Raw genomic sequence first — 57,671 nt, 5'->3', positions numbered from 1 at the left:
CGAACCGTACTGATTATTGAGGACAACCCCGGGATTGGCGAACTGGTTAGTATGCAGGTCAAGGATCTGGATATGCAGCCGGTTCTCGTGGATCGTGGGGATGATGGCCTTGAGAGGTTTCGCCGGGGTGGTATAGATCTGGTCATTCTCGACCTGATGCTGCCAGGGTTGGATGGACTTTCCGTGTGCCGGGAAATTCGTGCTGTCCCGGGGTATGTTCCGGTGCTTATGCTGACCGCCAAAAGCACCGAACTGGATCGGGTGCTTGGCCTGGAAATGGGTGCCGATGACTACCTGACCAAACCCTTCAGCGTGGCTGAGCTTGCTGCACGTATCAAAGCCCTGTTCCGGAGAGTAGATGCACTTTCCTCGCGCGCGTCTGAACAAGCGAAAGCCGAGGAAGTGGAAGTGGACGGGCTCAGGATAGACCCTGTGCGCCGCCGGGTTTTTGTTCACGGCAGCGAAGCGGAGCTAACGGCTCGGGAGTTCGACCTGCTCTGGCATTTTGCCTGCCACCGCGGGCGCGTGTTCAGCCGGGCACAGCTGCTGGATGCTGTATGGGGGTATAACCATGAGGGCTATGAACACACCGTTAACACCCATATCAACCGTTTGCGCAACAAGATCGAAACCAACCCGGCCGAACCCCGTTACGTGCAGACGGTCTGGGGTGTTGGTTACCGGTTTCTGGATTGACCTATGACCCGACCCCTGTTTCAAACCCTTTATGCGCGCCTGGCCCTCGGCCTGTTTCTGTTACTGGTGATTGTTGGCGGGCTTTTTACGGTGCTGAGCCTGTACTCCGTGCGTGAGTACAGCGCGGCAGTGAATCAGGCGCTCAACCGCGATCTGGCCAGTGACCTGGTATCCGACCGCAACCTGGTGACCGACGGCAGAATCAATCACAGTGAGCTGGAGCGCCTGTTCGATCTTTATATGACCATTAACCCCAGCATCGAGATTTACTTGCTTGATCAGGACGGACGCATTCTTTCCTATTCCGCCGATCCGGCCAGAATCAAGCGCAAACACGTATCGCTGGAGCCGATTCACAGGCTGCTTGAAAACCCGGATGCCTATCCCTTGCAGGGCGACGATCCGCGCAGCCACGATCGCGGCAAAGTATTCTCGGTTACACCAGTGCCCAGTGCGGAGAATCCCACGGGCTACCTGTATGTTGTTCTCCGGGGTGAAGAGTATGATTTTGCTGAAAGCATGGTGCACAGTGATCGCCTGTTACAGATGGGCGGCGGCGCTCTGGTAATCAGTCTGTTTGTCGGGCTGCTGGCAGGCTTGGTGTTTTTCCGATTGCTGACACGACGCCTGTCCCGGCTGACCGCGCGCGTGGAGGCTTTTGAGGCGGGGGCAAAGGATGCCAAAAGCACCGATACTGCAGACAGAACCGGTGTTCCCGGGGACGATGTGGATTACCTGGCAGCGAGGTTCGATCAGATGGCTGCCCGCATCGCCGGCCAGCTGGAGTTACTGAAAGACAAGGATCGCCAGCGCCGCCAACTGGTGGCTCAGGTGTCACACGATTTGCGCACACCGCTGGCGTCGATTCAGGGCTATCTGGAAACTCTGGGGATGAAGCAGCAGGAGCTGAGCCCAGACGAGCGCCGGCGCTTTCTGGGGGTGGCTCTGGCCGAAACCCTTCGCCTCAGCAAGCTGGTCGACGAACTTTTCGAGTTGGCGGCACTGGACGCCCGCGAGCGGCAGCCCTTTGCGGAGCCGTTCATGCCAGCGGAACTGCTGCATGATGTAGTGCAGAAGCATAGGCCGAAAGCAGAGCAGGCAAGCGTTGTGCTCAATATTACCGGAGCTCAGCCGGCCATGGTGCTGGCAGACATCGCCATGACCGAGCGGGTTCTGGACAACCTCATCGGCAACGCCATTGATCACTCGCCGAGGGGGGCAGAGGTAAAATTGAGCGTATTTGCTGACAGCGGCGGCGTTGAAATCTGTGTGCTGGACGCCGGTAAAGGAATCGCCCCAGAGGATATTGATCATGTTTTTGACCCGTTTTACCAGGCGCCGGGTGCCAGCCGCAGCGGACATGCCGGACTGGGTCTTGCCATCGCGCGCCGAATGGCGGAGTTACAGCAGGGCCGGGTCTCCGTAGAAAACCATCCGGGGGCTGGCGCAGCGTTCCGCTTCTGGCTGCCTTTGGCCGATTCAACGCCAAAAGAATCCACAGCGTTATAGATTCGTAAGAATTGAGGAACGTTTTGGTGAAGTCACGGCGATAGGATGGCGACTGAACATTTTTTCTACACTACTCTCAGGAGAGTTGTTATGAACCGAAAAACACTGGCAATGGTCGCCGCGCTGCTTATTGCAGTCACTGGCGCCTTCTATGCCGCGGTTGCCACGGCCGAAAAGACCACGGCCAGTGCCGACGAATATGCGCCGTCAGATCCCGGCCTGAAGGTCGCGACCTTTGCTGGCGGCTGCTTCTGGTGTGTGGAAGCCGGTTACGAGAAGATCCCCGGCGTGGTAGAGGCTGTTTCCGGCTATGCGGGTGGAGATGAGACCAACCCAACCTACCAGCAAGTTGCTTCCGGTAGTACCGGGCACACCGAAGCGGTGCAGGTTTACTACAATCCGGACGAGATTACCTACGAAGGCTTGCTGCAAGGCCTCTGGCGGATGATGAACCCGACGGATGCCAACGGACAGTTTGTTGACCGTGGTCAGCAGTACCGCCCGGCAATTTTCTACCACAACGCGGAACAGAAGCGTCTGGCGGAAGTGGCTAAGAAAGAGCTGCAGGCGTCCGGTGTTTATGAGAAGCCAGTGGTGATTGAGATTACGCCGCTGAAGACTTTTTATGCCGCCGAGAAGTATCACCAGGATTACTACAAAAAGAACCCGGTGCGCTACAACTTCTATACTTTCAATTCAGGCCGTTATCAGTTTATCGAGAAGGTTTATGGTGACGATTACGAGCTTGATTTCAGCCAGTTCAAGCCAGATGGCGATGCGGTAAAGAGCGCCAAAGAAGCTGCAACAAACGCCGCTGCTGACATGAGTCAGTCTGGTGGGATGAAGGGCTTTGATCCGGAGACTTTCGTAAAACCAGACTCTGAGACTCTGAAGCAGCGCCTTACCAGCATTCAGTATGAGGTGACTCAGAAGGACGGCACAGAGCGGGCGTTCAGCAACCCGTACTGGGATAACAAACGTCCTGGAATCTATGTGGATGTTGTGTCGGGTGAGCCGCTGTTTTCCTCGCGTGACAAGTATAAATCCGGGACCGGCTGGCCGAGTTTCACGCGCCCGCTGAGCCCGGACATGGTTGTGGAAAAGGAAGACAACGGGTTCTTCATGTCCCGTACCGAAATCCGCAGTCGCTTTGCCGATTCACACGTAGGGCATGTATTCAACGATGGCCCGGCGCCCACCGGTCTGCGTTATTGCATGAACTCAGCGGCGCTTAAATTCATCCCGCTGGAAGAAATGGCTGAGGCCGGCTACGGCGACTGGATCGCCGCAGTGAAGGTGTCGCAGTAAAGCCTGAAGAGTGTCTCAAAGCCACAGATCACCAATAGGTGTTTGCGGGCTGAAGTGATGACGGATCTGGGCCTGCAGGAGCTCCGCAGTGGCAATGGCATCAATCAGAGCGTTGTGGGCAGCATAGTGAGGCAGCCCATAACGCGTTCTGCTGTCTGCCAGGCGGATGGATAGCTGTTTTTTCCCCGTTAGACGCTGCAGGAGAGAAGGCTGCCGATTTGGGTGCAGGTGAGCCTCGATAGCCATGGTGTCGATGACCGGGAAACGAATACCCTCTTCCAGTCGCCACTGCAGCGCCACTTCCAGGAAAGGCCGTTCGATATGTCTGAAGTGCACCACCGGAATGCGGCCGTTCAGGCTGGCAAAAACTTCCTCAAGTATGTCTGACAGGTCCGGTGCTTCGCTGATGTCGGCGTGGGTGATGCCGTGAAAGGTAACTGACAATTGGTGCAGCGGTAATCTGGGGCGAACAACCCAGTGTTTTGCCTGACCAAGCTGAATGGCATCCAGTGTAAAAGGCACCAGCCCGATACTGACAATCGAGTGGGCCTCCGCATCGAGGCCCGTGGTCTCAAAGTCCAGCGCCACCATGGGAACCTCGGATACCGGTGTTTCCGGTGCGACGCAGCCGGCTTCGTAAAAGGCTTTCAGTACGGGCGCTCTGGCACTGTTTGCCAGAGCCTGATATTGCTCTGGCCAGGGTAGGCGTTTGATCGCATCGGGCACTGGTTGGCTCTCAGACATGCCGGGTCGCCTGCGTGTTGTAACGGAACCTCAGAAACTTTTGGGCATTGCTGACAACCTGGAACGCGTCCTTGAGATGGCTGCGCTCGAACGGCGACAGGTCTTCTGGCCGCACGTTGTTATCCGGCTCTTCACCTGCCTCGAGAGACAGGGCCTGGTGTCGGATACGGACAATAGAGATGAACTCAAGTGCGTCTCTGAGGTTGCCCAGATCGTCTTCAAGAATAAGTTTGGTTTTGCCGATACTCTTCAGGCGTTCGAAGGAATTCTGTGCCTGGGAACCGCAAGCCAGAGCGTGAATCCGGATAAGGTCAGACAGCGGTGCTGTGCCCCGGCGTTTCAGGTTGAAGGTTTTCTGGTGCTTGCCGTCTTCCTCGAGCACAAAGGTTCGGAAAAAGCCCAGAGGTGGCGTCCGGTTGAGCGCATTGCGCGCCATCAGGGTCAGGAAAAGCTGGCTGTTGCTGGCTTTGTCTGCAACCAGAGATTTGAGCTCTTCCGCAAACTCCGTGCGGCCATAAATGCCGTCCAGATCAAAGAAGATATTGCTGTTCAGCAGGCTTTCCGCTTTCGGGTTTTCAATCCAGTCGGTAAAGTAGCTACGCCATACCTTCAACGGCTGGCGCCATTTCGGGTTGGTGGCCATGATGTCCCCGGTGCAGTAGGTGTAGCCGCACTCTGCCAGACCGTCGGAAACAAACTTCGCCAGCGCCAGAAAGTACGCATCGTGCTCTTCCGGCACAAAGCTGTCGTCCAGGATCATGGCGTTGTCCTGATCTGTCACGACCAGTTGCTCATCCCGCGCCATGGAGCCTAGTGCCATGAAACAGTAGGGCACGGGCGGCGAGCCCAGTTTTTCTTCTCCCAGTTCCAGCAGGCGTTGGGTAAAGCTGCGGCCAATGCCGGCCATGGCACTGCCGATCATGTGCGAGTTGGCATCTTCATTGACCATACGTACAAAGCTGTCCCGGACATCGAGGCTGATCTTTTTCAGACCCTTCACATGTTGCTGGTGGTAAATATTGCTCACCAGGTACAGGCTGCTCTGGCTCTCATATTTAACAATGTCCGCCAAAGCGATAACGCCCCGGACTTCATGCCCCTCCATTACCGGAAGGTGGTGCACATTATTATGCAGCATGGTGAGCATGGCTTCGAAAATGAAGCTGCTGGCGCGAATGGTTATCAGCCCGTCAGACATAATCTCACTGACAGGTGTTTCAGAGGGCAGTGCTTCAGTCACAGCTCTGGTGCGCAGATCACGGTCTGTAATTATGCCTGCAAGGCGGGTATTGTCGCCTTCGCCGTTCATCAATAGCAGAGCCGACACGCCCTTATCCGTCATAATGCGCGCGGCCTCCTGCAATCGCACTGTCGTAGGCGCTGAGACGGTTTTTCGGGAAATCAGGCGGCTGACACGGGAGGTCATAAGTGTGTTGGATTTCTCCCGGCGCGAGAGTGCCGAACGCAAACGGCCGCGATCCTCTATCTCAACAAAGTCTGCAAAGTTCTCATCGTTTTCAAACAGGTAATGAAAGGTATCGGCCGGCACGCGGTAAAGCAGGCTGTCTTCCAGCGCCCGTGCAGGGAACCTGACCTGCCGCTGCATCAGCAGGCCAAACTGGCCGAAGATCTCGCCTTCACCTATGCGGTTGTAGAGCTCGCCTGAGCGACGGAAAATTTCTATGGCACCGCTACGCACATAATACATGCAAGTGCTGGTTTGCCCGGTTTCCAGTATCTGGGTTCCCGCCCGCACGTAACTGATTTCAATGCTGGCGGTGAGCCGATTGAGCAACTCCTCCGGCATGTCGTCAAACGGCGAATGCTGGACAATATGGTTACGGATATCGATCAATTCAACCTGCATGCGGTCTCCCGGGTGGAATAGATAATGCCTCAGCAAAACTATAGCAGAAACCGCCGGTTGGGCGGTGGAGCCTGCGCCTTTGGTGTCGGCTCCGTCGTGCAGCCTATGGGTGTAAAGCTTTGAAAGCCCCATGCGCCACAAGGCTCTGAAACCGCCCGTAGCCTGAGGTGTCAACCTGAATCCTGCTACGGCACGCATAGGGTGTCGTCAGCCCTGAGAAAGCGTGTTCCAATGGGATGTTCATAACATCAGCTACGACCATCCTTATAACGCCGCCGTGGCACACGATCAGTACGTTCTGGCTCGCAAGCTCCTGTTGCCAGTGGTGCCAGCTCCCAATAATACGCTTATTGAAATCTGTGACTGGCTCACCGCCCGGAGGCGTGTTATTGACCGGGTCAGCCCAGAACCGGCTGAGCCTTTCGCCGTCGCTTGCCATCACCTCATCAGCGGTGCGCCCTTCCCAATCTCCGAAGTTGATCTCCCTCAGGCGCTCATCACTGTGAAGAGGAATCTGATAGCGGTCCGCCAGTTCCCGGGCAAAGTGAACGCAGCGCAGCATGGGTGAGGTAACGATGGCATCCCAGCGGTCAGCTTCGGTAATGGCATCGCGCATTTGCTGCCAACCGGCGTCGCTCAGCGGGTCGTCTTTGCTGCCACGATACATGGGCCCGCCCTCGGGTTCGCCGTGGCGGATGAGATCAAACACCGTTGTGCTATCAGCCATCGTGACTGCCCTCTTTATTGCTGACGCCTGAGTCTGCAAAGCTGGCCATGTTGTTATGAAGTTCACACGCAACCCGCAGCAGCGGAACGGCTGCAGCTGCGCCGCTGCCTTCGCCGAGACGCATCTCGAGATCAAGCAGTGGCTCCGCATTCATTGCTGTCAGAATAGCCTGATGTCCTGGTTCGGCTGAACGGTGGGCGAACATTAACCAGGGGCGGATACCCGGCTGCTGGCTGACCGCGATCAGTGCCGCGACAGAGACGATATAACCATCAATCAACACCGGAATGGATCGTGCGGCGCAACCGGCAACAGCACCCGCCAGAGCGGCAATCTCAAAACCACCGAAGGCCTCGAGCACGGCCATGGGATCCTGATCGTCATCGTGGCGCTGAAGCGCGCTGATAATGACCTCGGCTTTACGGCGCACACCGGCCATGTTCAGGCCTGTGCCCGGGCCGGCCAGTTTCATCGGGTTCTTGCTCATCAGCGCACAGGCAATGGCCGTTGCCGAGGTGGTGTTGCCTATGCCCATCTCACCGCCGATGAACAGCTGGCAGCCCTTATCTGCCGCCCGTTGAGCTGCTGCATCGCCGTGGTTCAGGGCAGTGCACACCTGCTCGGTGGTCATGGCATTGGTTGCCGCAAAATTTCGGGTGCAGGGCGCTATACGAGCGTCTACGACGCCGGGCAAACCGGGCTCGACGTCAGATATAGTGCCAAGGTTTACAACTTCCAGTCCTGCGCCCAGCGATTTAGCCAAAACACTGATTGCTGCACCACCGTTGGCGAAGTTCGCAATCATCTGGGCGGTAACCGCCTGGGGATATGCAGAAATCCCTTCTTCGCAGATGCCGTGATCACCCACAAAGACGCTGATCTGGATGTGATCAAGCGCCGGCTTGTCTGTGCCCTGAAGCCCGGCAAGCCGAATGGCAACATCTTCCAGTCTGCCCAGTGAGCCTGCGGGCTTTGTCAACACACTTTGCCGCTGCGCGGCCTGCTCAAAGAAACGCGCCTCGGGTTGCCGGGGAGGGTTGATCCAACCGCTGGGAAAAGACATTGCACAATACCTTCAGACATTGAAATACCGTAACGCAGGTTCTGATTACGGAGGGAGAGTGTGACTTGAGTTCAATACAATATGGTGCGGGATCATACTCCGGCTGGGTGCAATGAGGTAGGTTTGAAGGAGCGGGCGGCTGCGTTGTTCGGGTGCCGCCTTGAAGTAATTGCGCGTTGTCATTGACCAGACATTAACGCATTGTTAGCCTTTGACGGCGTTTTCAGGTGCCTTCAGAGACAGTCCACGCATTGTTTCAAGGTGAAACGGGAAGCCGGTTAAAGTCCGGCACTGCCCCCGCAACGGTAAGTGAGAGTAAGGCGAAGAGTAATGCCACTATGCAACCGCATGGGAAGGCGTCGCTGATCAGTATATCTGAGCTCACAAGTCCGGAGACCGGCCTGGAAATACACCGAACGCTGCGGAGGGCAGTTGTGGTGGGTTGATGCCGATCCGGTTTTCGGAATTATCCCCCCTCCCTTTGTATAGCGATTGCTCGTTCAATTCTTGACGACGAGCTTTGGCTGTCTGCGCAGCGCATAAAAACATCCATGCGGGTGCGCATGGTATTCCTGTGAGTGCGAATTAATGAAAGTCTCCCGGCTAGCTGTGGGCAGTTTTATTTTGCCTTTTTCTCTCAATCCTTTTTCAGTTGTGATCTCGCAGGAATCGACAGATTCTTTGACGGATCCTATCGTTGTCACTGCGACCCTTGGCCCGAAAACCACTGGAGAAAGTCTTTCTTCGGTGACCGTTATCGGTGAGAAAGATATTCGCCTTCAACAGCCAAAAGAATTTCGTGAACTCCTCGAATCCCAGCCTGGCGTATCCGTTTCCCGGAGTGGGTCGTTTGGCAAGCAAACCAGTGTTTTTATCAGGGGGCACGCTTCAGACGCGTCTGTACTTCTGGTGGATGGCATTCGAGTTCGTTCCGCGACGGTTGGTGGTGCTGCGTGGCAGTATCTGCCGCCTCAGTTAATCAACCGAATTGAAATTGTCAGAGGCGGTCGGAGTAGTCTCTATGGTGCTGATGCGGTTGGCGGCGTGATACAGGCCTTTACCTTGCCTCAACATGAGGGCAAGAGCGGTTGGTTAGAGGCTGGTGCCGGGAATTATGACAGCCAACAATATGCCGCCGGTGCAGCATTTTCGGGTAATTCATCAAAACTTAGTATTGGCGTTAATCGCTTCCGGACGGAGGGCGCGCCTGTTATCAGAGACGGTGATGACAAAAGCTACAACAGCACGTCGGGCGCCGCGAGCGGCTCTCATGAATTCAATAATGGCGTCCGCACTGGTTTCACGTTCCTGAATGCTGACGGTGACAGTGAATACGCGGGTGGTGAAGAGGATTTCGTATTCCAGGTCGCGGGTGTGAGTTTGGATGTTCCTGTTACCGAAAACTGGCGAACATTACTGCAGTTATCCGATGCGAGAGATGAGTTGGAAGACTTTAGTTCCTTTCCCGGGGTCTTCAATACCAGAACTCGAAATTCTCGATTGGAAAACTGGCTGACCTCGGGTACTCACGAATTTGTGCTGGGAGCTGAGTATACGGTGGATCAGGTAGACAGCTCTGTGTCTTATGACGAGCGCAGCCGCTCCAACAGTGCTGTTTTTAGTCAGGCACTATTGAACTTTGGGGCGCTGGATATCCATTTAAGCGCGCGGAGCGACGATAATGAATCGTACGGTACCGAGCAAACCTGGGGCGCCGGAGCCGGATATGCACTGGACAGACATCATCGAATTCGTGCCAGTGCGGGTACGTCGTTCAAGGCACCGTCCTTCAACGATCTTTACTACCCAAACTTTGGGAACCCCGATCTTCAGCCAGAAGAAGCAACAAGTTATGAGCTGGGGATAGAAGGTCGTTATGTGAGATGGTTCTGGGACGTAGCTGTATTCCATTCAGATGTAGAAGACCTGTCTCTGCCATCGCAAGATGCCGCCGGGAGCATACCGGAAGCTCGCTTGCGGGGTGTCGAGTTCAGTAGTGGCTGGATTCAAAATGGTTGGAGCCTCAAAGTTGTTGCCAGCGCAGGCGACTACGAGGATAAAAGAGATGGGAGACAATTGATCCGGAGGGCTGAGAATACGGTTCGCGTGGATCTGGACAAAGAGCTTGGCACCTGGGTTTTAGGTACAACAGTTCGCGCCGAAAGTCAGCGGTATGATGATCTCTTTATGATTGGCCGTGAGCGTATTGCTGGCTATGGCACATGGGATCTCCGTGCCCGGAAGGACCTTGCCCCAGGTTGGGTTGCCTCTCTAACCCTGGGTAACGTTCTGGATAAAGAATACACGACAGCCAAGCGGTTCGATAATGCGGATTATATCAGCGCTGGCCGGACCGCATTTCTCTCTGTAAGGTATGAATTCGGTCTTTAAAAGGTATGGTAACTCGTTTGTTCGGCCCGGAAAAAGATGTGAGGACAAGAACTTATAGAATCAATGCCTGGTCTTTCTTGGCTATTGTGATTTTTGTTGTTCTTGCGTCATATAGCAGAGAGGGCACTGCTATATGCGTCCGGGATGATTCCGGCCAGACCGTCTGCCTTCCTGCACCGGCCAAGCGCATAGTAACGCTGTCTCCAGGAGCGACCGAGCTCATGTTTTCTGCCGGCGCCGGTGATCAGATTGTCGCGGTTGTGGCATACAGTGACTACCCTCCCGCCGCTCTGGAACTGCCATCAGTGGGTACTAACACCCGGATAGATATGGAAGCGCTGCTGGCGCTCAAGCCAGATCTGGTCATCACTTGGGTAACGGGTAACCCGCCAGCACAGGTCGAACTGCTGCAAGAGCTTGGTTTGCCGCTGTTTGCCATTGAGCCGCGTACATTTGAAGGGGTTTCCAGTGCTATTGAGCGTCTGTCTGCGCTGGCAGGAACGGAGACCGAGGGTTTTGCTGAAGCAGAACGTTTTCGCGCTGGTATTAGTGAGTTGTCTGAGCAGTACCGCGATGCTGAAGCCATACCGGTTTTTTACCAGGTTTGGGCGCAGCCTCTTATGACTATTAATAACGATCATTTGATTGGCAAGGTGCTTCAGCTGTGTGGTGGCATGAACGTCTTTGGTGGTATGCCGCGCCTGGTGCCACGAATCAGCGCAGAGGTGGTGCTGCAGGCCAACCCTCATGCCATTATTACTGCAAGCGTTGACGGTGTCAGCGATGACCAGCTCGACCTTTGGAAAAGCTATTCCGGGCTAAGCGCCGTTAAACGAAATAACCTGTTCTTTGTACCCGCATCATCGATATCAAGGCCGACGCCGCGGCTTCTCGAAGCCACCAGACTGATTTGTGAAAAGCTGGATGTTGCCCGTGAGCGCCTCTGATAGCGGTGACAATTTGCAGGCGGGCGGCTGATGGTCCGCCCTCTGATCAGTCTCAGCGTGATAGCGCTTTTCGCCGTTCTGGTGGCCCTGGCGCTGGGTAGCGTCAATGTCTCCTTTCCCGAGCTTTGGCAGGTTATTCAGGGCGAAGGCAGCGTTCTGAATCGCACCCTTTTACTGGACCTGCGCCTGCCGCGCACTCTTGCAGCTTTTGCCACGGGTGGTTTGCTGGCGGTTGCTGGCGCGCTTATGCAGGTACTTCTGCGAAATCCGCTGGCCGATCCCTATGTGCTGGGGTTATCTGGCGGTGCTGCGGTGGGTGCGCTGCTGGCGATGCTGGCTGGAATGGGAACTCTGCTGATATCAGGTTCCGCCTTCGCCGGAGCCATGCTGGCAACGCTGCTGGTCTTTGGCATCGCTCACGGCACGGGAAGCTGGACACCGTCCCGCCTGCTGCTCACGGGTGTGGTGGTTGCAGCCGGCTGGGGTGCCGTGATCACCCTGATGCTGGCCATCACGCCTTCGTACAAACTCCCCGGCATGCTTTACTGGTTGATGGGTGATGTCTCCTACGCCCGCACGCCTTGGCCTGCGCTGGTGGTGCTGGTTTGTTCGGTAGTACTGATTATGCCCCTTGCCCGCAATCTGAATGTGCTGGCACGCGGACCCTTGCAGGCAGCGGCACTGGGTGTATCTGTGCGTCCACTGGAATGGACGATTTATCTTTTTGCCAGCCTGCTGACGGCCACAGCAGTGACCACCGCAGGCAGTATCGGATTTGTTGGTTTGATTGTGCCCCACATGCTCAGGCTGGTTCTGGGTAACGATCAGCGCATTATCCTGCCAGCCAGTGCCCTGGCTGGCGGTACTTTGCTGGTGCTTGCGGACACGCTGGCGCGCACGGTGATTGCTCCGGAGCAGCTCCCGGTTGGGGTGATCACGGCTTTGCTGGGCGTGCCCACATTCCTTTATCTGCTGCATCGGAGCCGCTGATGAGCACGTTACGCACCCGCGACCTGATCATTAATGTTCCGGGCAGGCCCGATGGCCTTACTCTGAATATGAGCATTGAACCGGGCCAGATCTGGGGTGTGCTTGGCCCCAATGGGGCCGGTAAGACCACCTTGCTGCATACACTCGCTGGTTTGCTGCCGGTTCGCAGTGGGCAGGTGATGCTGAATGACTCACGGTTAAAAGACCTGAAACGCCGGGATATTGCCCGGCAACTGGGCCTGGTGTTTCAGGAACGTCAGGACAGTTTCCCTGCGACGGTAATGGAAACCGCTCTTATCGGCCGCCATCCCTGGCTGTCACCCTGGGAGAGTGCGCAGGGTGAGGATCAGGTACGAGCTGAGCAGGCTCTGGCGGCGCTGGATGTAGACTATTTGGCTGATCGCTTGCTGAACACGCTGTCTGGCGGTGAGCGTCAGCGTGTCGCTATCGCCACCTTGATGACTCAGAATCCGGATATCTGGCTGCTGGATGAGCCCACCAATCATCTGGATCTGCATCATCAGGTAAAGGTGATGAACCTGCTTCGGGATCAGGCGGATGGCGGGAAAGCCGTTTTTATGTGCCTGCATGACCTGAATCTGGCTGCCCGCTGGTGTAGCCATGTTCTGCTGCTATACACCAATGGCGATGCCTGCTGGGGCCCGGTGGAAACTATGTTGGTGCCGGAGGCTCTGGAGCGTTTGTACAACCAGCGACTGATGACCCTTCAGGCAGATGGCGTCTCGGTGTTTGTGCCTGCCGTTTGATACCTTGTTGAGACTCCCCCCTTGCGCCTTGGACGGGCATTGAAATCTTAAGTCGCGCTTAAGCATTCTGCTGGCGCGACTTAAGCCTGGATTAAGGCTTGTTAGCTAATCTGACTCTCAATATCACGGGCGTGTCGCCCGAGAGCTGTCGGAGAACGCTTATGACCGACCCGATGACGATGTCCATACATTGCCCACCGGATTCGCGGGAGTTAGTTCCGGCCATTCGTTGTGCCGGGCGCTGGTTGATCGAGATTCACCCGAACACCGAATTGGCCGCTACGGTCGCTGGATTTATTCGGCGACGGTTTTTTCAGGCCTATGGGGCCGAACCCTCGCTGCGGATTCCGTCATTACTGGCTTTGACTTCGGCAAAGGGCACCCTTCTGGCCGCAGTGGGCGTTCGAAATGCTGCCCTGGAGCCTCTGTTTCTTGAGGACTACCTGTCTGTTCCGGTCGAAGGTGCGATGCCGGTGTCGGGCATTGAGCGTCACAAGATTGCAGAGATTGCTCACCTTGCCGGTGTCGAGGCCGGTGTCAGCAGATACCTGTTTGCCTCATTGTCGGTGTGGCTGGAAGGCGCGGGTTATGAGTGGGTGGTGTGTACGGGAACGGGTCAACTGAATAACAGTTTTCACCGCATGGGGATAGCCACCCGTGTGCTGGCCAATGCGGATCCGGCGAGGTTGCCCGATGGTGGCGCCGGCTGGGGCCGGTACTATGATCATCATCCGGTGGTGATGGCCATCAAAGTGGCTGACAGCCTCACCGCACTGCGGCAGGCGGGCATACTGCGCCTGATTCAGCCGGCGTTGCCAGGCGAAGGCTCAGACGGTTTGGAGCAGGGAGGCGCTTATGGCTGCCTTGCCTGAATTACTCAAACGCCAGGCGATGGTGCACCCTTCCCGCATAGCCTTGCAAGGGCCGGAATCGGAACTGAGTTATGCACAGATGGTCCGGTCGGCAGAGGCTCTGGCCGAGCAGTTGAACCAGTTGGGGATAAAGCGTGCCGGTGTGTGCGGAGACAACGCCATTCCCTGGATTCTGGCTGACCTCGCCTGCCTGTTGGCTGATGTCGTTTGCGTGCCGGTGCCGGTTTTTTTCTCGGAATCCCAGACTGCTCACCTTGTTGAGCGGGCGGGCCTGGAATGCTTGCTGTCCAGCGAAGACACGCCGGGCAGCGAGCACTTGGGCCATGGTGTCTGGTTTCGCTCTTTGCCGGTTTTTGCCGCCGGGTCCTGGATGCCGGAAGGCACCGCCAAAATTACCTTCACTTCCGGCAGTACCGGAACCCCCAAAGGTGTTTGCCTGTCGGTAAAGCAGATGACGGCAACTACCCTGGCCCTGAAAAGGCAGCTGGCGGGTGTCGATCTGCAAAAGCATCTGTGCATCCTGCCACTGGCGACGCTGCTGGAGAATATCGCGGGGGTTTATCTGCCATTGCTCATGGGTGCCACGGTTAATGTGGCGCCATTAGCCAGCCTGGGGATGACCGGAAGCAGTGGCCTGAATCTCGGCAAACTCGTGGAGGGCATTCATCAAAACGGGCCTCAGTCGCTGATCCTTGTGCCGGAACTGGCCATGGCATTGGTTGCCACCGCCGAGCAGGGACAACTGGACAGTCGGTCATTCCGGTTTCTGGCCGTCGGCGGAGGCCGGGTATCCCCGGAGCTTCTGGCCCGTGGCCGCGCAGCCGGCTTGCCACTCTACGAAGGCTATGGCCTGTCTGAATGTAGCTCCGTCGTGGCGTTGAATGTGCCGGCTGCCGAGCGTGAAGGCACTGTCGGTAAACCTTTGTTCCACATCGATATCAGGGTAGATGCTGGCGGTCATATTCTGGTTCGCGGCAATACCCACCTGGGTTATCTGGGCGATGAGCCGGAGGCGTCTGAATGGCTGGATACCGGCGACCTGGGAGCGCTCAGCTCTGATGGCTTCCTGACGGTCCATGGCCGTTCTAAGAACCTGCTGATTACCAGCTTTGGCCGCAATATTAGCCCGGAGTGGCTGGAGAGTGAACTTGTTCAGGGGCTGGGCATTCGCCAGGCCGTGGTCTTTGGTGATGGTGAACCACAGCCAATGGCGTTGGTTACCGTGACCGATGGCCGTTCACCAGAGGTTCTTGCCCGGTCTCTGCAACGGCTCAATCAAGGCCTGCCGGATTACGCTCGTCTGGTGACGGTGTACATCCGTCGGCAGCTACTCAGCCAGTCCGACGGTTATATCACTGCGAACGGTCGCCCCGCCCGGGCACACATTCAGGCCGATCTGCCGACTCTGCTGGCAGGGTCTTTCCCCCTATTTATTTCGACATCATTGGCGAATCAGCCAGGAGAATCTCACATGGCATTTTTTGACAAATTGCAGCAAGAAACAGCGAAAGCACGGGCTCATGTTACCGGCGCGCCGGTGGTCAAGGCGATTGCTGAGGGTTGTTTCAGCCTTGAGTCCTATACCTGGTTTCTGACCCAGGCCTTCCACCACGTCAAGCACACGGTGCCTTTGATGATGGCCTGTGGTGCCAGGTTGCCCCGGCGGATGGAGTTCGTCCGCAAGGCGCTTGTTGAATACATTGATGAGGAGTACGGCCACGACGAGTGGATTCTGAACGACCTGGAAGCCTGCGGCGCCGATAGGGAAGCGATTCGCAAGGGCAAGCCGGATCTATCCATCGAGCTTATGGTGTCCTATCTGTACGATCAGATTAACCGGGGCAATCCGGCGGCGTTCTTCGGTATGGTCCAGGTGCTTGAGGGCACGTCCGTAGAGCTGGCCACACCTTTGGGAGAGCAGATCCAGAAACTCCTGGGGCTTCCGGATGAGGCGTTCAGCTACTTGTATTCCCACGGCGCTCTCGATCAGGAGCATTTCGATTTCTTCCGCAACCTCATGAACGACATCACTGATCCGGACGACCAACAGGCGATTATTGACGCCGCCCGTGTGGTGTATCGGCTCTACGGCGATATGCTGCACAGCATCCCGGTGCCCGCCAGTCGCAAGGAGCCACGCCATGAGGCTGCATGATCGCGTGTTCCTCCTGTTGGGCGGAACCGGCGGCATTGGTAAGGCTCTGGTTGATCCGCTGGTTCTGGCGGGCGCCCGTGTCATCGTGGCATCCCGGCATCCGGAAAGGACAGATCACCGGGAGGGTGTTTCCGCGGTGCACCTGGATCTCGCCGCGATAGATCTGGACCAACAGCTGGTGCGCCTGAGTGAGGCTTATCCTGATATCGACGGTATGATCCATTGTGCCGGGCAGAATCGCTTTGCCGGACTTGCTTCCATGACCGTCAGCGAACTCGATGCCCAGTATAGTGTGAACCTGCGCTCCGCCATGCTCGTCGCCAGACATTTTGTCCCCCGATTCGAGAAGGCGGGTGGCGGCGCTCTGGTGTTTGTGGGGTCGACTTTCGGCAGTATCGGCTTTCCCGGTTATACCGCCTATTGCGCCGCCAAGTTCGGCCTTAGGGGGTTCACCGAAGCCCTGCGCCGGGAACTGGCGGATACGGCGCTTCAGGTGGTCTACGTAGCGCCCCGGGCCACTGCCACCGAAATGAATGCGGAAGCCGTAAATGAGTTGAATCGTGCCCTTGGTAACCGCGTTGACACTCCGCAGGCGGTGGCATCAGAAATCCTGAAAGCCATGGAAAATGACGAACGCCGCCGGTTCATCGGCTGGCCCGAGAAACTGTTTGTGGTGATTAACGGGATACTGCCGCGCATTGTCGATAAAGCCATGCTGAAGCAACTGCCGGTGATCCGGCGCTTTCTCAATGCAGGAAAGTCTTCATGAAGTGGCCAACTGTGTCTATGTTCGTTGTGCTTGCTCGCCCTTACGCTTTCCGCGTTTTTTTAGCGCCTCAAACCCAATAATCAAATCCATCAGTTCATTGGTGATTTCTGTCTGACGCACTGACCGGAGCTCACCCAGAACCTGCTCAATGCGTTCATCCACTGACTGTTCGGCTTGCTGCATCAGCGCCAGCCTTGCCGAGTTTTCAGTGACCATGGCTTCGGCCGAGGCGCGGAATACGCTGGCGAAGATATGGCTGCGAATTAGCGACGACAGAAGAGCGTCGGCGGGCATGGTGTAATCCGGAAGCGAGCAGGAATTCCAGTACTTTTCACGCTGTAGCAGCGCCGGATTCAGTGGCAGAAGCCTTCGCGTCACCGGTTCCCGCAGGCCCTGCTCGCCGCGCTGGGTAAATGCCAGAGTGACGGCCAGGTGGGCCAGTGGCTGGCCTTGGCTGAAACGGTCTATCCGGGTAACGATATCGCCGGCGAGGCGGCCGATGCCGTCGGCAGACGCCGGTGGTAGCAGAACAGCGTCAGGTGTCAGGCCCTGATCATCCAGAGCATCGTTCATCTGCGCCCCGATGCAAAGAAGGCATCGTTTGCCGATGATTTGCGTCTGGCAATGCTGCTTTACCAAATCTGCAAGAATCTCGTTGTAGTTGCCACAGAGGCCGTGGTCGGAGCCGAAGACGATGACCAGGTGTTCAAGCGCGCCATCCCGGCGCAGGGCAATCTCGCCGGTCCGGTAAGCGAAGGCGGCAAAGCCCTGAAGTATGGTCTGGTGATAGGCTTCAATTGAGCGGGCGGCGTGCTCGTAGGGTGAAGCGTTTATCGCAGACAAAGTCTTCATGGTGTGGACGATGCCACGAATACTTTTCAGCGTATCGCTGTGCCGGGAGAGAGTTTCAAGCGTTTGGGCCATGACAGGCCTCGTTTGCAGTGGCAATAATCAGTTTGCGGTCTTCCTCGCTCAATGCCTTGTCTTCGCTGATGCGTTCGTCAATGACTTGTAAATGTTTCCTCGCGGCGGCACGAATACGTCCCATGGCATCGGTCAGTTTCTGTTCTGACAAGGTATCGAAAAGGCCTTCCATGGCCGCGATCAGAACTGCCAGCTGTTCTGCGGCGGGCATCGGATCACGCTCTGCCTGGCGCAGTGCATTGCGGACCGCCGAGCCACGGGTCAGTCGCGCGCGTGTGACGTCGTCCAGCCGCGTACCAAAGCGGGCAAAATCCTCCAGCTCTTCAAACTGTGACAGAGTCACCCGCAGATTGCCGGCCACTTCGCGCAGGGTCCGGCTCTGAGCCTTGCCTCCCACGCGGGAGACCGACAGCCCCAGGTCAACGGCAGGAAACTGGTTCTTACGCACCAGCCGCGGCGACAGGTAAATCTGGCCATCGGTAATGGAAATCAGGTTGGTGGGAATATAGGCTGACAGATTCTCCGCCTGGGTTTCCACCACAGGCAAGGCGGTGATCGAGCCGCCGCCAGCTTCCTGGGTAAACTGGCCGGCCCGCTCCAGCAGGCGGGCATGAACGTAGAATATATCGCCGGGGAAAGCTTCGCGCCCCGGTGGCCGGCGTAAAAGCAGCGACAGTTCCCGATAGGAGCGGGCATGGTGTGTCAGGTCATCAAAAATGATCAATACATCCCGGCCCTGATCGGAAAAATACTCGGCCATGGCCATAGCGGCATAAGGTGCAATGTAAGCCAGCCCCGGTGTCTCTTCGTCACCGGCAGACATAACAATGCTGCGGGCCATCATGTTGCCTTTTTTCAAGGCGCCGATCACCCGGGATACCGCATCGCCACGCTGCCCGATGGCGCAATAGATGCAGATAACCTGTGATCGCGACTGATTGAGTATGGTGTCCACGGCGATGGAGGTTTTACCGGTCTGGCGGTCACCGATGATTAATTCGCGTTGTCCCAAGCCCACGGGTACCACAGCATCGATCGTCTTTATGCCCGTTGCCAGCGGTCGGAAAATAGCCGAGCGGCTGAGAATGCCCGGCGCTTCCGCTTCAATGGGCGTTTCCGCTACTGCGGCAATAGCGTCCAGGCCGTCTCTGGGGCGGCCCATGGCGTCGATCACACGGCCGAGCAGAGCAGGGCCGACAGGTACGCTCACCACTTTACGTGTGCGGCGTACATCTTCGCCCAGGGTAATGAGCTCCGAAGGCCCGAGCAGAACAACGCCGAGCCGCTCAGGCTCCAGATCCAGTACGATGCCGCGAACGCCGCATTCAAATACCAGCAACTCATCCGCCAGAGCGCGGGCGAGCCCAGTCACGATCGCAACGCCGTCGCCCACTTCGGTTACCCGGCCGACTTCGGTCAGTATCGGGGCGGGCGCGGGCGTTGCCAGCAGAGTTTCCCGCCACGCATCGAAATGCTCTGCTGAATGTAATTCGGAGCGGTTTTCCGGAGCACTGTGATCGCTAACGGTCATTGCGTTTTTACCTAAGCTCTTTAAGAATCGCCGGGTTGCATCCGCCCGGAAGCGCCAGCAGCCATGCGTTCGCTTAACAGCGCATCGAACTCTTCGGTGTAGCTGTCGACCGTCCAGGCTACCTGGGCTCCGCCAACACGCAGAACCAACCCTGGCGACTGCTGTGAGTCAGTTTCAAAGCGTAGGCTTATGCCTGGCAGCAGGCTTTTGATATCTGCCTGCATAAGTGCCTGTGCCGCCTCCGGTAAAGTATCGCGGCTGGTAGCCACCGCCTCTTTGCTGTCACCTGCGGCTTCGGAGAGCTCGCTCGCAATCGGGCGCAGCCGCGCGCTGACTCGGCGAACAATGGCCTCTTCCAGCGATTCATCCGCGAGATCGCGCAGTGCTTTTCGGGTCAGCTCGAGCAGGGTCTCTTCTCCGGCTCGCTGCAGTTGCGCGGTGAATTTCTGGCGCTCGCGCTCAAGGTGTTTTTGCCAGTCTTTCTGCTCCTGCTCAAGTTTGGCGCGGGCATCAGCCAGCAGAGAATCGCGCTGGTTTTCTGACGCCTGTAGAGCCTGTTCGGCTACCGCATTCTGGTCTGCCAGCAGCTGTTTTTGCTGCTGGCGATATTCGGCTTCTGCCGTCTGTGCTTTTTTCTCTGCCTCTCCAGCTTCGGCCATGCGGCGGGTTATTTCAGCCTCGCGGGCATCAATGCCGTCAAGAATCGGGCGGTAGAGAAAACGTTTCAGCAGCCAGACCAGCACCAGGAAGTTGGCGATCTGCGCGATGACGGTAATCCAGTCAATGGACATGATCTGCTCTAGCCTCCTGCGGCGACCTGCATTGCTGCGTCCCAGAACGGGTTGGCGAAAATCAGAATCATAGCCACCACAAAACAGTAGATGGCGGTGGATTCAATCATGGCCAGGCTCACAAACAGGGTTCGGGACAAGGTCGCGGCGGCATCCGGTTGCTGGGCGATGGCGGCAATTGCGGCGGCGGCAGCCCGCCCTTCTCCAAGTGCCGGGCCCAGGGCGCCGAAAGACACTGTCATGCCAGCCGTAAATATCGAAATGGCTGCAATAATTACGAGATCCGTCATGATTTTTCTTCCTGGTCGGTTGATAATTTTGATTCAGGTATTGAATTCTGCTTCTGAGCAGCTGAAGAGGCTGGCTCTGTTGACGATGGCTCTGTTGTAGCCGATGAAATATAAACAGTGGCAAGAATGGCAAAGATATAGGCCTGAATTATGCCGGTTAATAGTCCGAGCATGTCCATGACCACCGGAAAGAAAAAGGGAGCTACTGTTAGCAAAATGGCGGCTATGACGGCGCCGCTCATCACGTTGCCATACAGGCGGATGGCCAGCGAGATACCCCGCGAGAACTCCCCGATGATGTTGAACGGTAGCATGATGACTGAAGGCTCAATAAACGTTTTGAGGTAGCTCCCTACACCGCCGCTGGCAATGCCAAACACCGGCACGGCCATCAGCACAGACAAGGCCAGTGCGGCAGTGGTAGATAAGGAGGAAGTGGGCGGCGTAAATCCCGGTATCACCAGCATTAAGTTTGATAGTGCAATGAACAGGAACAAGGTGCCGGCAAAATACATCACGTGGCGTGCAGAGTTTCGGGTGACTTCCTCGATCTGGTTCTGAATCAGCTTGACGATGACCTCCAGAGTCGTACGCCAACGGTTGGGCGGCACATCGGCGCGCAGGTTGCGGGTAATCACCATGGAAATACCCACCAGCAGTACCATCACGATCCAGGTGTTGACGATGGTGGCGTTGACCTTCCAGCCAGCCAGCGTGAACACAATAATATCATCGGGGGTAAGCTGCATTATGTCCCCTCCTGTCTGGTAATGGCAGATTTCTTGCCCACTCTGGCCCAGAGCACCGCAATCAATCGTGCCAGGAAAAATGCCAGTGTGTAACCCGCCACTGCCCAGTTACTTTCGGCGGTAGCGATTACCCAGAAACCAACGGCCAGCAATACCGCGATTCGGCAGAAAGCGCTGACTATAAGCCAGAGCCCAGGCCGGTGAGAGGTCAGAGCGCGCCGCATGCCCCAAGCCAGGCCTAAAAAGAAAAGTGCGCCGATGGGTAAGCCAACAGAAAACCCCAACAGCACTGCTTGCCAGTCTACCGTTATCACCGCTTGTCTCCCTTCTGATCCGGCCCTTCTTTGCCAATCCAGTTCCAGGAAATCATGCCTCCGACAACAACACCGCCCAGAATCAGCGCAATGGGCCAGGAAAAGTTCTGCGGCGCCACTTTGTTCAGCCATAATCCGAGAAATGCGCCACCAACGGTGGGCACTGCGACCGACCAACCGATGATTCCGAAAGCTCCCAGTCCTCGCAGTGGGCTAACGCCGGGCTCGCTGCGAGCGCGTTTCATGCGTTCGGCACTGCGCCTGATTTCATCTGTAGATCGGTCTTTTTTCGTGCTCATACCGTGGGCTTCCGCAAGTCACCAAAGCGCCGGACTATGCCTGCTTCGAGTCGTGACAGCGCCGAGCGCGCCACCCGTTCTTCTTCGTCCACTTCAATAAAAGCTGCCTGGATGGTCTCGTGCAGGGTGTCAAGATCGGAACCCTGAACGCCGCGGCGTATAGCAATGTCCACCTGATAGCCTTTCTTCATCAGTATGCCTTCGTCAATGCCGAAAAACATTTCCCCGCCGTCTTCTGTGGTGAGAATAAGTACCGAAGGAACCAGCGCTGTAACAAAGTCCGTATGGTTCGGAAGCATGCCGAAAGCGCCGTTCTCCGCCCTGGCAAACAACCTCTGAACACTGCCGTTGAACAGCGTGCGGGTTGGCAGCCTCAGCGTTACCTGCATTGTGTCTGCCAGACTCATGATTTCGCCTTCAGATCTTTGAGGGAACCAATCATGTAATAGTCAGTTTCGTTATCGTCGAATTCCGTCTGGTTCAGGATGGTTTCACAGCCGTCCAGAGTGTCTTTGACCGGCACGCGCTTTCCATCATTACCCGTAAAGGAGCCCGTGGTGAAAAATGGTTGCGTAAGAAAGCGTTCAAGTCGACGCGCCCGTGCCACGGTTGCGCGGTCTGCGGCTGAGAGTTCTTCCATGCCCAGCATCGCTATAATATCGCGCAGGTCTTCATACTCGGCGAGTGTGCGTCTTACTGCCCGGGCAATATCATAATGGCGCTGGCCGACCATGGCAGGCGTTAACATCACGGAAGCGGAGCCAAGCGGGTCAACTGCAGGGTAAAGGCCCTCACTGGCGCGCTTGCGTGAAAGTACCACAGACGCTGAAAGATGAGAGAAAATATGAGCGGCCGCAGGGTCGGTGAAATCATCTGCGGGAACGTATACCGCCTGAATAGAGGTGATCGCTCCGTTACGAGTACTTGTGATGCGCTCCTCGAGAGAGGCCAGTTCCGTTGCCAGGGTAGGCTGGTAGCCAACCCGCGAAGGCATTCGGCCCATCAGCCCGGAAACCTCTGCCCCCGCCTGCACGAAGCGGAAAATATTGTCGATGAGCAACAGCACGTCCTGTTTCTGATCGTCACGAAAATACTCCGCCATGGTGAGTGCCGTTTTGCCGACCAGAAAGCGCACGCCTGGGGCTTCGTTCATTTGCCCGAACAGCATCACGGTTTTGTCCCGCACGCCGGCGTCGCCCATTTCCCGATACAGCTCTTCGGCCTCGCGGGAGCGCTCGCCAATGCCGCAAAACAGGCTGACCCCCTGATAGTGCTGAACCGTGTTGTTGATAAGTTCGGTGATCAGCACGGTTTTGCCAACCCCGGCGCCGCCAAAAAGCCCGGTCTTGCCGCCACGCTCGATGGGCGACAGTAAGTCGATCGCCTTGATGCCGGTCTCCAGAATGTCGCTGTGCACCACGCGGTCTTCAAGTGCGGGTGGCGGCTGGTGAATGGAACGGCGAATGTCAGAAGCGGGAGCGGGTTTGTTATCAATGGGTTCGCCAAACACGTTGAGCATGCGCCCCAGCACCGCGTCGCCTACCGGCACCTGAATGGGCATGCCGGTAGCTCGTACCGGCATGCCAAGCCCAAGCCCTCGCACCGGTGCCAGTGCCATACAGCGTACTGCGCCGCTTTCTAGCAGCGAGGCTACTTCCAGGGCCAGACTGCCGGCATAGAGTAGGTCGTGAATACGCGGAGAGGCCTGCGGGAAGCGCACGTCAACAACACCGCCGCGAATGCCTATAACTTCCCCGTGAGTGGCTGCGTCGGCGCCAGAGGCATGGCTCGGGTCCGCTTGGACTGGAGTGGAAACGACTTGATTCGACATGACAACGTGCCTGAGCGGTTAAGGGTTGTTCGTGGCCGATCCAGTGATGAGCGTTCCCGCTCGCGACTCCAGGATAGCAAGAGCATCTTCCAGCCGGCCAATGCCGCTGATGCCTCCAGTCTCCGCAAAATTGCAGGCTGCTGCCACCTTCGGACCCATGGAACCGGCCGGTACATCAAGCGCCCTTGCCTGCTCAGGGGTGACTTTGCGAACCGGGGCTGCGGTCGGTGTGCCGAAGTCGCGATACACTGCATCCACATCGGTCAGCAGTAGCAGGGCATCAGCGCCTAACTCACGTGCAAGTAAAGCACTGGCCGCATCCTTGTCGATGACCGCTTCAACACCGATCATGCTGCCGTCGTTACGGCGCAGCACCGGAATGCCGCCACCGCCGGTACAGATAACGATCACTTCCTGATCCAGCAGCAATTTCAGCACGCGCATGTCAGGTATTTCTATGGGAGCAGGCGACGGAACTACTCTGCGCCACTTGTCGCCATCGGCTGCGATATTCCAGCCTGCGGCCGCTGCCCGTGACTCTGCTTCTGCCTTATCGTAGACCGGGCCGATAAATTTGGTCGGATTGGCGAATGCCGGGTCGTTCCGGTCGACAACAACCTGGGTGAGCAGAGTCGCAACAGGGCGATCATGGCCGAGGGTGTTTTCTATTTCCTGCTCGATCATGTAGCCGATCATGCCGCCGGTCTCAGCACCCAGAACATCCAGCGGGTAGGCTTCTTCAGGCATATAGGCTGCGCCCTGCAATGCCAGCAAGCCTACCTGAGGGCCATTGCCATGGGTAATGACCAGTCGGTGCCCAGCGCGCACCAGCTCCGCCAGTGATGTCGCTGCTTTTCGAACATTGGTGCGCTGGGCTTCAGCCGTCAGTGGTTCACCGCGTTTCAACAGGGCGTTGCCGCCCAGAGCTGCAACAATCAGCATACTGTGCATCCTTTATCAGCATTCCGCATGGGAATCAGGCCCCGAGAGTGGCTACCAGCACTGCTTTGATGGTGTGCATACGGTTTTCCGCCTGATCGAAAACAATCGACGCAGGGCTTTCGAAAACCTCGTCGGTTACCTCCATGGCACTGATTCCGAATTCTGCCTGAATTTCTTTACCAACGATGGTGTCGGTATTGTGGAAGGCCGGCAGGCAATGCATGAAGCGGGCGCGGGGGTTGCCGGTCTTTTCCATGACGGCAGTATTCACCTGATAGGGCATTAACAGCTTGATCCGGTCACCCCACTTTTCTTTCGATTCGCCCATGGATACCCAGACATCGGTGTAGACAAAGTCGACGCCGGCGACGGCGGCATCCACATCCTCGGTAATGGTAATGCGGGCACCGGTTTCCCGTGCGATTGCCTGAGCCTCATCCTGCACTGTCTGGCGTGGCCAGCAGGCTTTTGGAGCACACAGACGAACATCCATGCCCATTTTGGCACCACCGATCAGCAGGCTATCGCCCATGTTATTTGCGGCGTCGCCGAGAAAGGCATAGGCGACCTTGTGCAACGGCTTCTCCACGTGCTCCTGCATGGTGAGAAAGTCAGCGAGAATCTGCGTGGGGTGGAACTCATCGGTCAGGCCGTTATAGACCGGCACGCCAGCGTATTGCGCCAACTCTTCAACAAGCTTCTGGCCAAAACCCCGGTACTCAATGGCATCGTAGACACGGCCCAGCACCCGGGCGGTATCCTTTACCGATTCCTTGTGGCCAATGTGGGTTCCTGAGGGCCCGAGATAGGTGACTCTGGCACCCTGGTCGTAAGCGGCCACCTCGAACCCGACCCGTGTGCGGGTGGAGTTCTTTTCGAAGATCAAGGCGATTTCCTTACCATTTAGTTGCGGAACTTCGGTGCCGGCGTATTTGGCCGCCTTCAGATCCGTCGATAGCTTCAGCAGAAAGCTGATTTCCTGCGGAGAGAAATCACGCAAGGTCAGAAAGTGACGATTCTTCAGATTAAAAGCCATGGTCTTTATCCTTTCCGGTCAAATGGGGTCGCGTATCGTGGGACAACTCATGCAGCGTCCGCCGCCTCGGCCGCGGCCCAGTTCAGCGCCGGGGATAGCCAGTACTTCGATGCCCGCAGCTTCAAGTGCCGCGTTTGTGTCATCGTTCCGGTCATAACCGATGACCACACCCGGACTCAGCGCCAGCACGTTGTTGCCATCGTTCCACTGCTCCCGCTCCCGCTCAGCCGGGTCATTGCCACCGGTTGGGACAACCTCCAGGGATTTATAGCCGAGAACCTCTGCGACCACATCAAACAGTGGTCTTGGGTCCTGGTGGAAGGTCAGATGCTTGTTGCCTTCACCGGGGTGCAAGTCGTAGCAGATCACTTCGTCCGCCACCTCTTTGAAGGTGGTGACAACATTGCCGCCGCAGAAGGTGAAGATTGTGTCCAGGTGCATGGCGGTGCGGGATTTCGGGATCTGACAGGCAATAACCCGCTCCGCTGTGCCTTTTTCAAACAGAGCATTGGCTAATTGTCCCACGGCCTGTGGCGATGAGCGCTCTCCCATTCCGACAAGGACTGTGCCATTGCCCACGGGCATGATATCGCCGCCTTCCAGAGTGGCAAGGCCATGATTTTCAAGAGGGTCACCCCAGAGCACGTCCACTTTTCCAGCAAATTTTGGGTGGAACTGATAGATGCCGGCCATCAGCAGAGTTTCCGGTTTGCGTGCGGCCCAGTACATGGGGTTCAGAGTTACCCCGCCGAAGATCCAGGCGCTGTTGTCCCGGGTGAAAAGAAAGTTTGGCAATGGCGGCAGCACAAATCCATAGTGCCCGAGGTGGTTGCCGAAAAGCCCGGTTGGGTCAAAGGGCAGGTCGGCCACTTCAAGTCCGCCAATCAGGTATTCCGAAAGCTTGCTGCCTGGAAGTTTGTCCATCCAGGCGCGCAGGTCGGAAATCATCCCGACCCCGATGTCGTTCCAGGTAATCCGGTGGTCCAGAATCCATTTGCGGGCTTCGGGGATGTCCAGAGTCTCGGCCAGCAACTCGTTGACATCAAGTACCTCGACCCCCCGCTCCCGCATCACGTTGGCAAACACATCGTGATCTTTCTGCGCCTGTTTCACCCAGAACACGTCGTCAAACAGCAGGGCGTCACAGTTGGACGGTGTTAGCCGGCGGTGTGCCAAGCCTGGGCGGCAAACAATGACTTGCCGCAGAGTTCCGGTTTCGGAATGTACTCCAAGTGTTTTTTCAGACATGGTCAATCTCCAATTTGTATGGCGTTACCATTACTTTGAAAGGCTTTCAAAGCAATGCCGCAGCGCTGATGACCACCGAAATGAAAATGGTGAGAATCAACAGCAAAGGCCAGATAAATGCGATCCAGCGATCATAGGAGACACGACCAATTGCCAGCCCCCCGACTACCACTGCAAAGGTGGGGTTGATCAGGTTCACCAAGCCGTTAGCTGACTGATAAGCGGTTACAACCAGATCACGCCCGACATTGGCGAAGTCTGCCAGCGGGGCCAGAATCGGCATGGACAGAACGGCCAACCCTGATGAAGATGGCACAAAGAAGCTCATGCCCACTTCAATCCAGAACATCAGGTTGATAAATGCCAGTTCGGGCAGTCCGCCCAGGGAACCTTCGGCGCTGTGCAATATGGTGTCGGCAATCATGCCCTGATCCATGATAACCACAATGCCACGGGCCAGCCCGACCACCAGCGCAACGCCCAGGAGATCTCGCGCTCCATCAACAAAACTGCCGGTAAGCTTTTTCTCGCCAAGGCGGGCAATAAGGCCAATTACGATGGCCGAGCCAAAAAACAGTGCACCCATGCGGGCCATCCACCAACCCTGTGACGATACGCCCCAGATCATAACGGCAAAGGTTGCGGCGAAGATCAGCAGGGAGATAATCTGGGTTCTGTTGAGCGTGGAGTCTTCAAAACCCTCGCCAGCCTTGCCGAGGAAGAGCCGGCGGTGAGCATCCCACTGTTTAGCGACAACAGAGCGGGACGGATCTGCTTTGACGCGCAGTGCGTATCGCATCACATAAGCCGCACAGATCAGTAGCCCGCCGATGAGCAGAATAAAGCGCACGACGATGCCATCGGTAAACGGGATATCGGCAGCATTGGCGGCGATGACTGTGGCAAACGGGTTAATGGTGGAGCCCAGCACGCCGACACCGGCCCCGATCAGAATAATGGCCACCCCGGTTACAGCATCGTATCCGGCGGTCATCATTACCGGGATCAAAATGGCATAGAAGGCCAAGGTCTCCTCGGCCATACCATAGGTTGTGCCGCCGATGGCAAACAGGGTCATCAAGATCGGGATCATCCAGATTTCATGGCCTTTAAGATGGCGCATGGCACTGCGTATGCCGGTATCAATGGCTCCGGTGGCGTTCATCACCCCAAGGAAGCCGCCGAGAAAAAGTACGAACAGGGCAACATCTATAGCGTTGGCCACATAGCTGTCCGGATCATAGAACCCGGCCGTGGGCGCGAGCATGATATCCATGAAACCCTGGGGGTTGGGGTCGACAACCTGATAGGTTCCAGGCACGGCCACCTCGCGCCCGACCTCTTCGTTCATCGCCCGGTCGTACTGGCCGGCAGGTATGATCCAGGTCAGGGCAGCAACAAATATAATCAGCAGAAACAGTATGGTATAAGCGGTCGGAAACCGAGTTGCCAAATCCTGTTCGGGGTTGCCGGAAGAGTTGTCTGAAGAGCTATTTAAAGGGTCGTCTGATGAGTTATCAGAAGGGTTTTCAGGGGAGTTTTTCTGATCATTCACTGTATTTCTCCTTAATCTACACCGACAGCTATGTATAGAGCCAATGGCAGATCCCAATCCCGGCTGTGAATGTTTTCGGTCTTACTCAGCCAAGTGGGCCACGATTTCCAGATCGCCAGCTATCAGCGTAGTCCAGAAACGGTAAATCGGAATTGAGTTGGGTCACTATTAATGCGAATGCAGTACTAATTCTTCGGGGAACCATCAATACCCAAACGGTGAGGTACTATGCGCTTTTCAGATATTCATGAGCGCGCAATTGCGCGCAAGGGCGGCGTTGAAGAGCTGAATGCACTGATGCCAAAAATTCCGTCTGCCACTGAGTTGGAAGCCCGGACGGATGATCGCTATCTTTCAGAGATTACTCGTTGCATATTCAAAGCGGGGTTCGTCTGGCGTGTGATTGACAACAAATGGTCGGGCTTTGAAGCCGCGTTCCATAATTTTGTGCCTGTCTACTGGCAGCAGGTGTCGCCTGATGTTCTGGAAGAGCTGGTCCGTGATGAGCGCATCGTACGCAACCTGCAGAAGATTCGAACGGTGCCCGAGAACGCCCGGATGATTATGGATGTGGTTTACGAACATGGCAGTTTTGGAGCCTTTCTTCGCCAGTGGCCGTCGATGGACCAGGCCGGGTTGCTGCTTTGGTTAAAGCGCCACGGCTCGCGGCTTGGTGGCAACAGCGCCCAGTATTTTCTGCGCCGCGTGGGGTGGGACGGCTTCATTATGTCGAGCGATGTGATGCAGGTGTTGCGCCAGGCCCAACTGGTGGATGCCTCTACAGGCAGCAAAAAGGCGCTGTACCAGGTCCAGGAAGCGTTTAATGCCTGGCACGACGAAACCGGCCTGCCCTTCAGTCAGCTGTCACGAATTGTTTCCTGCTCGGTGGATAGCTGATTGATGTTTTGCATTACATGTATTAGCCGTAATGGTTAGTTTTTGTTCAGCCGGTCTATAGTCTGGTGATCAACCAGGAGGGCTGTGTCATGAACGTACTACGTAAAAACTTTCTCGGATTTGTGCTCGCGCTGGCGTCTGCCATTGTGATGGTAGGTGCGAATTCAGCGATGGCGGCGAGCGCTGGAGATCTTGACCGCAACGCCAAACAGGCATTGGATACTCTTTACAAAGCGCACCCGGTTGCCGAAACCCTGTCCCAAAGTGCCAAAGGCATATTGGTGTTTCCCAACATTGTTAAAGCGGGGCTTGTGTTCGGCGGCAGCTACGGTGAAGGCGTTTTGCTGAAAGGTTCAGAGGTGGCCGATTACTATAACTCCATCACTGGCTCCTGGGGCTTGCAAGCAGGGGCTCAATCTTATGCCTACGCGGTGTTTCTGATGACCGATGAGGCCGTATCCTACCTGGAGAAAACCAAGGGCTGGGAAATTGGCGTCGGCCCAACGGTGGTTCTGGTTGACGAAGGCCTGGCGAAAAACCTGTCTACCTCGTCCCTTAAAAACGATGCTTATGCGTTTATCTTCAGCCAGCAGGGTCTGATGGCCGGGTTGAGCATTGAAGGCACCAAAATATCGCGGATTAATCGCTAAGCTATAGTGTTCGGGCAAGGCTGAGCAGGACAAATAATCCAGCGCTACAGCGCGCGCACAAAATGGTACCGGACTTTAAACGATTGTTCCGGTACCACTGTTTAGCCGGCGGGCAACCAGACGGAAACGCAAAGACCGGTCTGGCCATCGGGGCGATCGGCCAGAGTCAGTTGGCCTCCGTGCAATTCCACGATACGGCGGGCAATGGCAAGGCCGAGTCCCGCACCTGAACCTTTGCGCTGATCCAGCCGGGTAAAACGGCTGAGTGCCCGTTCGCGATTGTATGTAGGTATGCCCGGGCCCTGGTCGCAGACTTGTAATACAAAGCCCTTTTCGGAAGGTTCGATCAGAGTTGTAATCCGGGTTCCCGGAGGGCTGTACTGAATGGCATTGGCAAGAAGAGAGCGCATGAGTGTACTGACCAGTGCATCATGGCAGTTCACGCTGGCTGTTTTACACTGGGTTTCAAGCTCCGGTTCAATGTCTTTTCTCAGCGCCAGCGGCGCTACGTCGGCAATACACTGCTCGACCAGAGCCAACAGATCCTGGCGCTGGGGCCTGAAATCGCTTCCCGAGTCCACCCGGCTGAGCAACAGCATTTGTTCAACCAGATGTACCATTCGGTCGACAGAAGCGGTAAGCCCCTGGAATTCTTCCGGATGCCTGTCGCTGAGCTGCTCCAGGTTCAGTCGTAAGGCGGTGAGTGGTGTTCGTAATTCGTGGGCGGCATCTGCGGAAAACCGTCGCTCCCGTTCCAGCGCCAGGTTCAGTCGTTTGAGGAGGCCATTCACTGCCTGTACCAGCCCTGCTACCTCTTTGGGAGCCTGCCGGTCGTCGAGTGGGTGGATGCGCTCTGGTGCCATATGCCGGATGGGATTTTCCAGCCTGCGCAGTGGCCTAAAGCCTAGCTGAATCATAACGGCTACAGCGATCACCAGTATCGGCAGTGCCAGAATCATCGGCAGGATGTTGCCCCAGGCAATTTCCTGGCTTAGCTCGCCGCGCACATCGGCGCGCTGCGCCGTGCGGATCCAGAAGCCTGTGTCGGGATCCCTGAGTGTAAAGGTGCGCCAGCGAAATCCGCCCACCTCCAGCCAGGTGTAGCCCGGGTTTAGACCGCCTGTGTCGTCTGCCTGGAGCGTGTCCAGCAGGGGTATTCGCTCTGGCGACCAGACCTCAAATGCCAGTTTCTTTTCATATTTATGGCCGGCGCCTCCAGGCAGAATGTCGTCATCATTCGCCCCTTCTTCCTGAAAACTCTGAGGTAACTGGAGGGTTTCGGTCAGAATGGCGGTCAGGTCTGCCTGAGACTGGGTGCCGGAGAGGTATTGCACAAGCCCCTGAACAATGCGCGTGCTTTGTGCCAGCTCGGCATCGAACAACTCTTCCAACTGGTCATTGCTGACATAGTAGCCCCAGATGGAGCTGGCCAGCGTAATCAGCAAAACCAGTGCAGCGACTGCCAGGGTGAGAGTCCGGGTCAGGCTCACGGAGTTTCTTCCTGTGCTGCCGCCTGACTATCCAGCATATAACCGACGCCTCTTACTGTGCGGATCGAGGCCTTGCCTACCCTGCGACGTAGATGATGCACGTGAACTTCCAGAGCATTACTCTCTGCGCCATGATCCCAGCCATAAAGCTGCTCTTCGAGTCGTCGGCGCGTAGCGACCTGATCGGGATGACGCATCAGATAGTGAAGAATCTGGAGTTCACTGCGGGGTAGCGCTACTGTTTCGTCACCTATGGAAAGCTGGCTGGAATCAATATTCAGAGTCAGGTTGCCCACGGTGAGGCCCGCCTGCGGAGTCGGAGATCCACGACGGGTGACCGCGCGGATGCGGGCCTTGAGTTCTGTCATGGCGAAGGGTTTGGTGAGGTAATCATCTGCACCGGAATCCAGGCCGTGCAGCTTTTCATCAAGGCCAGAGCGGGCAGTCAGAATAATCACCGGAGTCTGGACACCCTTTTTGCGAACGGTTTTTAAAATATCCATCCCGTCGACTCTGGGCAGGGTCAGGTCGAGGATAGCGAGGTCGAAATGCTCTTCTGTCAGCGCGTGCAGCGCCATCTGTCCATCATCCAGCCAGTCCACGGTATCTGAACTCTCGCGCAGCATAGCGAGCATGGTGGTGGCGAGCAGGTGATCATCTTCTACGAGCAGAATGCGCATTTTCAAGACACCGCAAGTTCATAAAACGGGCGAGCAGCTGCCCAGCATGTGGAACAGAATGTAACGTGTGTCGTCATCTACCGGCAAGACGATTCGCGATAGCCGATCGGTGAGGTTGAGGGCGGAGTGAGATTGGAGAGTCGGGAGGATATCACTGCTTGGTGCATAACTCCTCTCTGGCTCCTCAGGAGCCAGAGAGGATAAGTCTTATATTTTCATTGCCTAAAGCTGTTTGGTGCAGTAGTAGAAATCGACGCAGTCGTATTCGTCAGAACTCACACGCAGGTCCGCTTCTGCCGCGGTGGCTGCGGGTGGCACGATAACTCGGTCACCTGGCTGCCAGCCTTCGGGTGTTGCGACTCCGTGCTCGTCACTGGTCTGCAGGGCATCCAGCAGGCGCAGGAACTCCGGAATAGAGCGACCGTTGCTCATCGGGTAATACACCATGGCCCTCAGCACGCCCTTCGGGTCAATCATGAACGTTGCACGCACGGCAGATGTATCTGCGGCGCCCGGGTGAATCATGCCGTAAGCGCGGGCAACATCCATTTTAAGATCGGCAATAATCGGGAAGGGTATCTCGACACCGAACTTTTCTTTGATGTTACGCATCCACGCTATGTGCGAGTGGTGGCTGTCGATGGACAGGCCCAGCAGTTCGCAGTTGCGCTTGTTAAATTCCGGAGCCATCTTGGCAAAGGCCATGAATTCCGTGGTGCAGACGGGTGTAAAGTCAGCCGGGTGTGAGAACAGCACCAGCCATTTACCTTTGTAACTGTCGAGAGACTTAACTCCATCGGTTGTCGGGGCATTGAATTCCGGAGCACGCTCGTTCAGGCGTGGCAGGCCGAATACAGGCTTATCAGATTGTTCCATGTTTAAACTCCTTAATAGTTGTTGATGAAACAACTATAGCTCATGAATATTTTTATGGAATAAGCATATTCCAATCAGCGCCATAGGAAGTGTTAATTAATACCTCCTATTCTGGCTTTCAGTGTTGCGCGCCCCACCCCGCCCGTTACATACAGGAATATCCCGGCTTTCTTCTTGCGCAGACCCTTGAGACTGATGTCGTGGCACGATTTGGAGGGGAGGAGTTTGTTGCGTCATTCAGTGGCGTGAGTCAGCCGGATGTGCGGGTCTATCGCGCAAAGCAGGCAGGGCGCGACTGCCTTGTTGATGCATCAGGGGTATCGCGCATATAGGAAAATAGAATTTCACCTAATATTCCGTTTTGGTATATCCTTAGAATTAAAGTTTAAGGCACCACTCCAACGGAGGTGAATATCGTGAGCAACCCGATCGTTCAACATTTTTTTGATGAGCCCACCAACACATTCAGTTATGTGGTTCGTGATCCGGACAGTCAGGCCTGTGCCATTCTTGATTCAGTACTCGATTTTGACTATGCCGCCGGCACCACAGATGTGCGTTCTGCGGACGAGATAATTGACTATATCCGGTCAAATGACCTGAAGGTGGAATGGATTCTGGAGACTCATGTTCATGCGGATCACCTTTCCGCTGCGCCGTATCTCCACGAAAAACTTGGTGGTAAAACCGCTATTGGCGCCCATATCCGGGATGTTCAGGAGATTTTTGGCAAGGCGTTTAACGCCGGCACCGAGTTTGCCCGTGATGGCAGCCAGTTTGACCGGCTGTTCCGGGATGGCGACACCTTTGCTATTGGTGGTCTTGAAGGCCGCGTTATGCACACCCCCGGTCACACTCCTGCGTGCCTGACCTATATTATGGGCGACGCCGCTTTTGTGGGCGACACCCTGTTCATGCCTGACTTCGGAACTGCGCGCTGTGATTTTCCCGGTGGCGATGCCCGGGTGCTTTATCAGTCAGTCCGTAAAGTGATGTCGTTGCCATCAGAAACCCGTATTTTCCTGTGTCATGACTACAAGGCGCCGGGCCGGGATGAGTATGCGCACGAGACAACTGTGGCGGAACAGCGAAAGGCCAATATCCACGTGCACGACGGTATTAGCGAAGATGAGTTTGTGCAGATGCGCACAGAGCGCGACGCTACCCTCGACATGCCCCGGCTGATTTTGCCTTCTGTGCAAGTCAATATGCGCGCGGGGGACATGCCGCCGGCAGAGGATAATGGACAGGTTTACCTGAAAATACCGGTCAACCTGTTCTGAGCGCCTGATGAACTTTAAACGTTTCTTGCCAATTCTCCAGTGGGCACCGCAATACGGTCGGAGCCAGGCCGCCAGCGATCTGGTAGCTGCGCTTATCGTGACTGTTATGCTGATTCCCCAATCTCTGGCATACGCGTTGCTGGCCGGGCTGCCTGCGCAGGTCGGGCTGTATGCCAGTATTCTTCCGCTGGTCATCTACGCCGTATTTGGCACCAGTCGCACGCTTTCTGTTGGCCCAGTGGCGGTCGCGTCTCTTATGACCGCTGCCGCACTGGCTCCGCTAGCAGCGGCCGGAAGCCCTGAATACGTCGCCGGAGCAGTCCTGCTGGCAATTATGTCAGGGCTTATGCTCACCATGATGGGCATTCTGCGGCTGGGGTTTCTCGCCAACTTTCTCAGCCATCCTGTGATATCCGGTTTTATCACGGCTTCCGGCATTGTCATCGCCGCCAGCCAGCTCAAACACATCTTCGGGGTGCAGGCTTCAGGCCAGAATCTTCTGACGATTGGTCAGTCGCTGATTCTGTCGATAGGCGATACCAACATACCAACCCTGGCGATCGGTGCCGGTGCGCTGCTGTTTCTGATGTTCGCGCGGAAGCAGCTTAAGCCCCTTCTGATTCGTTCAGGCGTGGGCGCGCGTTCAGCCGATATCATCACCAAAACGGCACCGATTCTGGCGGTACTGGTGACTACGCTGGTTGCCTGGCAGCTCGGGCTGGGTGCGCAAGGTGTGCGTCTGGTTGGTAGTGTACCTTCGGGCCTTCCCGAACTGACAATCCCCTCACTGGACTCCGGACTCTGGCAGCAACTTGCGGTCAGCGCGTTTCTGATCAGTGTCGTTGGTTTTGTGGAATCGGTTTCCGTGGGGCAGACTCTGGCAGCCAAGCGGCGTCAGCGGATCGATCCGGATCAGGAGCTGATAGGCTTGGGCACCGCTAACCTGGGTGCGGGTTTTTCCGGGGGTATGCCAGTAACGGGCGGGTTCTCCCGTTCGGTGGTTAATTTTGATGCCGGTGCAGAAACCCCGGCCGCCGGTGCATACACCGCGGTCGGTATTGCCCTGGCCACGTTGTTTCTGACACCCGCCATTGCCTACCTCCCGCAGGCAACGCTTGCGGCGACCATTATTGTCGCCGTGGCGACTCTGGTCGACTTTCCGGCACTGGGTCGAACCTGGCGTTATTCCCGAACGGACTTTGGTGCCATGCTGGCAACCATCATACTGACCCTGGCTCATAGCGTGGAAGCGGGCATTATAGCGGGTGTGGCGCTCTCTATAGGTCTGTTTCTCTATCGCACCAGCCGACCTCACAGCGCGGTCGTCGGCCTGGTTCCGGGCACCGAGCATTTCCGCAATGTACTTCGACACGATGTGGAATTGTGCCCGAAGGTCACTTTTTTGCGTGTGGATGAAAGCCTGTACTTTGCCAATGCGCGCTTTCTGGAAGAGACGGTGATGGATCTGGCTATATGCGAACCGGAGCTGAAAGATCTGGTGCTGGTATGCCCGGCGGTCAACCTGGTGGATGCCTCAGCGCTCGAGAGCCTTGAGGCAATCAATGAGCGCCTGAAAGATGCCGGAGTGCGGTTACACCTCTCGGAGGTGAAAGGGCCGGTTATGGATCGCCTGAAGAATACTGAGCTGCTTTCCCACCTGGGTGGTCAGGTGTTTCTCAGTACTTTTGAGGCCTGGCAGACCCTGACAGGGCACCGCAAGCCTTTGGAAAAAACCGCCTGACTATCGCCCCGGCTATTGCCGATTGTTGGTAATGGTGCGGGGGCAGTCGTTATCATGAGGGTGTTTTCCGGGGTTAATCGAGCGGTAACTTCATCATGGGCATTACGGATAATCTGTTATCTACCGGGCAGTGGTTTTTAACGCTGGCCCTGTTCCTGCTGATCCTGGTGCAGGCGGCTCGGTCAGTGCGCTGGCAGGCTCTACGCTCAGACAACGCCCTGCAGCATTCGTTTTTTGGAGCGGCAGTGGCGCTCGGTTTTATATGGCAGCTGCGGGCGGGCATCTATCCCGGGCTCGCCATTCATATTTTTGGTATTACGGCTATTACGTTGATGCTGGGTTGGGCGCTGGCTGTATTTGCCGGGCTTCTGGCACTTGTTATTACGGTGATCACCGGCCGTGAACCAGCAATGATGTTTGCCGCCAACGGTTTGGTGACCGTTATGATCCCGGCACTCGTCACCTACGGCATAGTGCTTTGGGAGCGACGCCGGAATTTCAGCAATTTTTTTGCCTATATCTTTTTCTGTGGTTTCTTTGGTGCCGGCATTTCAGTAGCTGTCGCTGGACTGGTGATGTGTCTGATGCTGTGGACCAGCGGCGTGTATGAGTTTTCTGAACTGGTGCATAATTACCTGCGTTATCTGCCCCTTTTTATGATTCCGGAGGGCTTTGTGAACGGCGCCGTCGTTACCGGCCTGATGGTGTTCCATCCGGATCGTCTGAAAACGCTGGATCAACGACGCTATCGTTAACACGCCTGCACAAAAGAGGCTTTCAATTGCGCCAACGGGAATGCTTCTGAAGTTTTCGTTGCAGCGTTCGCCTATGCATATGCAAAGCCCTGGCCGTGGCCGATACATTGCCATCATGCCCGTTGAGCACCCGCTGGATGTGCTCCCACTCCATTTCTTCCACCGAAGGTGGTTCATTTCGCAGTTGCGGCGATGTTGCCAAAGCTTCAAAGCCGCTGATGAGTTGATGAACGGTAACCGGTTTGCATAAATAATTGATGGCTCCGCGACGCATGGCTTCAACCGCTGTGGCAATGCTGCCGTAGCCTGTCAGCACAAGTACTTGGAGGTCAGGCTTTTGGGCAAGAAGTTCAGGCAGGAGCTGAAGGCCGCTCTCACCCGCGAGGTTCAGGTCCAGAACACATTTCTGGAAGACATGAGTGTCCAGGGCGAGGCATGCTTCGGCATGGGAGTGGGTAGCTGCGGCCTCGACCCCCTGGCGTTTCAAAGCGCGCTGAAGTATCTCCAGAAAGGTAGCGTCATCGTCAATAAGCAGCCAGTGTTCGTTTGTGGTCACTTGTTACCTCCGACGTCTGTTTTATGCGTCCCGGCTATCGGTAAATCGATGATCATGGTTGTGCCATGCTGGTCAACACGTGCTTTCAGGGTGCCGCCCAGACGCTGGATTGTTGCGTTGGAAAGAAAGAGGCCGACGCCCAGGCCATTCTCCGAGCCCACGATCTGTTCTCCCGGGGTGTTCTGAAAAGCGTCCTCCAGGCCGTCTCCGTGATCTTCCACCACCATCTCGATTCTGCTGGATTCGGCGCTGCGCACACTGACGCCTACCCACGCCGGGCTGGCAGTAAGAGCGTTGGCTAGAAGGTTAAGGATGGCTTGATCCAGGGTGGCGTCTACCGCAATCCGGCAGTTCGGAACCGCTGCCGACCATTCGATAGGCGCTGCTGGCCAAAGGAGGGTTGCCGATTCTCTCAATCGTGCCACCCAGTCATGAACAGGGAGGCTTTCCAGCTGCGCTGTTTTCGCTTGTATTGCTGCACTCGAAAGTTGCTGAAGGTGTTTGTCGCAAAGAACAAGCTGCTGCTTCATCAGGCTAAGATCTTCGCCAAGATCCGGGTCTGGGAAGGCGGAGCGAATTTCATCAACCAATAACGTCATGGTGTTCAAGGGAGTGCCCAGGCGATGGGCAACGGCTGCGGCAGACAGCCCCAGCGAAATAATCTGTTCATCGCGCAGGCGCGTTTCCCGGATGTTTGATAGTTGCTCTTGCTGCTGGCGTAATCGCCGTGCCAAAGCACCCACAACCAGCAGCAGGATCGCAGCCGTCATGGCAAAGGTGACCCACATGCCGGCCAGGTGCAGCTGTGCCAGGTTGGCATGGTTATCGTCATGGGTGAGCGGGGTATGCCAAATAACAAGAGCTGTATAAACCGCAATTCCCGAGAGGGTAAGGGCAATGCTCTGGCTCAGGGGAACCAGAATAATCGCCACCGCTATGGGCAGTAGCAATAAGGAAACCAGCGGATTGGTGTAGCCGCCAGTCAGAAACAGCCAGCCACCAATCAGCGCCAGGTCAAGCGCGAGGCCGGCGCTTACGCTTGCGGGAGCGCGCGGTGGTCGCCGGGTAAACCAGAGCCAGCCCAGCGTCGCGAGAACGCCATAGAGCAGACAAAGCATGAGCGCCTCAGCCCGATAGGCAAGGGGAACAACCGTTTCTGCCACTGCAAGGGCGGTAAGCTGGAGGCCGACAACGGCAAGACGCATGCCGAGCAGGTAGCGCGCAGCCTGTTGAAAACCTGTTTGAGATTGAGTGAGCCATTCCATGGCGTAGATTCTAGCAGGGTGGAGTGTGCTGCGGTGTCGCAGACAAGTGCTTTTAACGGTTTTCTTCAGAATATTTGTCGGATATCAATCTGAAAAATAGCAGGCCAGATCTTGGCTGACCACATCAGCGGTCAGTTGCAGCGGATCTGCACGCAGATCAAAGGTCTGTATCGCCCGCTTGGGAGAGATATCCCGGATGTGAGTGTTTATGCCCGGTAGCCGTTCGGGCTGATAAACGCAGTTCCGGCCACTGGGAAAAAGGGCCACATAGGCAATTTCGGTTTCGACCAGATCCTGGAAAAAATGTGAGCCGTAGGAGAGGTCCGGCACCATGTCACCCTCCATTTCCGCGACCTCGACCAGCACGGCAACCCGCGCGATATCGGCAAAACGCACCGGCACACCCAGTTCGGGGCTGCTGGTGCCCCAGCGCCCAGGGCCAATAAGCATGGTTGTATCATCTCCCGTGCGTACCTGCTCGCCGATAAGGCGGGCAACCTCATACCGCTGGCTGACGGTCAGCCGGCTGTAAACCGTCGCATCCACCCGGATCACACGCTGGATACAGAGATTTATGTTGCCGCCCATAAAGTGTCCGCGTGTGCGGAATAGCAATTTCCGGTCGGGTATTTCCGGAGGAATTGTGGCTGCCATGGTTTCACCAATGGTCGCCAGTGGACGGCATTGCACCAGGTTTAACGACGGTTCGCCGTCGTCGTTCAGATGCAGGGTGAACTCAACGTCTACCGGGTGTTGGTATCCGGCCTCCAGCGTTTGCAGGAGGTTTGACAGGCGGCTGACAAACCGGGTCTTGCGAACCAGGGGCTGGAAGGTCAGGCGCCATACCGGTGTTTGCAGCCCCAGCTCTTCCGCCAGCAGGCTGGCGGTTCGATCCACTTCGCCAAGATGCTTCAGCGGGAGATCCGAAACCTCCTGTGTGAGCTGGCTCAAAGGGTATGTGGCCAGTTCTCCTTTGCTCAGATCGAGCGCATCCAGAAGATGCTGGGAATAGCGGTAGGCTTCGTCCGGATTACGGAAGGGTTGGCGGTTGGGGTAGTCCAGCGCCATAACGCAGGCGTGATCACCGTCAATTCGGTCTACGGCACGGGTGCCAAGCCCCATAACCAGGCGAACCATACCGGCAGCAGGATTCATCTCAGTATCCCAGGCGAAGGTGTTGCGGGAAACACCAACGCCGGCGGCATCCGGCAGGTAGTAGCGCCCATGGAAGCGACCGTTCACACGCTGAATCAGCAGGGCCATGGGTTCCTCGCGTTGATCCAGCCCCCGCTGCTTCCGGTACACCAGAGCGTCTTCACTCATGGTAGATGCATATACCTGCCGTATAGCACCTTCCAGTGCTGTAAGCCGAAGCTCTGGTGCGCCCTGGTTTACCAGAAAGACGCTGTCGTATTTGCCGGCAAACGCATTACCAAAACCGTCTTCCTGAAGGCTGCTTGAACGTACCAGAATCGGGTACTGGCCATAATGATCCAGCAGTCGTTCCAGCTCTACCCGGACTTCCGGAGGAAACGCCCCCGCGAGCAGGCCCTCGCTCAGCTTATCGGCTTCACGGAGATAACCGCTGGCTGAGCGTTGGCGCATCATCGCTGGCCAAAGGCCATTGTGAACGAGGAATGCGTAGTAGGCATCTGAGCCCAAGTATCTGGAATCGTGAGGTTCCAGATTATCCTGCCAGGTATCTGGCTGATTTGTGAGCAGGATACTGCGGGCAATCAGCATGCCTGCTGCTTTACCTCCGATATAACCACTGCCGATCATTCTGGCGCGTATCGCCAGCAGATCTTCAAGGCTGAGGTAGCGTCTTGCGAGGTCGAGCATGCGGGTGTCCCGGCTGATCAGCACGTTCAGCACACGGTCCTTGATATCTGCAGATTGCGCCTCCTCACCAGCCTCAAGTGCACTGGCGACCTGAAGAAACAGGCGGTCCCAATAATCCAGAAGCGGTTGGCGATGCAGCTGGTCCAGCTCCAGTCCGGCTTGTAGCCGGGTTGCATCACTGCTGTCGATTACCGGCGCAAAGCGGCCGTCGATTTCTCTGTGTGGCAAAAACATGGTGGGCGACTGCCGGCACCATGCCTTTATTGGTTGTATCTGAACGTCCTCCCCCAGGCGGTGAATATCCACCATCACCTGCGTTGTCTGCCGGATACGATCCAGTGTCGTGCGGGAGTGCCGGTCGGGATGCAAGGCAAACCAAGCAACAGTATCCAGCTCAAAAAGGAAGGGGCAAACTACTCTGAAAAAGTTGCCGACCATGGCATCCGTAGCCCATGCATCTAAAAGGTCGCTCAGGCAATCGCAGACATAGAAGGCTCCGCGGCCATGCTCTTCAATCAGGCGCCAGACGCGGCCTGTGAAGGCTTCAAAGCCACTGAGGGCATCGATACTTTCTATGTGGATGTTGGGTTTTCCGAATACCAGCGGGGGGTGCTGGCCAAAGCGGAGGTAGATGATACGGCGCCCCGCAGACGCCGCAGACTCAATAAACGGAGTAACAAACCGGCGATAGTCGTCCAGGTCGCTGACTCTCCAGACGACGTTATCACCGATTCTCAGACCGTCGAGCACATCATCAAGTCCGGACAGGCCGGTGGAAACCCGGTTGTGATCCTGTGAGTTTCCGCCGTCCCCGGTCATAGGCTGTTGCTCCGTGGTCAGATAACGCCCATGGCCTCCATGGCGCGAGCTACTTTGATGAAGCCTGTAACGTTGGCGCCGAGCACGTAATTACCTTCGGAGCCAAATTCAGCCGATGTCTCATAACAGCTCCTGTGGATCTCGATCATGATGTCCTCAAGGCGCTTCTGAGTATAGTCGAAGGACCAGGAGTCGCGGCTGGCGTTCTGCTGCATTTCCAGAGCAGACGTCGCTACGCCGCCAGCATTGGCTGCTTTACCAGGGCCATACATCAGCTTGGCTTCCTGGAAGATTGCGATGCCCTCCGGAGTTGTGGGCATGTTGGCGCCTTCAGCAATTGCGATGCAGCCGTTTTCAACCAGGGCCTTGGCATCGTTGGCATTCAGCTCATTCTGGGTAGCACACGGCAGTGCGATATCGCAGGGAACGGACCAGATGTTGCCACCTTCGACGTATTTTGCGTCTTTGTGGAATTCTGTGTAAGCACTGATGCGGCGACGCTCGACTTCCTTGATGCGTTTGACGGCTGCCAGATCAATGCCTTTCTCATCGACGATGATGCCGCTGGAATCGGAACAGGCAATAACCTTGGCGCCCAGCTCATGGGCTTTGGCTATGGCGTAAATTGCCACGTTGCCAGATCCGGAGACGACGACTTTCTTGCCTTCCATAGAATCGCCGCGTGCTTTCAGCATTTCCTGTGTAAAGAACACGGTGCCGTAGCCAGTTGCTTCGGTACGAGCGCGGCTGCCACCCCAGTCCAGGCCCTTGCCGGTGAGCACCCCGGATTCGTAGCGGTTGGTGATGCGCTTGTACTGGCCGAACAAGTAGCCGATTTCTCGTTTTCCTACGCCAATGTCACCGGCTGGAACGTCTGTATATTCACCGATGTGGCGATACAATTCGGTCATCAGGCTTTGGCAGAATCGCATGACTTCATCGTCTGAGCGGCCCTTGGGGTCAAAGTCGCTGCCACCTTTACCGCCGCCGATGGGCAGACCGGTCAGGGCGTTTTTGAAAATCTGTTCGAATCCAAGGAACTTGATAATGCCCAGATACACCGACGGGTGGAAACGCATGCCGCCCTTGTAGGGCCCCAGAGCGCTGTTGAATTCCACGCGAAAAGCACGGTTAATCTGAATTTCGCCGCTATCATCCTGCCAGGGTACCCGGAAAATGATCTGGCGCTCGGGTTCGCAGATGCGCTGGATTATTTTCTTCTCGGCAAATTCAGGGTACTTAACCAGAACCGGCCCCAGTGTTTCCAGAACTTCGTGCACAGCCTGGTGAAACTCGGTTTCACCAGGATTGCGATGCAGAACATCTTCGAATATCAGTTCCAGTTTTTCATCAAGTCGGGCGGTCATAGGGTGTTCCTCATTTCGGATCTTGCTTATTGCAGGAAAAAGAAAAGGGTGCTCGAAAATGGGGCAAAGATTGGATCACATCTCAGCCTGCTTGGCAAGAGAGTCGCGCGGTCGGCGCCCTGAATTGGTGCGCCGAGAGAGGTGCGGCATTGTGTCTCACGCGCACAGTGGCCGGCCTGTTTATCATTCCCCGGCAAGTTTTTATTCAGTCAGGCCTGCCCATGGGGAAGCAGTAGTATGAAAGAACGCGTATTCACCAGATGTGTACGGATAGCCGCTATCAGTCTTGCAGGATTGCCGGTGCTGGCATCAGCACAGGATGCCGAAGAAAACCTGGTTATCCACGTAACGGAAGGGCGCGTTAGTGACAATGCCGATGCGATATTAGCCAGCGAGCCGGTAAATCGGCTGGCATCTGATCCTTCGGTATCCCTCTCCCGAATGGGAGGCCGCGGCCTTGAACCTGTGGTTCGGGGGCAAAGCCAGGAACGAGTGGATGTTCTGCTGGACGGTATCCGGGTGGAAGGCGCCTGCCCAAATCGGATGGATCCGCCAACCAGCCGGTTGAGCAGTGCGCTGGCACCGGCCCTGGAAATAAGAACCAACAACCGTACTTTGCGCTGGGGGCCGATTGCTGGTGGGCAGGTGATTGCCACTACCGCTGATCCGCAGTTCAATGATGGTGCGACCACGGGCCATATAACCGTCGGTGGTTCAGACAATGGCAGCGGCAAACTGATAAACGCTGCGGCAGCCGTCGGCAGTGAGGATGCGTGGCTCAGGCTGTCTGGTGGTTATGACGAAGCGGACGATTACGAAGACGGCGATGGCAACAAGGTGCGTAGTGCCTATAAAAATGCCGAGGGCCGAGCTGACGCGGCCTGGACTGCGGAAAGTGGTTTTTTCATCAAGGGCATGGTCAGCCGCCAGGAAGAAAGCGATGTGAAATACGCCGGTTCCGGCATGGACGCCCCGAAAACTGACACCGACCTTTACCGCTTGGAATTTGGTGCTCCGGTGGCTGACGGTGAGTGGAGTCTGCTGACCTGGCAGGCGGATGTTGATCACACCATGGACAACTTCAGTCTGCGCCCGGTCGGGGCCATGAAAATGCAGACGGATTCCACCACACAGACCCGTGGTTTGCGCTTCACTCTTGATCAGAGCCCCAATAGCTCAACGGACTGGGCAGTCGGTGCAGATCTGGAGACCAACGACTGGGATGCCACCTTGTTCAACGTTACCAACCCAATGCCAATGGCTGTGTCATTTATGTGGCCGGGTGTGGAGCGTGAGCGTATCGGGCTTTTTGCCGAGGGTTTCCGGCGTCTTGCCAGTGATATAAAAGTCGGTGCCGGTGTTCGATACGACCGTGTTGAGATGGACGCCACCAAAGCAGACGACGTCGCGAGCATGGGCATGACCCCGGCCATGCTTTACCAGAGTGCTTACGGCACGACGGATGTAAAAGCTGAGGATAACAACGTTAGTGGATTTGTATCCGGTGAATGGCGTCTGCGGCAGAACCAGGCACTGACCCTTACCGCCAGCCACAGCGTACGCAGCCCGAGTGTTACCGAGCGTTATCTGGCCCGAAATACCATGAGTGACAGCTGGATTGGTAATCCTGATCTGGATACCGAAAAACATCACAAACTGGAGCTGGCACTGAGTGGCAGCAAAAACCAGTGGAGTTGGAAGCCGGTGGTCTGGGTCGACCAGGTAGATGATTTTGTGCTGCGCTACCAAGAGACGCCGGCCGATTGTGGCAAGCCTAAAGGCTGTACACGTTATGAGAACATTGATGCCCGGCTGTTTGGTGTTGAGATGATGGTCGGCTGGACTGACGGAACATGGGACAGCAGCAGTGCGCTGGCCTCTGTTCGTGGTGAAAACCGTGATGATGACAAAGCGCTGCCGCAGATTCCTCCGGTGCAGTTTGTGCAAACGCTGGGTTGGCAGAGTATGGGCCACCGTATTGAAGCCCAATGGCAACTGGCCCGGCGTCAGGATCGCATTGACCCGGATTCCGGGCTGGATGCGGGAACCTCTCCCGGTTATGGCGTGTTCAACCTCTCTGGCAGCCACCCGCTGATGGAGTACCTTACATTCAACTGGGCTCTGGATAACCTCTTTGATAACACCTGGGCGCCCCATGTGAGCCGCAGCAACACTGATCCATTCAATCCTGACGCTGTGCGCGTGAACGAGCCCGGGCGCACTCTGCGTGCCGCGCTGACGGCCAGATGGTAAACCCAGCAGTAGCGGTTGCCCGCTACTCATAGCCGGCGGGTAACTTTTCGCCCCGTGTGGGACCAACTTCCTGCACGGGGCTTTTTTCAGGTTAGCCTTCGTGAGTTGCCACCGTTAAGTTGTGACTACGGGTAGGTTGATATGTCTTCGTATTGAGTATATTGATAGCCTATAGTTATTAACTAATAACTTTTTCGAGGTGGTTGGTGGTGAAGCATATTGCTGTGCTGGGCGCGATTGTACTGGGGCTATTTTGTTCCAGATTAGCCCTGAGCGAAGAAACCTCTGGCAGGCTGGAGACTGTTCCGGTTGAGCGTAGTGAGCTGCAGGAGACGCTTGTTCTTGATGGCGTGATTGAGGCGGTTCAGCAGAGCACCGTGTCCGCGCAGACCAGTGGCAAAGTACAGAGGTTGCCGTTTGACGTGGATGATTCGGTGGTCGCCGGTGACCTCATCGTGCAACTGGAAAGCAGTGAACAGAGTTCACGCGTTAGCCAGGCGCAGGGTGGCCGGGACGAAGCTCGGGCAGCCTTTGCAGATGCGCAACAGCAGTTCACCCGCATTGAGGCCGTGCAAAAACGCGGCCTTGTTTCCCGGCAGGAATTAGACCAGGCGCGGAACAATCTGGCTGCAGCAAAAGCACGGCTTGAGCGCGCTGAAGCCGCTGTGGCGGAAGCCCGGGAACAGTTGAGTTACACTCGCATACTTGCGCCCTACGGCGGAATACTGACCGAGCGTCACGTGGAAATCGGTGAGTCTGTCAGCCCCGGTCAGCCCCTGCTTAGTGGTCTCTCACTGGAACAGTTGCGGGTTGTTGTAGACCTGCCCCAACAATATGCCGAGCTTGCCCGACGCGAGCGCCAGTCGCAGGTCACCCTCGCGGATGGTCGGGTGCTGGAAACCGGGGAGATGACCTTCTATCCCTATGCCAACCCGGCAACCCATACTTTCCGGCTGCGTATGCGCCTTAGTGAGCCTAACGGATCCTTGTTCCCGGGCATGCTGGTGAAGGTCGGTGTTCCGGTCGCAACCCGGGAGGTTCTCTGGATACCCGTCAGCAGTCTGGTCCGGCGCAGTGAGCTCAGAGCCGTTTTCGTGATGGATGATCAGGGTCGCCCACGGTTGCGACAGGTTCGTACCGGTGCGCAGCAGGGTGGCCGCCTGGAAATCCTGGCGGGTCTTAGTGAGGGCGAACAGGTCGTGATCCACCCTGTTGGTCTGGTTGGTACAGATCGGCTGAATCTGCCAGCTGCCGGTGTTTCTGGCGAGCGTTTGGATGGGGAGGCAGTGAATTGAGTCGCGAACTGCCTCCGGTCGGTCCTTCCGGGGCGATTGCCCGGGTTTTTCAGGATAACCATCTGACGCCCTTGCTGGCGCTGCTATCAATCATTCTGGGTGTGCTCGCAGTTGTTGTGACTCCGAAAGAGGAAGAGCCGCAGATAGACGTCACCATGGCGGATATCATGGTGGCTTTTCCGGGCGCCAGCACGCAGGAAGTAGAGAGTGCCATCGCAACTCCGGCCGAGCAGGTGATGAGTGAAATTGCCGGTGTTGAGCACGTATACTCCGTGTCCCGCCAGGGCCAGGCGATTATTACCGTGCAGTTTGAAGTCGGCATTCCACGGCAGGAAGCGCTTGTGCGGCTTTATGACCAGGTGTATTCCAACCAGGACTGGCTACCGCCGGATCTGGGCGCCACGCAGCCACTGGTCAAGCCGAAGGGCATTGATGATGTGCCGGTGATGACGCTCACGCTTTACGACCCCGTCAATGGTCATACCGGTGAAGAACTTACCCGTCTGGCCCACATGCTGGAAGTGGCGCTCAAGCGGGTGCCCGGAACCCGGGATGTTTATACGGTGGGCGGTGTGCCTGACCGGGTGGACATCCATTTTGATCCGGCTCTGCTTGCCGGGTTTAACCTTACCCTCAGCGATATCCGCGATGCCTTGAGAGCTGCTAACAGCAGCAGTCAGGATGCTCGCATTACCCGTGATAACCTCTCCATTCCGGTTCAGGTAGGCACTTTGCTGAAAAGCATGGACGATGTGCGTGCCCTCGTTGTCGGCATGCACAACGGCGCGGCTGTGTATCTGGATGATGTGGCAAACGTCAGCCGCGGCGGAACCGTTGCTGATCAGAGTGTCATGACCGGCTTCGGGCCGGCAGCGGATGTGGGTAATGTTGGTAAGCCTGGTGATGTCTACCCGGCAGTAACATTGGCGATAGCCAAGAAACCCGGGCAAAACGCTGTGGATATCACAACCGCCATTGAGCAGCGGCTGGAGCTGATTCGCAACCGCGCCTTGCCAGAAGGTGTGGAAGTTATTGTTACCCGGGATTACGGCGAAACTGCCTCTGTTAAAGCACGCAAGCTCATTTCCGATTTGACATCCGCCACTCTGTGCGTGGTGTTGCTGGTGCTGGTGGCCATGGGCTGGCGCCAGGCGCTGATTGTCGGTATAGCCGTGCTGATCACACTGTTGCTGACGCTGGTGTTCTCCTGGGCCTGGGGCTTCACCCTGAACCGGGTTTCCCTGTTCGCACTGATTTTTTCCATCGGTATTCTGGTGGATGACGGCATCGTGATTACCGAAAACATCAACCGCCGGATCCGCAACTCCAACCTCCCGGTGCGAGATATCATTCCGGTAGCGGTGGACGAAGTGGGCACGCCCACCATTATGGCCAGCCTTACCATTATGGCGGCCTTGCTACCCATGGCGTTCGTAACAGGCCTGATGGGCCCGTACATGAGCCCCATCCCCATCAACGCATCCGCCGGTATGGTGCTATCCCAGATTGTTGCCTTTGTGGTGGCACCCTGGTTGGCACTGCGTCTGTTGAAACACCAAAAAGGTGAAACCGCGACAGAAGCTGAAGAGGCCGGCAGTTCAGCCGATGGTGTCAGCCCAATGTCCCTGAAAATCTTCGGGGGCATACTTTCACCGTTTCTGGGTGATCACCGTTGGCGTCGTCGCTTGCTAGCGCTTGGGGTGATCCTGCTGACTCTGGCCGCTTCGTCGTTACCGGTGTTTCAGGCGGTTATCATGAAAATGCTGCCTTTCGACAACAAATCCGAGCTTCAGGTTGTGGTTGATATGCCCGAGAGCACGCCGGTTGAACAGACCCAGCGGGTGCTCATGGAAATGGGGCATTACCTGGAAACCGTTGACGAAGTGACCAGCTGGCAGAGCTATGCCGGCACCGCCGCGCCCATCAACTTCAATGGGCTGGTGCGCCAGTATTATTTGCGCAGCGACCCTTATCAGGGCGACATTCAGGTAAACCTCAGCGACGAAGGTGTGCGATCCCGTCAGTCCCACGTTATTGCCCAGGCGTTGCGGGAGCCGCTGACCGCCATCGGCAATCGGTACGACGCCAGCGTCAAAATTGTTGAAGTGCCGCCGGGCCCGCCGGTGCTGTCGCCAGTGGTGGCGGAGATCTACGGCGCTGACCCTGACCAGCGCGCTGAGCTCGCCCGCTCGGTAGCATCGAGTATGGCTGAAGTGCAGGGATTGGTGGATATCGACACCACGCTGGAAGCACCCACTCGCCAATGGGAAATTTCAGTAGATCGCGCCCGGGCTGCCCGTTTTGGGGTGTCCCAGACCCAGGTCGTCGAGGCTTTGCAGTTGGCGCTGGGAGGCATGAACGTCAGCTTTTTACACGATGACCATGCCAAATATCCGGTGCCTATTCGCGTAACTCTTGAGGACGCCGATAAGGCGCAGCCGTCGGTTCTCATGTCCCTGCAGGTGCGAAGCCGCGCCGGTAATCTGGTGCCACTGGCCAGTATCGCCCAGGTACGCGAAGCCGACTGGATGGGCGCGATCTATCACAAAAACCTGCTACCGGTGACTTATGTGACGGCCGATATGGCAGGCGAGATAGATTCCCCCCTGTACGGCATGTTTGCCATGGTTGATCGCCTGAAACAGCAAGAAGGTGCGCCGGAACAGTTCTTTATTGACCAGCCGCCGTTGCCGGAAAAAGGCACGCTCAAATGGGATGGTGAGTGGAAGATTACCTACGAAACCTTCCGGGATATGGGCGCCGCCTACAGCGTGGGTATGTTCATGATTTTTGTGCTGCTGGTGGCGCAGTTCCGCTCGTATATCCTGCCGCTGGTGATTATGGCACCCATTCCGCTGACCCTGATTGGAATCATGCCCGGGCATGCCTTGCTGGGCCGGGAATTTACCGCGACCAGCATGATCGGCATGATTGCCTTAGCAGGCATTATCGTGCGCAACTCCATTTTGTTGGTTGTGTTTATCCGGCAGCTTCTGGATGAAGGCGTTGAGCTGGACAAAGCCGTAGTTCTGGCTGGTGCGGTGCGCATCAAGCCGATAGCCCTGACTGCCATATCGGCGATGGTAGGCGCTTACTTCATTCTCAATGATCCGATTTTCAACGGGCTGGCAATTTCTCTGGTGTTCGGGCTCGCGCTTTCTACCCTGCTGACGGTTCTGGTTGTGCCACTGCTGTATTACACGCTTGCCAGGCGCGGATGGGTTCATTAGCCCTAGCTACCAGTCCAGTAGCTTTGCATTTTCACAAACAGGAAAGAAGCGCTCCAGGTAATAAGCACCAACCCTGTGAGCCCTTCGATGCCGGTTAGGAAACGCAGCGGGCCAACGGGCACGATATCACCATAGCCAACGGTGGTGAAGGTGCTGAAAGAGAAGTAAACACAATCCAGCAAGCCGCCGTTGAAGTTGCCCGTCAGTGAGCCCCAAGAATCGGCGTGGTGCATGAAAAAGTAAGCGCAAGCAAAAACCCACACCTGGGCTGTATGGGCGAGCAGGATACCAAATACGGCAATCACCAGACGAAAGTGATGGCGATAGTGCATTTTGGCCAGCAGCCCGCTCAGCCGGACAAGTACCATGTGGTGCATAAGCACAACAAGCACCACAATAAGAGAATTGATGGCAGTTGCGCTGAGCAGGTTGGCATGATGTTCTGCAAGCAAACGTATAGTTCTCCTGATAGTGCACTTGATAGCATCCGTCCTGTGGCGGAGCTTTATTTACCTTAGCTGGCTAATACGCAATGTCCAAACGACTTATACCTGTAATCATCCTGGCAGCCGGTGTTCTCGGTTTTCTGTTTCTGAAAATGACCCGGCCGGAACCGGCCCAGGTCACTGCGACTGAGCGCAGCTGGCGGGTGCAGATCGAGGCGATCGAACCAGGAACCCACACGCCGGTGTTACCTCTGTATGGCGAGGTGGTGGCGCCTGAACAGATGTCTGTGGCGGCCACCCTGGCCGGCCGCATCGGTGAACGGCCTGTGGCTGAGGGTCAGCGGGTGAGCGCAGGCGAACTGCTGGTCGCTCTGGACACTCAGGATATTGAGCCTGTATTGGCCCAGGCGAAAGCGCAGGTAGCCGACCTTGACGCCCAGATCCGCTCTGAACAGGTGCGCTACCGCAACGATCAGACCGCGCTCAAAAGCGAGCAGGCGATTCTGGCCAATGCAGGCAGGCAGCTGGAGCGAACCCGCTCGCTGGTAGACCGAAATCTCGCTTCCCGGGAAAATCTTGAAAGCGTCACCGACAGTGCGGCCAGGGCCGAGCTCACAGTCAGTATTCGCCAGCGCGCACTTGATGAGCATCCGGCGCGGCTACAAAGCCTGGAGGCCAGGCTGGCTCAGGCCGAAGCAACTCTGGCGACAACGCAGCGAGATGCCGAGCGGTCCCGGGTTTTCGCCCCGTTTGACGGCATTGTAACGGACGTTCAGGTCGCTGTTGGGGATCAGGTATCCCGAAACCAGCACCTGCTTTCGATTTATCCCACACAGGGCCTGGAGCTCAGGGCAAGGGTGCCCAATATCTTCCGGGCCGAACTGCTTGCTGCTCTGGCTGAGGGTGAAAGCCTGTATGCTTTCAGTGATCAACCAGAGATTCGTTTCCGGCTTGAGCGCTTTGCTGGCACGAGCGATCCCGCCGGAACGGAGGCTATTCTTGTACTGGTCGGAGAAGGAGCTGGCCTGCGCCCCGGTACCTTGTTGCCGGTCAGTCTGGAACGACCGGAGCGCAGGGGATCTGTAGCTATCCCGTTCAGCGCTCTGTATGGCGCAGACAGTGTGTACCTGATCGCAGACGATAACCGCATGCAGCGCGTTTCTATCGAACGTGTGGGCGAAGCGCTCTCCGCCAACGGCGAACGCCGTCTGCTGATTGCCGGTGAGGTGCTGACGCTCGGTGCACGCCTGATTATTACGCATCTGCCCAATGCGCTGACGGGGCTTAAAGTGGATGTTGCCGGTGACGGGAGCTCCGCGCAATGAGGCGCAGAAAAGGCGTTATCGGTTTTTTTGTGCATCACAAGGTTGCTGGCAACCTTGTGATGCTGATGATGCTGCTTGCCGGCGCGCTGGCTCTTACGCGTATGAATGTCCAGTTCTTCCCCACCTTTGCGCTGGATGTGGTCAGCGTGCGAGTGGTCTGGAGCGGCGCCTCGGCAGAAGATGTAGAACAGGGTATTACCAACCCGCTGGAGCAACGCCTGCGCAGCGTGGATGGCCTCAAGAAGATGACTTCCACGTCGGCGCAGAGTGTGGCGTCCATTACTCTGGAGTTTGAGGAGGGCACCAATCCGATCACCGCACTGGATGATGTGCGCCAGCAGGTGGATGAGTTCAACAACCTGCCGGCAGATGCCGAGGAGCCCCGGGTTACCCGGATCGAGCGCTACGAGCCCGTCGCCCGCATGCTGGTTTTCGGAGACGTTGACCGCAGAGAGCTGCGAGCCCTGGCCTACCGATATGAAGACGAGCTCCTGCAGCAGGGTATAGATCGGGTGTCTTTCAGAGGCCTGCCAGAGCAGCAGATCAGCATTGATGTTCCCGTGGAAAGGCTGGAGGGGCTTGGGCTTACACTCGGGCATATTGCCGAACGGGTTGCTTCAGTTTCGCGGGATTTGCCCGCTGGGATAATGGCCCAGCAGGATGCGGCGCGGGAACTGCGATCGATAGAACAGCGGCGCAGCCCGCAGGCGTTCGAATCTGTGCCCGTGCTTAGCGGCGAGCGCACTCAGTTGCGCCTCGGAGACATCGCCACTGTCCGCCAGGAGGATCGCGACAATCAGGTTTCTCTCAGCCGTGGCGGCTTTCCGGCCATTGAGCTGCAGCTCCAGCGGTCGGAAAACGGCGACTCACTGGCCGCGGCTAAGGTTCTGCAGCAATGGCTCGACGAGACACGTGCCACACTGCCACCTTCGATACAGCTCGAGGTTTACGATGAGACCTGGCAACTGCTGAATGACCGCATTTCCCTTTTGACCACCAACGGCCTCGGCGGTCTGATACTGGTTGTTTGCCTGTTGTATCTGTTTCTTCCGGGTCGAGTGGCATTCTGGGTGGCGGTGGGGATTCCAACAGCATTTCTTGCGGCCCTGGGCGTGCTTTGGCTCATCGGCGGTTCCATCAACATGATCTCCCTGTTTGCGCTGATCATGGCGCTGGGGGTTATTGTGGACGATGCCATTGTGGTGGGAGAGGATGCGGACGCTCACGCCCGCATGGGTGAAGCCTCTATTTACGCCTCAGAAGGCGCCGCCAAACGCATGGTGTGGCCGGTGCTGGCCTCGTCTCTGACCACGGTCGCCGCCTTTATGCCCTTGTTGGTTGTGGGTGGCGTAATCGGCAATATCCTCGGTGATATACCGGTTGTCATGATCTGCGTGCTTATCGCGTCGCTGCTGGAGTGCTTCATTGTACTGCCGGCGCACTTGCGGCACGCCTTCAGCCCCCGGCACACGGGTAAAGGTACGCCAGAGCCTGCGCGACCCAGCCGTAATCCGGTTGCGCGTTTCCGTGCTGGTTTCGAACGCCGGTTTGATAGCTTTCGCGAAGGCCCTTTTCGCCGATTCTCCCTGCGCAGTCTGGAGCATCGGGGTATCACAATGGCCTGCGTTCTGGCGTTAGCCCTGGTTACCGTGGGGCTGCTTGCGGGTGGCCGCCTCGGGTTCAATTTTTTCCCGACGCCTGAGCCCTCGGTGCTCTACGCCAATGCCAGCTTTGTTGCGGGCACGAACAGCAAGACCGTTGATCAGTTTATGGTCGATATGCAAAAGGCATTGAATGAGGCGGAATCGGCGCTTGGCGGCAACCTCATACTGCATGCGGTTACGACGGAGGGGGCCACGTTGGGCAGTGGCGGAAGTTCTCGTACCGGTGATGAGTTGGGTTCCATAATGATTGAACTGGTGCCTTCGGATCAGCGCCCGGTACGCAACCCGGAATTCATCAACGAATGGCGCAGCCGTCTGACACTGCCCGCCGGGCTGGATAACCTGGCCATTTCAGAGCGCCAGTCAGGGCCTCCGGGCCGTGATGTGAATGTGCGGCTGACCGGTGATAATTCGGAAAACCTGAAGTTTGCGGCAGAAGAGCTGGCTCAGGCGTTATCGACCCTGCCCGGTGTTCTGGATGTCGAAGATGACATGCCCTGGGGCAGGGAACAACTTATCTATCAGGCCAGTGCCTATGGCGAGGCGCTGGGCCTCACGACAACTGACCTCGGCAGTCAGCTGCGGGCGGCATTTGATGGCAGGATCGCCCAGATCTATCAGGACGGGCGTGATGAGATGGAGGTGCGGGTGCAGCTGCCCCGGGATCAGCGCGAGCGTTTGTCTACGCTGTCTCGCGTTACCGTGCGTATTCCCGATGGACGCTTTGTACCCCTGGGGCAGGTCATGAACCTGGATCATCGCCAGGGTTTTGAGGCTCTGCGCCATGCCGACGGCAAGCTGGCCGTGGAAGTTACCTCCGCCCTCAACACCAGGGTAAGCACTACGGCCCAGATTATCGAGAGCCTGCAGGCGGAAGCCTTGCCGGATATTTCCAGCCGCTACAATGTGCGCTACAGCTTTGAGGGCAGGTCGGCGGATCAGCGGGAAACCATTGACGATATGAAAACCGGACTGCTGATCGGGGTGGCACTGATGTACGTGGTACTGGCATGGGTGTTTGCCTCCTGGAGCCTGCCGCTGATTGTGATGGCGATTATTCCGTTTGCTCTGGTAGGTGCCTTGCTGGGCCACTGGTTGATGGGGCTTCAGCTCACCGTTTTGTCATTGTTCGGGCTGTTTGGTCTGGCCGGTATTGTCGTGAACAACGCGATCATTCTGGTGTCTTTCTATAATCAGCAACGCCAGAAAGGACTGGGCATCAACGAGGCACTGAACGAGGCTGCTGTCCAGCGGGTGCGTGCCGTGCTGCTGACCTCGTTGACCACGATTGGTGGTTTGTTGCCGCTGTTGTTTGAAACTTCACTACAGGCCCAGTTCCTGATTCCGATGGCTACATCCATAGCCTTCGGTCTTGGTCTCTCTACTCTGCTGGTGCTGCTGGTTATTCCTGCCCTGTTATCCTTGCTGGAGCAGTTCAGGGAATGGCGGGCCCAGCGCCATGGCAGGGAGGCTGAACCGCTCGGGGCGTCGGAATGATCAACGACAGCAAAGTGGGGGGAATTCATGACTGAACCTTTGCTGATGGTCAGGAGCCTGAGCAAGCATTTCGTCAGTGGCAACGAAACCGTCCCGGTTATTGACGGGCTTTCGTTCACCCTCGGGCAAGGTCAGTCAATGGCGCTGACTGGCCGCTCGGGTTCCGGTAAAAGTACCCTGCTGAATCTGTTGTGTGGTCTGGAGCTGCCGGATGCCGGAACCATCACCTTGCATAATCAGGTTTTCGAGGCCGGTGATGCAGCAGTGCGGCGAAAGGCAACCGCCTGGCCGGCGTTGCGCCGACAGCATATTGGCGTGGTGTTTCAGGAAGCCAATCTGATGCCCGCACTGTCGTTACTGGATAATGTCCGTCTACGGGCCCAGCTTGCCGGCCGTGATCCGGCAAACAGTGAGGACTGGCTGGCCCGCCTGGATATCGGCGAGCTGGCCCGGCGCTACCCGGATCAGGTATCTGGCGGACAGCGTCAGCGCGCTGCCCTGGCTATGGTGTTTGCCATGGAGCCGGCACTGATTCTGGCGGACGAGCCCACCGGAAGCCTCGATCGCCATACGGCCGACGAGGTTACCCGGGTATTGTTCGATCTTCAGGCGCGCCACGGCTGCGGTCTGATTCTGGCTACCCACGACGCAGAGCTGGCCGCCGGCTGCCAACAGCACCTGGATCTCGGCCACCTGACTGGCGTATGAAAGGCTTCCTGTTTCTCTTTCGGCCTCTCTTCTTGTCTTTCTTCATGCCAAGGGCTTTGTTCAGCCACTACCGCCGTCACCCGCTGCAACTGGTTGCTCTGGCGATCATGATCCTTCTCGCTACCATGTTGTGGACGGGTGTTAGCCATCTCACCAGCCAGGCCAGGGCAAGCCTGAATCAGAGTGAACGGGCTGTGATGGAGCGCCAGCAGGTGGTTCGGGGCGATGGCCAGGCTTTGCTGGTTGAAGACTTTGTGTCACTTCGGCTTGCTGGCGTGTGTGTCATGCCTTGGCTGGAGGTGACACCTGAAACCGGAAACCGTCTTGTCGGGATTGATCCACTGGCCGCCCATTGTTTCGGAGTTGAAACTGGAACCGGTGTGTCCGAAGCCTGGAATCAGCCTCTGGATGGTAAACCCTTCGTGGATATGAATTCTGCAGCCGGCATCAGTGCCCGGGACAGCCGTTTGTTCCTGCTGGTACCTGAAACCACCCAAGCTGTTGACCTGCCGCCCAATTACCACCTGAAAACTTTCGCAACCAGCCCCGATACCGGAGAGCTTGGAGACAGCTTTCTGCTCAACCTGGAGGCCCTGGGTGTGCTGGTATTGCTTATCACTGCACTGCTGTTGCGCAGCGTCTACCTGTTGGGGCTGGCACAGCGCCGAGACAGCTTTGCCCTGCTGCATCGGTTTGGTGTGTCGCCAGGGCAGGTTCAGCGGTGGCTGGCGCTGGAGATTCTTGTGCTGGCGCTGGTATGTGTCGTGCCCGGTGTCTGGCTTGGCCGGTGGCTGGCGGCCGGGCTTGGGAGCGGGTTCGGTCAGGCTCTTGACGGACTGTTCGATATTCCCCTATACGCCGGGCAGGGGCAGAGCTGGTTAACGCCGGTGCTGGTTATGCTGGCTGTGGTCGTCATTGCCTGCCTGGGAGACCTGCTTTTTCTCAGGTTCCGCGAGCGCCTTTCCTTACCTGGGCCCGCTCGGGTGGGGTTGGCGGCAGCTTTGCTGGCAGCGGGGCTGGTGATGGCCTGGTTGGCCCCTACGCTGCCTTGGGTGTTTATTGCCGTCGCCCTGGTGTTTGCCGGTGCCGGCTGGCTGACGCCGGCCGCCGTCGCCCAGCTGGCTCACTGGCGTGCAAGTCGGGCACTCGCCCCGCTCGCCTTATGGCGCTACCGGGAGCTTGCCGTGCTGGCGCGCCGCCTGACATTGCCGCTGGTTGCCCTGCAGTTTGCTCTGGCCATGGTGCTTGCGGTTCAGGCTCTGGTCACCACGTTTGAAGACACATTTGATCGCTGGCTGGCGCAGCGGTTGGAAGCAGCCTACTACATAGAAGTGCCTGCCGGGGCTGATAGAGATAAAGCAGCCGATTGGCTCGTCAGCCAGCAGGCGCAGGTTCCGGGTTTGCAGTGGCATTGGGTGATTCGGGGTTATGCCCCGCTGGCAGATGCGGGCAATGCTGGCAGCCAGCAAGTGGATGTATTTGCGATCACACCTGTAGGCTCTTTGATACGCGGATGGACGTTGCTGGAAGCGGCGGATCGACCTTGGGAAGCCTTGGCAGCCGGTGCAGGGATCATGATTAACGAGCAGCTGGCGCGCAGGGAGAATATCGGCATTGGCGACAGCTTTCAGTTGATTCTCGGCGACCAGGCACGGGCCATGGCGGTGTTGGGCGTTTACCCGGACTACGGCCGCCCGGTTGGGGAAGTTCTGCTGAATGGTGAAACCCTTCCCGACAGTTTTAACGTCAGTTTCGAGAGCCTTTCTGTTACGCCCGGAGAGCCCGGGATCGCGCATATTACCGAGGGGCTTCAGCAAATCTGGGGCGTGGAAGCGTTATCCCTGAGAGACAATGGCACCATCCGCGAGCTGGCAACCGGTATATTTGATCAGACATTCGCGCTTACCCGCGCAATGACGCTTCTTACCCTGATTCTGGCGGCCTCGGCGTTGCTGATGATGGGTTGGGTGTTTTTCTCTACCCGTGCCTGGTACTTCCGGTTGCTGGTGGTTTGGGGCTTGCCGCAACGGAAAGTCGCAGGCCAGTTGCTGCGGCTGGCGCTATTGCTGACAGGCGGAGTGGCTGTACTGGCTTTGCCTCTGGGTATCTGGCTAACCTGGGTGTTGGTGCACCGGATCAATCCTCTGGCGTTTGGCTGGTCGTTGCCTATGGCTGTTTATCCGGCATTCTGGCTGGAGCTTGGCATTCTCAGCCTGGCTATCGGCCTGAGTATTGCGGTACTGATGCGCCGGCAGCTTGGCAAACACGCCGTTGCGCCTGCATCTGCCAGTGCTATGACGGGAGGTGAACGATGACTCGGTATTTTGGTTTTGCACTGGTTCTGTTGTTTCTGGCCGGTTGCTCCGGAGATGCCGGGGATGAAGGCTTTGCCGGCCTGGCAGGGCTTGAGAAAGACGGTGGCACGAATAATAAAGCCGAGACGTCGTATTTGCAGCCAGGCCCGGGAAACCGGCTGAGCTTTCCTGCTGACTTCGGGTCGCATCCACAACACCGCATTGAGTGGTGGTACCTCACCGCAAATCTTGAAACTGCGGCAGGAGAACCCTTGGGGTTGCAATGGACACAGTTCCGGCAGGCACTTCAGCCGAGGGCCGCAGCTGAGCCCGCACCGGTCCCATCCGAGTGGCCGTTGCAAGCCGCCTGGATGGCCCACGGCGCGGTGAGCTGGAAGGGCCAGCATTACTTTGCGGAAAAGC

The 57,671-nt window shown here is 56.9% G+C and carries 48 protein-coding genes and 1 riboswitch (2 of these 49 only partly in view); of the genes, 23 read left to right on the top strand and 25 right to left on the bottom strand.

Features of this window, described 5'->3' with window-relative positions:
- The 3 genes from BUA49_RS01895 to msrB all read left to right on the top strand — a co-directional run.
- Nucleotides 1-696, top strand: the 3' portion of a protein-coding gene (locus BUA49_RS01895; RefSeq protein WP_072795098.1) for a response regulator transcription factor. Its footprint begins 6 nt before the window's first position; only the last 696 of its 702 coding nucleotides appear in the window; its start codon lies off the left edge, out of view; the stop codon is at nucleotides 694-696.
- Nucleotides 697-699: 3 nt separating this feature from the next.
- Nucleotides 700-2,205, top strand: a complete 1,506-nt coding sequence (locus BUA49_RS01890) for a sensor histidine kinase (protein ID WP_072795097.1) — start codon at nucleotides 700-702, stop codon at nucleotides 2,203-2,205.
- Between the two features lie 90 nt (nucleotides 2,206-2,295).
- Complete coding sequence (gene msrB / locus BUA49_RS01885; RefSeq protein ID WP_072795096.1) at nucleotides 2,296-3,513, top strand: peptide-methionine (R)-S-oxide reductase MsrB; 1,218 nt, start codon at nucleotides 2,296-2,298, stop codon at nucleotides 3,511-3,513.
- A 15-nt stretch (nucleotides 3,514-3,528) separates the two neighbouring features.
- On the opposite strand, the gene BUA49_RS01880 is transcribed toward msrB, so the two are convergent.
- The 4 genes from BUA49_RS01880 to cobT form a co-directional block, all read right to left on the bottom strand.
- Nucleotides 3,529-4,257: a 3'-5' exonuclease gene (locus tag BUA49_RS01880; RefSeq protein ID WP_072795095.1), complete on the bottom strand. Its 729-nt coding sequence runs from the start codon at nucleotides 4,255-4,257 to the stop codon at nucleotides 3,529-3,531.
- Nucleotides 4,250-6,124, bottom strand: a complete 1,875-nt coding sequence (locus tag BUA49_RS01875) for a DUF294 nucleotidyltransferase-like domain-containing protein (RefSeq protein WP_072795094.1) — start codon at nucleotides 6,122-6,124, stop codon at nucleotides 4,250-4,252. The genes BUA49_RS01880 and BUA49_RS01875 overlap by 8 nt, the downstream gene beginning before the upstream one ends.
- Before the next feature lie 103 nt (nucleotides 6,125-6,227).
- Nucleotides 6,228-6,851, bottom strand: coding sequence for a histidine phosphatase family protein (locus BUA49_RS01870; protein ID WP_072795093.1), 624 nt, complete (start codon nucleotides 6,849-6,851; stop codon nucleotides 6,228-6,230).
- A complete protein-coding gene (cobT, locus tag BUA49_RS01865; RefSeq protein ID WP_072795092.1) occupies nucleotides 6,844-7,914 on the bottom strand; it encodes a nicotinate-nucleotide--dimethylbenzimidazole phosphoribosyltransferase in 1,071 nt (356 codons plus the stop codon). Before cobT ends, BUA49_RS01870 begins: the two co-directional genes overlap by 8 nt.
- Nucleotides 7,915-8,122: 208 nt before the next feature.
- Nucleotides 8,123-8,333: riboswitch (cobalamin riboswitch) on the top strand.
- A 262-nt stretch (nucleotides 8,334-8,595) separates the two neighbouring features.
- Here cobT and BUA49_RS01860 point away from each other — a divergent pair.
- The 7 genes from BUA49_RS01860 to BUA49_RS01830 all read left to right on the top strand — a co-directional run bounded on the left by BUA49_RS01860 (nucleotide 8,596) and on the right by BUA49_RS01830 (nucleotide 16,805).
- The gene (locus tag BUA49_RS01860) at nucleotides 8,596-10,305 is read left to right on the top strand and encodes a TonB-dependent receptor domain-containing protein (RefSeq protein WP_228704381.1); all 1,710 of its coding nucleotides are present in this window, start codon (nucleotides 8,596-8,598) and stop codon (nucleotides 10,303-10,305) included.
- 83 nt (nucleotides 10,306-10,388) lie between these two features.
- On the top strand, nucleotides 10,389-11,252 hold the full coding sequence (locus BUA49_RS01855) for a cobalamin-binding protein (protein ID WP_407656684.1): 864 nt from the start codon (nucleotides 10,389-10,391) through the stop codon (nucleotides 11,250-11,252).
- Nucleotides 11,253-11,282: 30 nt separating this feature from the next.
- The gene (locus tag BUA49_RS01850) at nucleotides 11,283-12,242 is read left to right on the top strand and encodes a FecCD family ABC transporter permease (protein ID WP_072795090.1); all 960 of its coding nucleotides are present in this window, start codon (nucleotides 11,283-11,285) and stop codon (nucleotides 12,240-12,242) included.
- A complete protein-coding gene (locus BUA49_RS01845) occupies nucleotides 12,242-13,009 on the top strand; it encodes an ABC transporter ATP-binding protein (RefSeq protein WP_072795089.1) in 768 nt (255 codons plus the stop codon). The genes BUA49_RS01850 and BUA49_RS01845 overlap by 1 nt, the downstream gene beginning before the upstream one ends.
- A gap of 161 nt (nucleotides 13,010-13,170) precedes the next feature.
- On the top strand, nucleotides 13,171-13,881 hold the full coding sequence (locus BUA49_RS01840; protein WP_228704379.1) for a thermostable hemolysin: 711 nt from the start codon (nucleotides 13,171-13,173) through the stop codon (nucleotides 13,879-13,881).
- A complete protein-coding gene (locus BUA49_RS01835) occupies nucleotides 13,865-16,036 on the top strand; it encodes an AMP-binding protein (RefSeq protein ID WP_072795088.1) in 2,172 nt (723 codons plus the stop codon). Before BUA49_RS01840 ends, BUA49_RS01835 begins: the two co-directional genes overlap by 17 nt.
- On the top strand, nucleotides 16,023-16,805 hold the full coding sequence (locus BUA49_RS01830) for an SDR family oxidoreductase (protein ID WP_072795087.1): 783 nt from the start codon (nucleotides 16,023-16,025) through the stop codon (nucleotides 16,803-16,805). Before BUA49_RS01835 ends, BUA49_RS01830 begins: the two co-directional genes overlap by 14 nt.
- A 15-nt stretch (nucleotides 16,806-16,820) precedes the next feature.
- Here the strand turns inward: BUA49_RS01830 and BUA49_RS01825 are convergent, their stop codons facing one another.
- The 13 genes from BUA49_RS01825 to BUA49_RS01765 are packed head-to-tail and all read right to left on the bottom strand — an operon-like array spanning nucleotide 16,821 to nucleotide 28,315.
- Nucleotides 16,821-17,729 (bottom strand): F0F1 ATP synthase subunit gamma, encoded by a 909-nt coding sequence (locus tag BUA49_RS01825; protein WP_072795086.1) that lies wholly within the window; start codon nucleotides 17,727-17,729, stop codon nucleotides 16,821-16,823.
- Nucleotides 17,713-19,260 (bottom strand): F0F1 ATP synthase subunit alpha, encoded by a 1,548-nt coding sequence (locus BUA49_RS01820; protein WP_072795085.1) that lies wholly within the window; start codon nucleotides 19,258-19,260, stop codon nucleotides 17,713-17,715. Before BUA49_RS01820 ends, BUA49_RS01825 begins: the two co-directional genes overlap by 17 nt.
- A gap of 20 nt (nucleotides 19,261-19,280) precedes the next feature.
- The gene (locus BUA49_RS01815) at nucleotides 19,281-20,051 is read right to left on the bottom strand and encodes a F0F1 ATP synthase subunit B family protein (protein WP_072795084.1); all 771 of its coding nucleotides are present in this window, start codon (nucleotides 20,049-20,051) and stop codon (nucleotides 19,281-19,283) included.
- 8 nt (nucleotides 20,052-20,059) lie between these two features.
- Entirely contained in the window at nucleotides 20,060-20,341 is a 282-nt protein-coding gene (locus BUA49_RS01810) for a F0F1 ATP synthase subunit C (protein ID WP_072795083.1), read from the bottom strand.
- Nucleotides 20,338-21,090 (bottom strand): F0F1 ATP synthase subunit A, encoded by a 753-nt coding sequence (locus BUA49_RS01805; protein WP_072795082.1) that lies wholly within the window; start codon nucleotides 21,088-21,090, stop codon nucleotides 20,338-20,340. The genes BUA49_RS01810 and BUA49_RS01805 overlap by 4 nt, the downstream gene beginning before the upstream one ends.
- Nucleotides 21,090-21,404 (bottom strand): ATP synthase subunit I, encoded by a 315-nt coding sequence (locus tag BUA49_RS01800; protein WP_228704378.1) that lies wholly within the window; start codon nucleotides 21,402-21,404, stop codon nucleotides 21,090-21,092. The genes BUA49_RS01805 and BUA49_RS01800 overlap by 1 nt, the downstream gene beginning before the upstream one ends.
- Entirely contained in the window at nucleotides 21,401-21,703 is a 303-nt protein-coding gene (locus tag BUA49_RS01795; protein ID WP_072795081.1) for an AtpZ/AtpI family protein, read from the bottom strand. The genes BUA49_RS01800 and BUA49_RS01795 overlap by 4 nt, the downstream gene beginning before the upstream one ends.
- The gene (locus tag BUA49_RS01790) at nucleotides 21,700-22,110 is read right to left on the bottom strand and encodes an ATPase (RefSeq protein ID WP_072795080.1); all 411 of its coding nucleotides are present in this window, start codon (nucleotides 22,108-22,110) and stop codon (nucleotides 21,700-21,702) included. Before BUA49_RS01790 ends, BUA49_RS01795 begins: the two co-directional genes overlap by 4 nt.
- Nucleotides 22,107-23,534, bottom strand: coding sequence for a F0F1 ATP synthase subunit beta (gene atpD / locus BUA49_RS01785; protein WP_084063463.1), 1,428 nt, complete (start codon nucleotides 23,532-23,534; stop codon nucleotides 22,107-22,109). The genes BUA49_RS01790 and atpD overlap by 4 nt, the downstream gene beginning before the upstream one ends.
- A gap of 18 nt (nucleotides 23,535-23,552) precedes the next feature.
- Nucleotides 23,553-24,476: a carbamate kinase gene (gene arcC / locus BUA49_RS01780; RefSeq protein ID WP_072795079.1), complete on the bottom strand. Its 924-nt coding sequence runs from the start codon at nucleotides 24,474-24,476 to the stop codon at nucleotides 23,553-23,555.
- Between the two features lie 34 nt (nucleotides 24,477-24,510).
- Nucleotides 24,511-25,512 carry an ornithine carbamoyltransferase gene (gene argF, locus BUA49_RS01775; protein WP_072795078.1) on the bottom strand — a complete coding sequence of 334 codons (1,002 nt, stop codon included), beginning with the start codon at nucleotides 25,510-25,512 and terminating at the stop codon, nucleotides 24,511-24,513.
- Nucleotides 25,513-25,530: 18 nt separating this feature from the next.
- Nucleotides 25,531-26,760 (bottom strand): arginine deiminase, encoded by a 1,230-nt coding sequence (locus BUA49_RS01770; protein WP_072795077.1) that lies wholly within the window; start codon nucleotides 26,758-26,760, stop codon nucleotides 25,531-25,533.
- A gap of 46 nt (nucleotides 26,761-26,806) precedes the next feature.
- Complete coding sequence (locus tag BUA49_RS01765; RefSeq protein WP_084063462.1) at nucleotides 26,807-28,315, bottom strand: YfcC family protein; 1,509 nt, start codon at nucleotides 28,313-28,315, stop codon at nucleotides 26,807-26,809.
- A 228-nt stretch (nucleotides 28,316-28,543) separates the two neighbouring features.
- On the opposite strand from BUA49_RS01765, the gene BUA49_RS01760 reads away from it, so the two are divergent.
- Both BUA49_RS01760 and BUA49_RS01755 read left to right on the top strand, forming a co-directional pair.
- Nucleotides 28,544-29,212 (top strand): DNA-3-methyladenine glycosylase I, encoded by a 669-nt coding sequence (locus BUA49_RS01760; RefSeq protein WP_072795076.1) that lies wholly within the window; start codon nucleotides 28,544-28,546, stop codon nucleotides 29,210-29,212.
- Nucleotides 29,213-29,301: 89 nt separating this feature from the next.
- Nucleotides 29,302-29,862, top strand: a complete 561-nt coding sequence (locus BUA49_RS01755) for a lipid-binding SYLF domain-containing protein (RefSeq protein ID WP_072795075.1) — start codon at nucleotides 29,302-29,304, stop codon at nucleotides 29,860-29,862.
- A gap of 101 nt (nucleotides 29,863-29,963) precedes the next feature.
- Here the strand turns inward: BUA49_RS01755 and BUA49_RS01750 are convergent, their stop codons facing one another.
- The 3 genes from BUA49_RS01750 to BUA49_RS01740 form a co-directional block, all read right to left on the bottom strand.
- Entirely contained in the window at nucleotides 29,964-31,352 is a 1,389-nt protein-coding gene (locus tag BUA49_RS01750) for an ATP-binding protein (protein ID WP_072795074.1), read from the bottom strand.
- On the bottom strand, nucleotides 31,349-32,032 hold the full coding sequence (locus BUA49_RS01745; RefSeq protein WP_072795073.1) for a response regulator: 684 nt from the start codon (nucleotides 32,030-32,032) through the stop codon (nucleotides 31,349-31,351). Before BUA49_RS01745 ends, BUA49_RS01750 begins: the two co-directional genes overlap by 4 nt.
- Nucleotides 32,033-32,254: 222 nt before the next feature.
- On the bottom strand, nucleotides 32,255-32,908 hold the full coding sequence (locus BUA49_RS01740; RefSeq protein WP_072795072.1) for a peroxiredoxin: 654 nt from the start codon (nucleotides 32,906-32,908) through the stop codon (nucleotides 32,255-32,257).
- A 416-nt stretch (nucleotides 32,909-33,324) separates the two neighbouring features.
- On the opposite strand from BUA49_RS01740, the gene BUA49_RS01735 reads away from it, so the two are divergent.
- The 3 genes from BUA49_RS01735 (at nucleotide 33,325) to BUA49_RS01725 (ending at nucleotide 36,687) form a co-directional block, all read left to right on the top strand.
- Nucleotides 33,325-34,191, top strand: a complete 867-nt coding sequence (locus BUA49_RS01735; protein WP_072795071.1) for an MBL fold metallo-hydrolase — start codon at nucleotides 33,325-33,327, stop codon at nucleotides 34,189-34,191.
- Nucleotides 34,192-34,198: 7 nt separating this feature from the next.
- Nucleotides 34,199-35,932: a SulP family inorganic anion transporter gene (locus BUA49_RS01730; RefSeq protein ID WP_072795070.1), complete on the top strand. Its 1,734-nt coding sequence runs from the start codon at nucleotides 34,199-34,201 to the stop codon at nucleotides 35,930-35,932.
- A 95-nt stretch (nucleotides 35,933-36,027) separates the two neighbouring features.
- Nucleotides 36,028-36,687 carry an energy-coupling factor ABC transporter permease gene (locus BUA49_RS01725; protein WP_072795069.1) on the top strand — a complete coding sequence of 220 codons (660 nt, stop codon included), beginning with the start codon at nucleotides 36,028-36,030 and terminating at the stop codon, nucleotides 36,685-36,687.
- A gap of 22 nt (nucleotides 36,688-36,709) precedes the next feature.
- Here the strand turns inward: BUA49_RS01725 and BUA49_RS01720 are convergent, their stop codons facing one another.
- The 4 genes from BUA49_RS01720 to gdhA all read right to left on the bottom strand — a co-directional run bounded on the left by BUA49_RS01720 (nucleotide 36,710) and on the right by gdhA (nucleotide 42,536).
- Complete coding sequence (locus BUA49_RS01720) at nucleotides 36,710-37,243, bottom strand: response regulator transcription factor (RefSeq protein WP_072795068.1); 534 nt, start codon at nucleotides 37,241-37,243, stop codon at nucleotides 36,710-36,712.
- Nucleotides 37,240-38,508, bottom strand: coding sequence for a sensor histidine kinase (locus BUA49_RS01715; RefSeq protein WP_072795067.1), 1,269 nt, complete (start codon nucleotides 38,506-38,508; stop codon nucleotides 37,240-37,242). Before BUA49_RS01715 ends, BUA49_RS01720 begins: the two co-directional genes overlap by 4 nt.
- 84 nt (nucleotides 38,509-38,592) lie before the next feature.
- Nucleotides 38,593-41,169, bottom strand: coding sequence for a PEP/pyruvate-binding domain-containing protein (locus tag BUA49_RS01710; protein ID WP_072795066.1), 2,577 nt, complete (start codon nucleotides 41,167-41,169; stop codon nucleotides 38,593-38,595).
- 17 nt (nucleotides 41,170-41,186) lie between these two features.
- Nucleotides 41,187-42,536: an NADP-specific glutamate dehydrogenase gene (gene gdhA / locus BUA49_RS01705; RefSeq protein ID WP_072795065.1), complete on the bottom strand. Its 1,350-nt coding sequence runs from the start codon at nucleotides 42,534-42,536 to the stop codon at nucleotides 41,187-41,189.
- Between the two features lie 237 nt (nucleotides 42,537-42,773).
- Here gdhA and BUA49_RS01695 point away from each other — a divergent pair, with 237 nt between their 5' ends.
- The 3 genes from BUA49_RS01695 (at nucleotide 42,774) to BUA49_RS01685 (ending at nucleotide 49,314) form a co-directional block, all read left to right on the top strand.
- Nucleotides 42,774-44,789: a TonB-dependent receptor domain-containing protein gene (locus BUA49_RS01695; RefSeq protein WP_175547539.1), complete on the top strand. Its 2,016-nt coding sequence runs from the start codon at nucleotides 42,774-42,776 to the stop codon at nucleotides 44,787-44,789.
- Between the two features lie 209 nt (nucleotides 44,790-44,998).
- Nucleotides 44,999-46,084, top strand: coding sequence for an efflux RND transporter periplasmic adaptor subunit (locus tag BUA49_RS01690; RefSeq protein ID WP_175547538.1), 1,086 nt, complete (start codon nucleotides 44,999-45,001; stop codon nucleotides 46,082-46,084).
- Nucleotides 46,081-49,314: an efflux RND transporter permease subunit gene (locus BUA49_RS01685; protein ID WP_072795062.1), complete on the top strand. Its 3,234-nt coding sequence runs from the start codon at nucleotides 46,081-46,083 to the stop codon at nucleotides 49,312-49,314. Before BUA49_RS01690 ends, BUA49_RS01685 begins: the two co-directional genes overlap by 4 nt.
- A 2-nt stretch (nucleotides 49,315-49,316) precedes the next feature.
- Here the strand turns inward: BUA49_RS01685 and BUA49_RS01680 are convergent, their stop codons facing one another.
- Nucleotides 49,317-49,742 (bottom strand): potassium channel family protein, encoded by a 426-nt coding sequence (locus tag BUA49_RS01680; protein ID WP_072797585.1) that lies wholly within the window; start codon nucleotides 49,740-49,742, stop codon nucleotides 49,317-49,319.
- A 104-nt stretch (nucleotides 49,743-49,846) separates the two neighbouring features.
- Between BUA49_RS01680 and BUA49_RS01675 the strand changes: the two genes are divergently transcribed.
- The 5 genes in view from BUA49_RS01675 to BUA49_RS01655 are tightly spaced (at most 44 nt apart) and all read left to right on the top strand, a layout consistent with a single transcriptional unit that may run on beyond the window.
- Nucleotides 49,847-51,085 (top strand): efflux RND transporter periplasmic adaptor subunit, encoded by a 1,239-nt coding sequence (locus tag BUA49_RS01675; protein ID WP_072795061.1) that lies wholly within the window; start codon nucleotides 49,847-49,849, stop codon nucleotides 51,083-51,085.
- Nucleotides 51,082-54,246, top strand: a complete 3,165-nt coding sequence (locus BUA49_RS01670) for an efflux RND transporter permease subunit (protein WP_072795060.1) — start codon at nucleotides 51,082-51,084, stop codon at nucleotides 54,244-54,246. Before BUA49_RS01675 ends, BUA49_RS01670 begins: the two co-directional genes overlap by 4 nt.
- 27 nt (nucleotides 54,247-54,273) lie before the next feature.
- Entirely contained in the window at nucleotides 54,274-54,954 is a 681-nt protein-coding gene (locus tag BUA49_RS01665; protein WP_072795059.1) for an ABC transporter ATP-binding protein, read from the top strand.
- A gap of 44 nt (nucleotides 54,955-54,998) precedes the next feature.
- Nucleotides 54,999-57,269 carry an FtsX-like permease family protein gene (locus BUA49_RS01660; RefSeq protein WP_072797583.1) on the top strand — a complete coding sequence of 757 codons (2,271 nt, stop codon included), beginning with the start codon at nucleotides 54,999-55,001 and terminating at the stop codon, nucleotides 57,267-57,269.
- Nucleotides 57,266-57,671, top strand: partial view of a lipocalin-like domain-containing protein gene (locus BUA49_RS01655; RefSeq protein WP_072795058.1) — the 5' portion only. The gene runs 695 nt beyond the window's last position; the window shows 406 of its 1,101 coding nt (coding positions 1-406); it begins with the start codon at nucleotides 57,266-57,268; the stop codon falls past the right edge of the window. Before BUA49_RS01660 ends, BUA49_RS01655 begins: the two co-directional genes overlap by 4 nt.

Source organism: Marinobacter antarcticus (assembly GCF_900142385.1).
Lineage (GTDB): Bacteria > Pseudomonadota > Gammaproteobacteria > Pseudomonadales > Oleiphilaceae > Marinobacter > Marinobacter antarcticus.
This window is presented reverse-complemented; position numbering and strand designations above follow the sequence as displayed.

Bases quoted from the DNA above. Each gene is read 5' to 3' on its own strand.
- BUA49_RS01675 (WP_072795061.1), top strand. From the start codon at position 49,847: ATGTCCAAACGACTTATACCTGTAATCATCCTGGCAGCCGGTGTTCTC.
- BUA49_RS01665 (WP_072795059.1), top strand. From the start codon at position 54,274: ATGACTGAACCTTTGCTGATGGTCAGGAGCCTGAGCAAGCATTTCGTC.
- BUA49_RS01870 (WP_072795093.1), bottom strand. From the start codon at position 6,851: ATGGCTGATAGCACAACGGTGTTTGATCTCATCCGCCACGGCGAACCC.
- BUA49_RS01745 (WP_072795073.1), bottom strand. From the start codon at position 32,032: ATGCGCATTCTGCTCGTAGAAGATGATCACCTGCTCGCCACCACCATG.
- BUA49_RS01770 (WP_072795077.1), bottom strand. From the start codon at position 26,760: ATGTCTGAAAAAACACTTGGAGTACATTCCGAAACCGGAACTCTGCGG.
- BUA49_RS01725 (WP_072795069.1), top strand. From the start codon at position 36,028: ATGGGCATTACGGATAATCTGTTATCTACCGGGCAGTGGTTTTTAACG.
- BUA49_RS01845 (WP_072795089.1), top strand. From the start codon at position 12,242: ATGAGCACGTTACGCACCCGCGACCTGATCATTAATGTTCCGGGCAGG.
- BUA49_RS01810 (WP_072795083.1), bottom strand. From the start codon at position 20,341: ATGACGGATCTCGTAATTATTGCAGCCATTTCGATATTTACGGCTGGC.
- BUA49_RS01830 (WP_072795087.1), top strand. From the start codon at position 16,023: ATGAGGCTGCATGATCGCGTGTTCCTCCTGTTGGGCGGAACCGGCGGC.
- BUA49_RS01850 (WP_072795090.1), top strand. From the start codon at position 11,283: ATGGTCCGCCCTCTGATCAGTCTCAGCGTGATAGCGCTTTTCGCCGTT.
- BUA49_RS01760 (WP_072795076.1), top strand. From the start codon at position 28,544: ATGCGCTTTTCAGATATTCATGAGCGCGCAATTGCGCGCAAGGGCGGC.
- argF (WP_072795078.1), bottom strand. From the start codon at position 25,512: ATGGCTTTTAATCTGAAGAATCGTCACTTTCTGACCTTGCGTGATTTC.
- BUA49_RS01695 (WP_175547539.1), top strand. From the start codon at position 42,774: ATGAAAGAACGCGTATTCACCAGATGTGTACGGATAGCCGCTATCAGT.
- BUA49_RS01875 (WP_072795094.1), bottom strand. From the start codon at position 6,124: ATGCAGGTTGAATTGATCGATATCCGTAACCATATTGTCCAGCATTCG.
- BUA49_RS01660 (WP_072797583.1), top strand. From the start codon at position 54,999: ATGCCAAGGGCTTTGTTCAGCCACTACCGCCGTCACCCGCTGCAACTG.
- gdhA (WP_072795065.1), bottom strand. From the start codon at position 42,536: ATGACCGCCCGACTTGATGAAAAACTGGAACTGATATTCGAAGATGTT.
- msrB (WP_072795096.1), top strand. From the start codon at position 2,296: ATGAACCGAAAAACACTGGCAATGGTCGCCGCGCTGCTTATTGCAGTC.
- BUA49_RS01880 (WP_072795095.1), bottom strand. From the start codon at position 4,257: ATGTCTGAGAGCCAACCAGTGCCCGATGCGATCAAACGCCTACCCTGG.
- BUA49_RS01815 (WP_072795084.1), bottom strand. From the start codon at position 20,051: ATGTCCATTGACTGGATTACCGTCATCGCGCAGATCGCCAACTTCCTG.
- arcC (WP_072795079.1), bottom strand. From the start codon at position 24,476: ATGCTGATTGTTGCAGCTCTGGGCGGCAACGCCCTGTTGAAACGCGGT.
- BUA49_RS01805 (WP_072795082.1), bottom strand. From the start codon at position 21,090: ATGCAGCTTACCCCCGATGATATTATTGTGTTCACGCTGGCTGGCTGG.
- BUA49_RS01795 (WP_072795081.1), bottom strand. From the start codon at position 21,703: ATGAGCACGAAAAAAGACCGATCTACAGATGAAATCAGGCGCAGTGCC.
- cobT (WP_072795092.1), bottom strand. From the start codon at position 7,914: ATGTCTTTTCCCAGCGGTTGGATCAACCCTCCCCGGCAACCCGAGGCG.
- BUA49_RS01825 (WP_072795086.1), bottom strand. From the start codon at position 17,729: ATGGCCCAAACGCTTGAAACTCTCTCCCGGCACAGCGATACGCTGAAA.
- BUA49_RS01840 (WP_228704379.1), top strand. From the start codon at position 13,171: ATGACCGACCCGATGACGATGTCCATACATTGCCCACCGGATTCGCGG.
- BUA49_RS01670 (WP_072795060.1), top strand. From the start codon at position 51,082: ATGAGGCGCAGAAAAGGCGTTATCGGTTTTTTTGTGCATCACAAGGTT.
- BUA49_RS01820 (WP_072795085.1), bottom strand. From the start codon at position 19,260: ATGACCGTTAGCGATCACAGTGCTCCGGAAAACCGCTCCGAATTACAT.
- BUA49_RS01790 (WP_072795080.1), bottom strand. From the start codon at position 22,110: ATGAGTCTGGCAGACACAATGCAGGTAACGCTGAGGCTGCCAACCCGC.
- atpD (WP_084063463.1), bottom strand. From the start codon at position 23,534: ATGTCGAATCAAGTCGTTTCCACTCCAGTCCAAGCGGACCCGAGCCAT.
- BUA49_RS01755 (WP_072795075.1), top strand. From the start codon at position 29,302: ATGAACGTACTACGTAAAAACTTTCTCGGATTTGTGCTCGCGCTGGCG.
- BUA49_RS01835 (WP_072795088.1), top strand. From the start codon at position 13,865: ATGGCTGCCTTGCCTGAATTACTCAAACGCCAGGCGATGGTGCACCCT.
- BUA49_RS01715 (WP_072795067.1), bottom strand. From the start codon at position 38,508: ATGGAATGGCTCACTCAATCTCAAACAGGTTTTCAACAGGCTGCGCGC.
- BUA49_RS01890 (WP_072795097.1), top strand. From the start codon at position 700: ATGACCCGACCCCTGTTTCAAACCCTTTATGCGCGCCTGGCCCTCGGC.
- BUA49_RS01710 (WP_072795066.1), bottom strand. From the start codon at position 41,169: ATGACCGGGGACGGCGGAAACTCACAGGATCACAACCGGGTTTCCACC.
- BUA49_RS01740 (WP_072795072.1), bottom strand. From the start codon at position 32,908: ATGGAACAATCTGATAAGCCTGTATTCGGCCTGCCACGCCTGAACGAG.
- BUA49_RS01730 (WP_072795070.1), top strand. From the start codon at position 34,199: ATGAACTTTAAACGTTTCTTGCCAATTCTCCAGTGGGCACCGCAATAC.